Origin of the sequence: Imperialibacter sp., assembly GCF_040222815.1 — a bacterium.
In the GTDB taxonomy this organism is placed as follows: domain Bacteria; phylum Bacteroidota; class Bacteroidia; order Cytophagales; family Cyclobacteriaceae; genus Imperialibacter.
Map to the genome: position 1 here is coordinate 1 of NZ_JAVKCH010000028.1, position 57,164 is coordinate 57,164.

Annotated in this window: 59 protein-coding genes and 1 pseudogene (1 of these 60 running past the window's edge); 41 read left to right on the forward strand and 19 right to left on the reverse strand. The window is 46.4% G+C overall.

Annotation, left to right across the window (positions count from 1 at the left end; translation table 11 throughout):
- Positions 1-28 precede the first annotated feature (28 nt).
- Complete coding sequence (locus tag RIF36_RS15755) at positions 29-1,252, reverse strand: IS256 family transposase (RefSeq protein WP_350118804.1); 1,224 nt, start codon at positions 1,250-1,252, stop codon at positions 29-31.
- Positions 1,253-1,495: 243 nt separating this feature from the next.
- On the opposite strand from RIF36_RS15755, the gene RIF36_RS15760 reads away from it, so the two are divergent.
- Positions 1,496-2,992, forward strand: coding sequence for an SLC13 family permease (locus tag RIF36_RS15760; RefSeq protein ID WP_350087276.1), 1,497 nt, complete (start codon positions 1,496-1,498; stop codon positions 2,990-2,992).
- A gap of 65 nt (positions 2,993-3,057) precedes the next feature.
- Here the strand turns inward: RIF36_RS15760 and RIF36_RS15765 are convergent, their stop codons facing one another.
- Entirely contained in the window at positions 3,058-3,492 is a 435-nt protein-coding gene (locus tag RIF36_RS15765; RefSeq protein ID WP_350087273.1) for a YHS domain-containing (seleno)protein, read from the reverse strand.
- Between the two features lie 117 nt (positions 3,493-3,609).
- Between RIF36_RS15765 and RIF36_RS15770 the strand changes: the two genes are divergently transcribed.
- The 7 genes and pseudogenes from RIF36_RS15770 (at position 3,610) to RIF36_RS15800 (ending at position 9,095) form a co-directional block, all read left to right on the forward strand.
- Positions 3,610-4,605, forward strand: a complete 996-nt coding sequence (locus RIF36_RS15770) for a sugar phosphate isomerase/epimerase family protein (RefSeq protein WP_350118807.1) — start codon at positions 3,610-3,612, stop codon at positions 4,603-4,605.
- 299 nt (positions 4,606-4,904) lie between these two features.
- Positions 4,905-5,903, forward strand: a complete 999-nt coding sequence (locus RIF36_RS15775; RefSeq protein ID WP_350118810.1) for a sugar phosphate isomerase/epimerase family protein — start codon at positions 4,905-4,907, stop codon at positions 5,901-5,903.
- 184 nt (positions 5,904-6,087) lie between these two features.
- A complete protein-coding gene (locus RIF36_RS15780) occupies positions 6,088-6,573 on the forward strand; it encodes a YdeI/OmpD-associated family protein (protein ID WP_350118813.1) in 486 nt (161 codons plus the stop codon).
- 217 nt (positions 6,574-6,790) lie between these two features.
- Positions 6,791-7,018 carry a hypothetical protein gene (locus RIF36_RS15785; RefSeq protein WP_350076468.1) on the forward strand — a complete coding sequence of 76 codons (228 nt, stop codon included), beginning with the start codon at positions 6,791-6,793 and terminating at the stop codon, positions 7,016-7,018.
- Positions 7,018-7,428: pseudogene (locus tag RIF36_RS28445) on the forward strand (type II toxin-antitoxin system VapC family toxin). The gene RIF36_RS15785 and the pseudogene RIF36_RS28445 overlap by 1 nt, the downstream one beginning before the upstream one ends.
- A 213-nt stretch (positions 7,429-7,641) precedes the next feature.
- On the forward strand, positions 7,642-8,448 hold the full coding sequence (locus RIF36_RS15795) for a DUF6597 domain-containing transcriptional factor (RefSeq protein WP_350118819.1): 807 nt from the start codon (positions 7,642-7,644) through the stop codon (positions 8,446-8,448).
- Between the two features lie 62 nt (positions 8,449-8,510).
- Positions 8,511-9,095, forward strand: a complete 585-nt coding sequence (locus RIF36_RS15800) for a hypothetical protein (protein ID WP_350118822.1) — start codon at positions 8,511-8,513, stop codon at positions 9,093-9,095.
- 40 nt (positions 9,096-9,135) lie between these two features.
- Here the strand turns inward: RIF36_RS15800 and RIF36_RS15805 are convergent, their stop codons facing one another.
- The gene (locus RIF36_RS15805) at positions 9,136-9,915 is read right to left on the reverse strand and encodes a class I SAM-dependent methyltransferase (RefSeq protein WP_350118825.1); all 780 of its coding nucleotides are present in this window, start codon (positions 9,913-9,915) and stop codon (positions 9,136-9,138) included.
- 138 nt (positions 9,916-10,053) lie between these two features.
- Between RIF36_RS15805 and RIF36_RS15810 the strand changes: the two genes are divergently transcribed.
- The 3 genes from RIF36_RS15810 to RIF36_RS15820 are packed head-to-tail and all read left to right on the forward strand — an operon-like array spanning position 10,054 to position 11,431.
- Positions 10,054-10,506, forward strand: a complete 453-nt coding sequence (locus tag RIF36_RS15810; protein ID WP_350118828.1) for a helix-turn-helix domain-containing protein — start codon at positions 10,054-10,056, stop codon at positions 10,504-10,506.
- A gap of 38 nt (positions 10,507-10,544) precedes the next feature.
- Entirely contained in the window at positions 10,545-10,973 is a 429-nt protein-coding gene (locus tag RIF36_RS15815) for a VOC family protein (protein ID WP_350118831.1), read from the forward strand.
- Positions 10,974-10,978: 5 nt separating this feature from the next.
- A complete protein-coding gene (locus RIF36_RS15820) occupies positions 10,979-11,431 on the forward strand; it encodes a DUF1569 domain-containing protein (RefSeq protein WP_350118834.1) in 453 nt (150 codons plus the stop codon).
- 56 nt (positions 11,432-11,487) lie between these two features.
- On the opposite strand, the gene RIF36_RS15825 is transcribed toward RIF36_RS15820, so the two are convergent.
- From RIF36_RS15825 to RIF36_RS15850, 6 genes are all read right to left on the reverse strand, one after another.
- The gene (locus RIF36_RS15825; RefSeq protein ID WP_350118836.1) at positions 11,488-12,393 is read right to left on the reverse strand and encodes a Nif3-like dinuclear metal center hexameric protein; all 906 of its coding nucleotides are present in this window, start codon (positions 12,391-12,393) and stop codon (positions 11,488-11,490) included.
- 280 nt (positions 12,394-12,673) lie between these two features.
- Positions 12,674-13,957: a Gfo/Idh/MocA family protein gene (locus RIF36_RS15830; protein ID WP_350118839.1), complete on the reverse strand. Its 1,284-nt coding sequence runs from the start codon at positions 13,955-13,957 to the stop codon at positions 12,674-12,676.
- Between the two features lie 153 nt (positions 13,958-14,110).
- On the reverse strand, positions 14,111-14,422 hold the full coding sequence (rhaM, locus tag RIF36_RS15835) for an L-rhamnose mutarotase (protein WP_350068915.1): 312 nt from the start codon (positions 14,420-14,422) through the stop codon (positions 14,111-14,113).
- Positions 14,423-14,424: 2 nt separating this feature from the next.
- Positions 14,425-15,279 carry an alpha/beta hydrolase gene (locus RIF36_RS15840; protein ID WP_350118842.1) on the reverse strand — a complete coding sequence of 285 codons (855 nt, stop codon included), beginning with the start codon at positions 15,277-15,279 and terminating at the stop codon, positions 14,425-14,427.
- Positions 15,280-15,325: 46 nt separating this feature from the next.
- Positions 15,326-16,051 (reverse strand): VIT1/CCC1 transporter family protein, encoded by a 726-nt coding sequence (locus tag RIF36_RS15845; protein WP_350068910.1) that lies wholly within the window; start codon positions 16,049-16,051, stop codon positions 15,326-15,328.
- Positions 16,048-17,142, reverse strand: a complete 1,095-nt coding sequence (locus RIF36_RS15850; protein ID WP_350118845.1) for an o-succinylbenzoate synthase — start codon at positions 17,140-17,142, stop codon at positions 16,048-16,050. Before RIF36_RS15850 ends, RIF36_RS15845 begins: the two co-directional genes overlap by 4 nt.
- 70 nt (positions 17,143-17,212) lie before the next feature.
- On the opposite strand from RIF36_RS15850, the gene RIF36_RS15855 reads away from it, so the two are divergent.
- From RIF36_RS15855 to RIF36_RS15870, 4 genes are all read left to right on the forward strand, one after another.
- Positions 17,213-18,415, forward strand: coding sequence for an S-adenosylmethionine:tRNA ribosyltransferase-isomerase (locus RIF36_RS15855; protein WP_350118847.1), 1,203 nt, complete (start codon positions 17,213-17,215; stop codon positions 18,413-18,415).
- A gap of 12 nt (positions 18,416-18,427) precedes the next feature.
- Positions 18,428-19,333 (forward strand): mechanosensitive ion channel family protein, encoded by a 906-nt coding sequence (locus RIF36_RS15860; RefSeq protein ID WP_350149385.1) that lies wholly within the window; start codon positions 18,428-18,430, stop codon positions 19,331-19,333.
- 7 nt (positions 19,334-19,340) lie between these two features.
- The gene (locus RIF36_RS15865) at positions 19,341-19,841 is read left to right on the forward strand and encodes a hypothetical protein (protein ID WP_350068899.1); all 501 of its coding nucleotides are present in this window, start codon (positions 19,341-19,343) and stop codon (positions 19,839-19,841) included.
- A gap of 81 nt (positions 19,842-19,922) precedes the next feature.
- On the forward strand, positions 19,923-21,530 hold the full coding sequence (locus tag RIF36_RS15870; protein ID WP_350120869.1) for a mechanosensitive ion channel family protein: 1,608 nt from the start codon (positions 19,923-19,925) through the stop codon (positions 21,528-21,530).
- A 9-nt stretch (positions 21,531-21,539) separates the two neighbouring features.
- Here the strand turns inward: RIF36_RS15870 and RIF36_RS15875 are convergent, their stop codons facing one another.
- From RIF36_RS15875 to RIF36_RS15900, 6 genes are all read right to left on the reverse strand, one after another.
- Positions 21,540-22,118 carry a hypothetical protein gene (locus RIF36_RS15875; RefSeq protein WP_350120872.1) on the reverse strand — a complete coding sequence of 193 codons (579 nt, stop codon included), beginning with the start codon at positions 22,116-22,118 and terminating at the stop codon, positions 21,540-21,542.
- Between the two features lie 143 nt (positions 22,119-22,261).
- Complete coding sequence (locus tag RIF36_RS15880; RefSeq protein WP_350120875.1) at positions 22,262-23,332, reverse strand: TIGR03032 family protein; 1,071 nt, start codon at positions 23,330-23,332, stop codon at positions 22,262-22,264.
- Positions 23,333-23,337: 5 nt separating this feature from the next.
- Positions 23,338-23,823 (reverse strand): lipocalin family protein, encoded by a 486-nt coding sequence (locus tag RIF36_RS15885; RefSeq protein WP_350120878.1) that lies wholly within the window; start codon positions 23,821-23,823, stop codon positions 23,338-23,340.
- A gap of 76 nt (positions 23,824-23,899) precedes the next feature.
- The gene (locus tag RIF36_RS15890; protein ID WP_350120881.1) at positions 23,900-24,160 is read right to left on the reverse strand and encodes a hypothetical protein; all 261 of its coding nucleotides are present in this window, start codon (positions 24,158-24,160) and stop codon (positions 23,900-23,902) included.
- 122 nt (positions 24,161-24,282) lie between these two features.
- Entirely contained in the window at positions 24,283-24,915 is a 633-nt protein-coding gene (locus RIF36_RS15895) for a response regulator transcription factor (protein ID WP_350120883.1), read from the reverse strand.
- Entirely contained in the window at positions 24,905-26,773 is a 1,869-nt protein-coding gene (locus RIF36_RS15900; RefSeq protein WP_350120886.1) for a sensor histidine kinase, read from the reverse strand. Before RIF36_RS15900 ends, RIF36_RS15895 begins: the two co-directional genes overlap by 11 nt.
- A 187-nt stretch (positions 26,774-26,960) precedes the next feature.
- On the opposite strand from RIF36_RS15900, the gene RIF36_RS15905 reads away from it, so the two are divergent.
- From RIF36_RS15905 to RIF36_RS15930, 6 genes are all read left to right on the forward strand, one after another.
- Positions 26,961-27,701, forward strand: coding sequence for an N-acetylmuramoyl-L-alanine amidase (locus RIF36_RS15905; protein ID WP_350120889.1), 741 nt, complete (start codon positions 26,961-26,963; stop codon positions 27,699-27,701).
- The gene (locus RIF36_RS15910; RefSeq protein WP_350120892.1) at positions 27,701-28,021 is read left to right on the forward strand and encodes a hypothetical protein; all 321 of its coding nucleotides are present in this window, start codon (positions 27,701-27,703) and stop codon (positions 28,019-28,021) included. The genes RIF36_RS15905 and RIF36_RS15910 overlap by 1 nt, the downstream gene beginning before the upstream one ends.
- Positions 28,022-28,483: 462 nt before the next feature.
- The gene (locus RIF36_RS15915) at positions 28,484-29,110 is read left to right on the forward strand and encodes an RNA polymerase sigma factor (protein ID WP_350120895.1); all 627 of its coding nucleotides are present in this window, start codon (positions 28,484-28,486) and stop codon (positions 29,108-29,110) included.
- Positions 29,111-29,255: 145 nt separating this feature from the next.
- Positions 29,256-30,308, forward strand: coding sequence for a FecR family protein (locus tag RIF36_RS15920; RefSeq protein WP_350120898.1), 1,053 nt, complete (start codon positions 29,256-29,258; stop codon positions 30,306-30,308).
- A gap of 73 nt (positions 30,309-30,381) precedes the next feature.
- The gene (locus RIF36_RS15925) at positions 30,382-33,909 is read left to right on the forward strand and encodes a SusC/RagA family TonB-linked outer membrane protein (RefSeq protein ID WP_350120900.1); all 3,528 of its coding nucleotides are present in this window, start codon (positions 30,382-30,384) and stop codon (positions 33,907-33,909) included.
- 38 nt (positions 33,910-33,947) lie between these two features.
- The gene (locus RIF36_RS15930) at positions 33,948-35,519 is read left to right on the forward strand and encodes a RagB/SusD family nutrient uptake outer membrane protein (protein ID WP_350120903.1); all 1,572 of its coding nucleotides are present in this window, start codon (positions 33,948-33,950) and stop codon (positions 35,517-35,519) included.
- A gap of 133 nt (positions 35,520-35,652) precedes the next feature.
- Here the strand turns inward: RIF36_RS15930 and RIF36_RS15935 are convergent, their stop codons facing one another.
- A complete protein-coding gene (locus RIF36_RS15935) occupies positions 35,653-36,096 on the reverse strand; it encodes an RES family NAD+ phosphorylase (RefSeq protein WP_350120906.1) in 444 nt (147 codons plus the stop codon).
- Complete coding sequence (locus tag RIF36_RS15940; protein WP_350120908.1) at positions 36,093-36,551, reverse strand: Xre family toxin-antitoxin system antitoxin; 459 nt, start codon at positions 36,549-36,551, stop codon at positions 36,093-36,095. The genes RIF36_RS15935 and RIF36_RS15940 overlap by 4 nt, the downstream gene beginning before the upstream one ends.
- Before the next feature lie 492 nt (positions 36,552-37,043).
- Between RIF36_RS15940 and RIF36_RS15945 the strand changes: the two genes are divergently transcribed.
- The 3 genes from RIF36_RS15945 (at position 37,044) to RIF36_RS15955 (ending at position 38,973) form a co-directional block, all read left to right on the forward strand.
- Positions 37,044-37,433, forward strand: coding sequence for a DoxX family protein (locus RIF36_RS15945; RefSeq protein WP_350120910.1), 390 nt, complete (start codon positions 37,044-37,046; stop codon positions 37,431-37,433).
- Positions 37,434-37,548: 115 nt separating this feature from the next.
- Positions 37,549-38,037: a DUF1905 domain-containing protein gene (locus RIF36_RS15950; RefSeq protein ID WP_350120912.1), complete on the forward strand. Its 489-nt coding sequence runs from the start codon at positions 37,549-37,551 to the stop codon at positions 38,035-38,037.
- Between the two features lie 39 nt (positions 38,038-38,076).
- A complete protein-coding gene (locus RIF36_RS15955; RefSeq protein ID WP_350120914.1) occupies positions 38,077-38,973 on the forward strand; it encodes a pirin family protein in 897 nt (298 codons plus the stop codon).
- Here RIF36_RS15955 and RIF36_RS15960 read toward each other — a convergent pair.
- A complete protein-coding gene (locus tag RIF36_RS15960) occupies positions 38,970-39,953 on the reverse strand; it encodes an NAD(P)H-quinone oxidoreductase (RefSeq protein WP_350120916.1) in 984 nt (327 codons plus the stop codon). The genes RIF36_RS15955 and RIF36_RS15960 overlap by 4 nt on opposite strands.
- A gap of 149 nt (positions 39,954-40,102) precedes the next feature.
- Between RIF36_RS15960 and RIF36_RS15965 the strand changes: the two genes are divergently transcribed.
- From RIF36_RS15965 to RIF36_RS15995, 7 genes are all read left to right on the forward strand, one after another.
- Complete coding sequence (locus tag RIF36_RS15965) at positions 40,103-40,441, forward strand: PadR family transcriptional regulator (RefSeq protein ID WP_350120919.1); 339 nt, start codon at positions 40,103-40,105, stop codon at positions 40,439-40,441.
- The gene (locus tag RIF36_RS15970) at positions 40,438-43,065 is read left to right on the forward strand and encodes an ABC transporter permease (RefSeq protein WP_350120922.1); all 2,628 of its coding nucleotides are present in this window, start codon (positions 40,438-40,440) and stop codon (positions 43,063-43,065) included. Before RIF36_RS15965 ends, RIF36_RS15970 begins: the two co-directional genes overlap by 4 nt.
- A gap of 75 nt (positions 43,066-43,140) precedes the next feature.
- Positions 43,141-44,313 (forward strand): alginate lyase family protein, encoded by a 1,173-nt coding sequence (locus tag RIF36_RS15975; protein ID WP_350120925.1) that lies wholly within the window; start codon positions 43,141-43,143, stop codon positions 44,311-44,313.
- Positions 44,314-44,391: 78 nt separating this feature from the next.
- The gene (locus RIF36_RS15980) at positions 44,392-44,754 is read left to right on the forward strand and encodes a hypothetical protein (protein ID WP_350120928.1); all 363 of its coding nucleotides are present in this window, start codon (positions 44,392-44,394) and stop codon (positions 44,752-44,754) included.
- Between the two features lie 117 nt (positions 44,755-44,871).
- Entirely contained in the window at positions 44,872-45,375 is a 504-nt protein-coding gene (locus RIF36_RS15985; RefSeq protein ID WP_350120931.1) for an RNA polymerase sigma factor, read from the forward strand.
- Positions 45,376-45,382: 7 nt separating this feature from the next.
- Entirely contained in the window at positions 45,383-45,988 is a 606-nt protein-coding gene (locus tag RIF36_RS15990) for a hypothetical protein (RefSeq protein WP_350120934.1), read from the forward strand.
- Positions 45,989-46,120: 132 nt separating this feature from the next.
- On the forward strand, positions 46,121-47,122 hold the full coding sequence (locus RIF36_RS15995) for a hypothetical protein (RefSeq protein ID WP_350120937.1): 1,002 nt from the start codon (positions 46,121-46,123) through the stop codon (positions 47,120-47,122).
- A 100-nt stretch (positions 47,123-47,222) separates the two neighbouring features.
- On the opposite strand, the gene RIF36_RS16000 is transcribed toward RIF36_RS15995, so the two are convergent.
- A complete protein-coding gene (locus RIF36_RS16000) occupies positions 47,223-49,262 on the reverse strand; it encodes a penicillin acylase family protein (RefSeq protein ID WP_350120940.1) in 2,040 nt (679 codons plus the stop codon).
- A gap of 301 nt (positions 49,263-49,563) precedes the next feature.
- Between RIF36_RS16000 and RIF36_RS16005 the strand changes: the two genes are divergently transcribed.
- From RIF36_RS16005 to RIF36_RS16050, 10 genes are all read left to right on the forward strand, one after another.
- On the forward strand, positions 49,564-50,166 hold the full coding sequence (locus RIF36_RS16005; protein WP_350120943.1) for a peptidylprolyl isomerase: 603 nt from the start codon (positions 49,564-49,566) through the stop codon (positions 50,164-50,166).
- Between the two features lie 232 nt (positions 50,167-50,398).
- Positions 50,399-50,830: a DUF6326 family protein gene (locus RIF36_RS16010; RefSeq protein ID WP_350120946.1), complete on the forward strand. Its 432-nt coding sequence runs from the start codon at positions 50,399-50,401 to the stop codon at positions 50,828-50,830.
- 204 nt (positions 50,831-51,034) lie between these two features.
- Complete coding sequence (locus RIF36_RS16015; protein ID WP_350120949.1) at positions 51,035-51,553, forward strand: hypothetical protein; 519 nt, start codon at positions 51,035-51,037, stop codon at positions 51,551-51,553.
- Between the two features lie 189 nt (positions 51,554-51,742).
- Positions 51,743-52,882, forward strand: coding sequence for a helix-turn-helix domain-containing protein (locus tag RIF36_RS16020; RefSeq protein ID WP_350120951.1), 1,140 nt, complete (start codon positions 51,743-51,745; stop codon positions 52,880-52,882).
- Positions 52,883-52,969: 87 nt separating this feature from the next.
- Complete coding sequence (locus RIF36_RS16025) at positions 52,970-53,803, forward strand: acyl-CoA thioester hydrolase/BAAT C-terminal domain-containing protein (protein WP_350068808.1); 834 nt, start codon at positions 52,970-52,972, stop codon at positions 53,801-53,803.
- A gap of 116 nt (positions 53,804-53,919) precedes the next feature.
- On the forward strand, positions 53,920-54,588 hold the full coding sequence (locus RIF36_RS16030) for a chloride channel protein (protein WP_350121103.1): 669 nt from the start codon (positions 53,920-53,922) through the stop codon (positions 54,586-54,588).
- Between the two features lie 87 nt (positions 54,589-54,675).
- Positions 54,676-54,903, forward strand: coding sequence for a DUF433 domain-containing protein (locus RIF36_RS16035; protein WP_350120955.1), 228 nt, complete (start codon positions 54,676-54,678; stop codon positions 54,901-54,903).
- 13 nt (positions 54,904-54,916) lie between these two features.
- Entirely contained in the window at positions 54,917-55,270 is a 354-nt protein-coding gene (locus RIF36_RS16040) for a DUF5615 family PIN-like protein (RefSeq protein WP_350120958.1), read from the forward strand.
- A gap of 240 nt (positions 55,271-55,510) precedes the next feature.
- Positions 55,511-56,023 (forward strand): hypothetical protein, encoded by a 513-nt coding sequence (locus tag RIF36_RS16045; RefSeq protein WP_350149393.1) that lies wholly within the window; start codon positions 55,511-55,513, stop codon positions 56,021-56,023.
- An 889-nt stretch (positions 56,024-56,912) separates the two neighbouring features.
- Positions 56,913-57,164, forward strand: partial view of a hypothetical protein gene (locus RIF36_RS16050; RefSeq protein WP_350120964.1) — the beginning only. It continues 609 nt past the right edge of the window; 252 of the gene's 861 nt are visible here — the first part of the coding sequence; the start codon lies at positions 56,913-56,915; its stop codon lies beyond the right edge, outside the window.

Here is a 57,164-nt window from a genome sequence, read left to right on the forward strand (position 1 = left end):
GGTTATGTTCAGTTAAGTGTGTCATTTTTTAAAAGTTGGGTTCAAGTCTTTCGGGATATGTCATAGTTAGTATACTTATCACCTTGGTCCATGATACCGGTCTGGACCATTTCTTTTGAACCTTCGAACTGACTAAATAAAGGAGTTTATATAAGGCTCTTTCAGATGGTAAAGCACCCTTAGCTTTGGTGGCTTTCCTTATTTGCCTATTAAACCCTTCAATAGAGTTAGTAGTGTACATTATATGCCTAATCTCCTCTGGATAGTTATAAAAGCTTGTTAAGCCTTCCCAATTGTTCTTCCAGGATCGGATCATTGCTGGGTATTTCTTCCCCCATTTAATCTCAAATTGCTCCAGCGATTGTTCTGCTAATTCATAGTTATTGGCCTTATAGATCGATTTCATATCTCTAATGACCTCTTTCCTATCGCTATCAGGTACATACTTGATGGAGTTTCTGATCTGGTGAACAATACACAACTGCACGTCGGTCTTTGGAAACATAGCCATAATGGCCTCCCGAAACCCTTTCAAGTTATCAATACAGGCAATTAATATATCTTCTACTCCACGAATTTGAAGGTCACTAAGCACTTGCATCCAAAATTTAGAACTCTCACTCTCCGATAAATAAATGCCTAGCAAGTCCTTTTCTCCATCCTTGTTCATCCCTAGTACCAAATAAGCTGCCATGCTTCGTATTTGACCATCCTGGCGGACTTTATAGAAAAGGGCATCCAGCCAAACAAAAGGGTAAACACGATCCAGTGGCCGGTTACGCCATTCTTCTATCTCAGGCCATATGCGGTCGGTTATCGTTGTTAGCTGAGCTGCTGACAACTCCATTCCATACATCTCATAGATGTGGTCAGAAATATCTCGGTAGCTCATCCCCAGCGAATACAGATGTAGAATTTTACTCTCTAAGCTAGGGCCTAAACTCCGTTGACGTTTGGGGACCAGCTCTGGGCTGAATGTCGCATCACGATCCCTGGGAGTTTCCACATTAACATCACCAAAGCTCGTCTTTAACTTCTTCTTCCCATGACCATTACGTCGATTTGGGCGCCCTTCAGCTAGATGATTATCCATCTCACCTTCCAGGCTAACTTCTAGAAGCCGTTTTATTATCGGCGTTATAGCCCCGTCAGCCCCTTCAAGCTTTTTACCTGACTTAAGTGTCTGTAATGCTTCCTCGAAAAGTTGCTCCAACTCACTCCGAGGTGGTTTCTTTGATTCCATTTCTGTCATAAGTTCTCACTTTATTTTTACTTATACTTATGACACACTTTTCTGAACAGTCTCCCAACATCATGCAAGAACCGTTTAGCATCAGTTGCCGTTTGCTCTCTGTTCACTTTCGTCACCTATCTGAACATCTGAGTGTATGAATATCCGAATATCGGTGTCCTTCCTACTTCGGTCTACGGTCTTCCTCCTTCGTCCTCCCAAATCCTCTTTCCTTTCTCCCCTGCCCTTCCTATCTTTTCAGCCATGAACATTGACCTGAAGGGCTTGCTAGCCTCTAAGCGACCATTTATTATTCTGGGGCCGTGTCTTTTTGTTATTTTGTTGCTGATAGGTGGCCCGCCCGACATGGAGCCAAAAGCCTGGACAGTTGTGGCCTGCACCGTTTGGATTGCCCTCTGGTGGCTCACCGAAGCCGTGCCCATCGCCATCACTTCCCTCCTCCCTATTTTGCTCTTTTCCGCCACCGGTGCCATGCCAGTTTCCTCGATAACCGGCTACTACTCCAACAATATCATTTACTTGTTCATTGCGGGCTTTATCATCGCTTTGGCGATGGAAAAGTGGAATCTCCATCGCCGCATCGCACTCAATATTATCAAGCGCACCGGCACCAACCAAAAACAAATCCTTTTGGGCTTCATCCTGGCAACGGGCTTCCTCTCTATGTGGATCTCCAACACAGCCACCACCATGATGATGCTCCCCATTGCGCTGAGCATTATCGATCAGCTGACCAAACTGCTCAACAACCCTGAAGACGCAACCTCCTCTCATTTTGGCAAAGCGCTGGTGATTTCCATTGCCTACGCAGCCTCCATCGGGGGTATTGCGACCATTGTCGGCACACCTACTAATCTTATTTTTGTGGAAGCAGCTGGTCAGTTTTACGGTGCAGAAATCCCCTTCGATCTGTGGTTTTTCTATGCGTTGCCGCTTACGATAATTTTGGGTGCTTTTCTTTGGTGGGATCTCAGCCACCGGGCCTTTAAGCTAAGCAGCATCAAAGTAAAAGGCTCCAAAGAAATCATCGATGGCGAACTTCGGCAATTGGGCCCTATGGGCTATGAGGAGCGCTGGGTGATGGCGATTTTCTCTTTTGTGGCAATAGCCTGGATTTTCAGGACTTATCTGATAGCTCCCATCTTTCCGGGAATCAACGATACCAGCATTGCCCTGATTGGCGCCACCGTTCTGTTTCTGGTACCTGGCCGGGAGAAAAAAGGTGAGATGATCATGGACTGGCAAACAGCCAAGCGCCTCCCCTGGGAAGTAATCCTGCTATTCGGCGGCGCCTTTTCAGTGGCTGGCAGCTTCCAGGAAACCGGCCTCACCGCCTGGATCGGCGGGCGGCTTACGCTATTAGAAAACGTGCATCCCTTGCTGATGCTGCTCATCGTGGTGGCACTGGTCAACTACCTGACCGAGCTCACACAAAACATGGCCACCTGCACGCTGATGCTGCCCATCCTCGCAGGACTGGCGCAGGCCATTGGGGTGCACCCTTACGGCCTGATGGTACCCATGACCATTGCCTCTTCGTGTGCCTTTATGCTACCCGTTGCCACAGCTCCCAACGCCATTGTGTTTGGCTCCGGCACCCTGCAAATGAAAGACATGGTGAGGGCAGGCGTTTGGCTCAATATTTTCGCAACGGTGCTGATCAGCGTTTATACTTATTATGTGCTGCCAGCCATCTGGGGGTTCGATTTCAATTCTTTCCCGGCAGCATTTGTGAAATAACCATTCAGTTGTGGCGGGTGTCTTCACCGCCACCCTGTCGTTGCGGCGGGTGTCTTCACCGCCACCTAATATCTACCCTTCAACCTTTCCCAATTTTCAGCGGCTATCTCAATATACTTTTTCGGATTCATTCGCCATATGCCCTGCACCCGTTCGTTGTAGTTAAGGTAGAGCTTCCCTTCGTGAATTGTCCAGCAGTTGGGGTCAGTATGAATTTTGTAACCGTTATGTAAGCCATAGGCACAAAAGCCTCCGAACTGAGGTGCATATTTCTCCGGTTCAGCAACAAACCTCTCTTTGTTCTCCATACTGCTGAAGCACCATTTTGCGCCTTTCCAAGAACAGCTGATTTCCTTTTTGCCTGCAAGGCTCTTTTGCTCCAAAAAATAGACAACGGGGTCATATCCGTTAATTGCTCCTCTGCTGTTGTGGAATACCTTCCCCCTCTTTCTGCGCAAGGCGGAAAGCAAAAGCTCTAATCGAAGTGAAAATGAAGACATGAGGTTTATTACTTACTAGCAATGTACAAGTCACGATGTTGATTGTTTGTTTTGACCGGTAGCGATTTTAACACAATAAATCCGAAATTGGTCGTACACAAATCCGCTTCTTCTGAAATGAACAAAAGCTATTCGCCCAGCTCGTCTCGTCGTTCCTTCCTTCAAAAGGCTGGTCTTACGGGACTAGCACTACCACTAGCAGGCTATCAATTCCTCCACGCAAAGCCTTCCGCTGATGAGTCACGCTCTTTAAGTTTCACTGCCGACAGTAAAACTGTTGGGCGACACAAAGTCGCTGTCTTCTCCAAAGCCCTGCAGTGGACGGAGCTGAATCAAATGGCGGATATGGTAGCGGAAAGCGGCATTGACGGACTCGATCTGACTGTTAGACCTGGTGGGCATGTAGAGCCCGAGCGGGTAAAGGACGACTTGCCAAAAATAGCCGAAGCGATGAAAAAGGTGGGCAAGGAAATCGTGATGATGACCACGAGCATTGGTGGTGCCGATGAGCCTTACACCAAAGACATTCTCACAACAGCGGGCCAGCTGGGCATTGGTTTTTACCGGATGGACTGGTACAAATATGACACGCAGAAAAGCATCGACGACAACCTAAAGGCATTTGCTAAGCGAATGACAGATTTAGCCAAACTGAACAAAGCCAACAATATCAAAGCAGGCTACCAAAACCACGCTGGCACAGGCTTTGGTTCGCCGGTTTGGGACCTGGTGCAGGTGCTTCGCCAGGTGAACTCACCCTGGGTAGGCAGCCAGTACGATATCCGCCATGCGGTAGTTGAAGGTGCCAACTCGTGGCCGCTCGGTTTCGATCAAATCAAACCGTTCATCAACACGATTGTGATGAAGGATTTTTACTGGAGTAAAAACAATGGCAAATGGGAGTTGATCAATGTTCCTCTCGGTGAAGGCATGGTGGATTTCAAAGCCTATATCGAGAAGGTGAAAACTTTACCGGCCAACATGCCCATCACCATTCACCAGGAGTACGACCTGGGCGGTGCGGAACATGGCCACAAAACAGCTAATGTCACCGAAACCCAAATGCTGGCTGCTATGAAGAAGGATATGGCGTTTATAAAGAATGGCCTGTAATCTGGTTTGGATACCTCTACACTAACCATACCAACGTCATATCGACCCGAGGGACGAGGGAGATATCCCCATGCTGATAGCAGCAAGCAATTGGAATGCAGTGTCCCCATATTGCTAGATCTTCAGAGGGACTTCTCACTCAGTCCCGATAAGATATCGGGTCTGCGTTTCGAAGTGACGCTGTTTGGCGGAGTTGAGAACGCATTACAGCCTTCTTCCTTTGAAGAAAAATTACTTTCTTGAACCGACGCCGTGCCACCGGTGCTACTGTGGGCACGACATCTTTAACCTTTTGAATCATGACAAAAACCACCAATAGTTCCCGTCGCTCATTCCTGCAAAAAGCAGGTCTGGCAAGCCTGACTCTTCCTTTGGGTGGCTACCAACTTTTGAAAGCTGCTCCGCTGCCTGCCAGGCAACCCCAGGAGAAATTGAGCGTTCTGCAGCCCTTCAGAACAGTTGGGAAACACAAAATCGGTATTTTTTCAAAGGCCCTGCAATGGACAGATCTCAATCAAATGGCTGATATGGTGGCTGAATCTGGCTTTGATGGGGTTGACCTTACGGTTCGGCCGGGAGGACATGTGGAGCCGGAGCGGGCAAAGGACGACTTGCCTAAATATGCCGAGGCAATGAAAAAAGTCGGTAAGGAAATTGTGATGATCACCACGGCGATAGATGACGCCGATGCCCCCTACACGGTAGAAATTCTTGAAACGGCCAGCAAGCTGGGCCTCGGGTATTACCGAATGGGTTGGTACAAATATGACGCCCAAAAGAGCGTGGCGGACAACTTGAGTTTCTACGCTGAGAAGATGAAATCACTCGCTGAGCTTAACAAGGCATACCGCATTTGGGGTGGCTATCAAAACATTGCCGGTGCGAATGTTGGCTCGCCTCTTTGGGACCTTGTACAAATCCTACAGCAGGTGAATTCGCCCTGGCTTGGCAGTCAATATGACATCCGCCACGCTTTTGTGGAAGGCGCCAATTCGTGGCCTCTTGGTTTTGATCAGCTGAGGCCCGACATAAAAACTATCGTACTGAAAGATTTCTATTGGGGGAAGGCGAACGGCAAGTGGGAGATTGTGAATGTACCAATGGGAGAAGGAATGGTTGACTTTAAGAACTATTTTGACAAAATGAAAGTGCTTGCACCAGACATGCCCATTTCTGTCCACCAGGAATACGACCTGGGAGGTGCTGAGCTTGGGCAGGTGAAGGCCAATATCACCGAAGCAGAGCTGATTATAGCGATGAAGAAGGATTTTGAGTTTATAAAAAAGAACCTCGTGTAGGTTGAGCAGACTACAAAAGTTTAGGCCACGAGCATCGGGAGGAGCCTTGCGCTGAAGCTGCTGACCATGGCGAAGCCTGAGTAGCTAACAAAACTTTTGCAGTCTATACAGTTAGAAGAAAATTCCCTGAACAGACGTCGTGCCACCAGCGCTGCTGTGGGCACGACATCTTTAACATCGACTCATGACAAAACCACAAAAATTCACTTTCGAAGCCATCATTCAAAAGCATGGAAACATAGATGCAGCCTATGTTGAATTTCCATACAGCACCGAAGAGGTGTTTGCTAAAAAGGGTCAGGTAAAAATTGTGGCGGTGTTTGACGGCAGAGTAACCTATCGGGGGAGCCTGGCCAATATGGGCCTTGGCTTCCACATGCTGGGCCTGACAAAAGCCTTACGCAACGACCTGAGCAAATCCTTCGGCGACAAAGTAGCCGTGGAACTGCAAGAAGACACCGCTCCAAGGGTGGTAGAAGTACCAGCCGATGCTACCCGGCTGCTCAAAGACAACCCTAAAGCAGCAGCGTTTTACGAAAAGCTATCCTATACCGACAAGAAAGAGTATATCCGCTGGATTGACTCCGCCAAGCGGGAAGAGACCAGACAAAACAGGCTGGTGGCTTTTATTGAGAAGCTATCGGTGGGGAAGAAATTGGTGGATAAGTGATAAAAGTGGGAGAGTTGTGAAGAGGGTCGAAAATCACTTTCACCTTCATGTTCACCCTGGTTGATCGTTTCTCAACTCCCTAATTTCTAAACCTGTTCTCCATCATGTTGTCTTCAAACTCATTACGGAAAGTGTAGCCAAAGGTGAACACCACCGTCCTGAACTTTCCAGCACGACAATTGCTTTTAAATATACCGTTCGATATATTCGATTAGTTATGACTACCTATAGATTCAAAGCCCGTGTATCAAAGAAAGGCATCATTAGAGTGCCGGTTGGATCACATCTACTGGATAAAGATGTTGAGGTAGTACTTGTCAAGCACGATGACGCCACTTCAAAAGAGGTATCTGCAGCCAGTTTTATCGATAAGTGGGCTGGATTTTTACCGGACACTGACCCAGAAGATGCCAGGTACAACTATCTGGCAGAGAAGTACAAATAATGCGCATTTTGTTTGACACCAATATCATTCGGGATATTGCCCTCAAAAGGCCCCCCTTCTTCACAGATTCTTCCGAAGCATTTAAGTCAGTCGATCAACAAAAGGTATTTGGGTATATTTCAGCAACCTCGGTTACCGACATATACTATGTTGCCTGAAAAAGTATTGGTCATGATACTTCCATTTTATTTATAGAGGATCTTTTGGATATTCTCGATGTGGTCGGAATTGATCGTTCTGTCATAAAACACGCTTTACAGCTAAATTTTAGAGATTTCGAGGATGCAATCCAGTCGGTCTCTGCTAAACTGAACGATATTGACTATGTTATAACCAGGAATATATCCGATTTCACTAAGTCGGAGGTTACCGCTATAACGCCAGACGCCTTCTTGAAGAAGCTATTATAAAAAATTATTCAGCTCTGGCGCATCCCAACCTCACACCGTCGGCCGTTTACTAGCTTAGGTCGAGACTTCTTCTTTCAGCAAATAAACAACCCTGTCACCCCACCCCACAAATAAGGGAATAGTCTTGAACATTTGTCCCTAAATAAACATCGGGGAGCCTTCCGGCGTAGAAATACCCAAATGGTCGCCTCAAAAAATCAGATGCCACACGGAATGACATATGATCAATACATGCACGAGCTTGGGCGAGACTTCGACCAACTCAACAAAACGACCATTGCCCCTTCGCTACCACTCCAGCACCTGGTTCGCAACTATTTTGTGTTGCTACAAGAGAGTCAATTCGCCACCACAACTCAGTGGTATATCCTTCCTGACAACTGCGCTCACCTGATTTTCTACCTTTTTGAGCAAGGGAATACCGTCGTCCCCAAGTGCTCATTGGTTGGGCCCCGCTCTCGACATATATTGATCAACAGGCGAAATCGCCTCTTCACCTTCATCTGCACATTCAAGCCAGGAGGACTGGCGCCCTTTGTGGCTATGCCACTTGACGCCCTGAAAAATCAATCGACAGAAGCCTGTCACGTGTTAAAGGGGTATCGGGCAGGGGTATTTGACCAGTTGACGATGAATGCGCTGCGTTTCGATGTCCCTGAATTTGCCAGGTGCCTTGAGTCGTTTCTATTGAGTGTATCAAAAGGCCTGCCTGGCGTGCACCCGGTAGTAAAGGCATTTTACAACCAACTGGCCGATCCGTTGGCTCAGCTCCGGCTGGCAACGGTAGCAGAAAAGCTTGGTTATTCTGACCGGCATTTGCGAAATCTTGTGCTGGCACATATTGGCCATTCTCCTAAAATGGTGACTCAAATCGAGAGGTTTACCTCTTCGCTGCTCCAAAACAATCAGCAGCAGAACTGGGCAAGTATTGCCCATGCTTCAGGTTATTACGACCAATCTCATATGATTTCCGACTACCACAAGCTCGTAGGCACCAGCCCTGAAAAACTCTTCTCATAGTGGTGCATTTCCGTTTTTTCCAATACAAACTTATCACCGCTCCTTACCTTCGATCTAAAAAAATGATGAAAAAGTATCTGTTCCTCTTACTTGTCGTCGGCTACTCAGGGTTATCGGCTCAAACACCACATGTAGAAATCACCACGAAAAACGACAGTGACCGGGAGAAGGCTACCGCCAGGCTGCTACAAGAAGTGCTATCGGACTATGACCTTAGCCAGTGGGTATTTACCCGCCAGGTAGTGATCGAACAAATGGCCATCCCCCACAGTCATCCCGTGCTTACGCTCAATACTCGCTCCAGCGATAAAACAGATATTCTCGACACCTTTGTTCATGAGCAGCTACATTGGTATGTCGACAAGAAACCTGATGCAGAAAAGGCGGCTATTGATGCCTTCAAAAAAAAGTACAAAGAGGTGCCTTATCAAAATGCTGCCGGTGCCAGAGACGAGTACTCCACCTACCTCCACCTGATTGTGTGCTATCTGGAGTACAGGAGTATGGCCATGCTGATCGGTGAGAATGACGCCAAACAGCTCATGTGGAACCAAACCCACTACACATGGATCTACAACAAGGTCATTGAAGACACTGCCTACCTGAGCAAAGTACTGAGAAAAAATGGCTTTGATTTGGTGAAATAACACCACCACAGCCCATCGTTGGCACAAACTACGCCGGTCGCTACTTAGTAATCCTCGCCAGATACTGGTCGCTTTCGTCCGTATGCAGTATTTCCAGTGTCAAACCCATCTCGGCAACAATCCCGGCGAGCGTTTCCTGGTCGACATACACCCAGTCGAACCAGTCACCTTCTACTCCTTTGTATTCATACTTGTAGCTAATCTCACCGTAGTAGCCCTCAGGTTTGGGAATGCTCAACTCGTAGAGATAGCTTATGTCTGAGGAATCGACCAGGATTTGCCCACCTTTCTTCAGCAGCTTCATACAGTGCTCCAGCAGTGGCTTCACGCCCGCCATTTTACCCGCCAGGCCCAATCCGTTCATAAGTATTAGTACGGTGTCATACTTTCCCTTGTGTTTGCGGTAGTCGTCATTGATTACCTGCTCTACACCTGATTGCTTCATCACCTCCACACACGCCGGTGAATTCTCTAGGGCGCACACGTCAAACCCACGAGAGGCCAGAATAAGTGAGTGGACCCCTGCTCCGGCTCCCAGGTCTAGCACTTTACCTTTACATTCAATCAAGGCAAGCAGATCAAGGACGCTCAGGTCTTCCTCCTCCCTGAAGAAAACCTCGACAGGCATCTCTTCCGAGCTCCCGTAGGAAGTGTGCAATATCAATGGGCTGTAGGCTTTGCCCTGGTAGTAGTCAACGATGGCTTTGCCGTGGATGTCTTTCAATGGGTTGGAGATAATTGGAAGGCAAATATTGTATGAAAAATACAGATTCAAAAAACTCTGCAAGAATAGCCCACCCACCTCCTTCCGTTTCTCCACTTAAACGGCACTTCTACGTCTACCTAAGCCCCACGCCCATTCCAATTCAGGAGGAAAATGGTGCAAACTTCCACTTTTACGCCCTATTGTTTGTGACATCTACCACCAACCGGTACTTTAACCTTAGAAAAACCTCCGATGACAACAGATCAATATCCGGGAGTGCATATGTATCGTCGTGTGGTGCGAGCCAAGCTATTCATTGACAACAACTACCACGACCGGATTAATGTAGACAACATTGCTGATGAGGCCTATTTCTCCAAATTTCATTTCATCAGGCTTTTCAAGAGTATCTATGGAAAAACACCCAATAAGTACCTGATAGCGGTGCGTATAGAGAAGGCAAAAGCGCTTTTGCAAGCTGAGAAATCTGTATCAGACACCTGCTCGTCGGTTGGATTCGAAAGCCTCAGCTCCTTCAGTGGGTTGTTCAAGAAAGTGACTGGATCCACGCCTTCTGTCTTTCTGAAACAGCACGAGGAGGCAAAAAAAGCCAGAAAAAAGGCACCTTTGAAATTTGTGCCTGGATGCTTTATTTCCAACAACGGCTGGGATGAGAATAGCAATTTTCGAGAAATGACTGACTAATTTATTACCTTATTTGCGTCAGCATCAACACGCAAAATATGATCACGAGACTTTCACACACCACCATTTTTGTCCGTAACCAGGACAACGCTTACGATTTCTACACCAACAAACTTGGCTTTAAAGTAGTGGATGACATGCCCATGGGAAAGGACACCCGCTGGCTCACAGTGTCGCCACCTGACCAGCCGAACCTGGAGATTGTCCTTTTCCCCATTACTGTAGGGAAAATGTATCCTGAAGAAACCGCTAACATCATGCTGGAACTTCTGCAGAAAGGCAAGCTCAACAACGGTGTATTTGAATGCAACGACATTTACGCTACTTACGAGGAGCTGAAATCCAAGGGGGTCGAATTCCTGAAAGCACCTACCGAAGAGTTTTATGGAGTTGAAGCGCAATTCAAAGACGATTCGGGCAACTGGTTCTCGTTGCAGCCAAAAAGTAACTTCACCACAACTGAGTAGCGGATATGAAAACAGTATTTGACGAAAAAGTCCAGGCGGAGTTAATCGGCAGGATCAACACAATTTCCGATACAAGCGTGGCTCAATGGGGCAAAATGAATGTATTTCAAATGCTGAAGCATTCTACAAAGTGGGCCGAGTGGGTACTTGGCACTCACAAGCCGGTTTATAAACAGGAGCTATTGGGGCGAATCTTTGGTAAAATGGCGCTACGCAGCAATGTAAAAGACGACCAGCCAATGAAGAAAAACATACCGGCAGGTCGGGACTTTGTGATAAAAGAAAAAACCGGAGATGTGGAATTTCAAAAAAAGGTCTGGGTAGAACGAATCGCTGAATATGGGCATTTTGATAACCCCGACTTTATCCACGATTTCTTTGGACAAATGACAAGAGAGCAAATTGGCATTTTTGCCTACAAGCACACCGACCACCACTTACGCCAGTTTGGAGCTTAAAAAAATGCGGGTTTGGTCAGGATTTAACCCAGGGCAACCTTCAGATTCTTTTCAATCTAAACAGCCTGAAAAGAATCCCCTGCCACCACATGGGTTGTCTTAAGTCCCGGAAACTTCTTGTTCATCCAGCCCACCATGTATTTCATGCCCGGCTCTTCGCTGCGCTGGTGTCCTAAGATGATGAGGGCCTTGCGAATACCTGCCGTCTGAGCATCCCGCACATACTCTGCCGTTTCCCATTCGTTGATCTCTCCCACCACCAGCAGCTCAATGTCTTCTTTGCTCAGCATGCTGATTTGACTTGCACCACCGGAAGCCCCCAGCCGCAGGCCCACTTTGCTCACTTTCATAGAGGCATCGCCCACAATAAATGGCCGCTTCAAATCCAGTTTTTTCTTTAGCTCAATGGCAACATCTTTCACGGAAGCATTTGGTATCGTAACCAAATTGGGCTTTTCGCTGTCCTTACTCTGGTATTTCTTCCAATTAGTTTCTTCCAGAAATCCTTCAGTAATTCCATCGGGACGGTGGCGGTGCCAGTAGTCGTGGAAGCGCCATACCACAATGCCATTGTCAGCAATCAGCTTTTTCTTGTACTGGTACACGGGGTCATTCTCCAGCCAATCGGTATTGTCGAGGTGGTTGTAGAAGGTTGGCTCGTGGCTGATGATGAAGTTGGCACCCAAATCGGCAGCCTTTTTGATGACTTCGGCATTGTCCATAAAAGTGGTGACCACGCCAGTACACTTTTGAGAGCCATCGCCCTGCTTGATGGTGTCCACGGTCTGATCCAGCTTCCCTCCCGGAATGGTAGCAATGATCTGATCGATGACCTGCTGGATGGTAAGGTCTCCTTGCAAAGGTATTGGGTTCGCCCAGGTAGTGAAGGCGCTTGAACCGAGCAGCGTGGCACCGGCCACGGAGGCACTGGTATTTTTGAGGAAAGTTCTTCTGGTGTTCATGGTGTTTGCCATTAATTTTTATAAAAATTAAATTTCAAAAGCCCCATTGCCCCAGCCTACAGAGTGTGGGGCTTCAACAACTATTTCCTTCTAAACATACAGAATGTCCAAAACGCACTAATTTGTGGGAGGCCAGCTTCGATTTTTCCAAAGCAAATGTCGTGGCTTAAAAGCCTTCGATTCCCTTTACGGTCAGGGTAAAACGAAGGCTTTGAAAATTCTCTCGGTTTACCCCTGCCTAAAGGGAGCCAAGAGAATTTCCAAGACCAATCACTCTCACCTACTTTATAAAATTCCACTCTTTCCTATACTCCCTCGACAGATAGCCATTGGCTTCGGCATCACCAACAAATTGCTCCCTCTTGGCATTCCACTGCAACGGCCTTCCCAGCCTGTAGCTAATTAGCGCCAGGTGCATGGGTAATGTCATGGCCCTGGCATATTCCAGGTTAGACTCCGGCTGTGTGCGTGCCTTCACAGCGTCAACAAAATTCTGCTGATGACCGGGAGAGCGTACAATGGTTTTGGGTACGTCAGGAATGTCTTTTACGGTTTCGCCATTGATAGTGATTTCCATGGAGCCATAGTCACAGATCAATGTTCCTTTGCTACCTTCAAAGTAAGCACCGATGCCTCTGTCTTTGGCACCAGGCACGTTAGGTGGCTCGGTCGTCCAGTGGAGTTTCAGTCCGTCAAATTGCATTTCGGCATCCAGCCACTTCGGTGCATCGGCAATTCCTACGGGCTTCTCTCCCTTTGCAGCTACTGAGGTCAATCCTTTTGGCTCAATCGACCACCAGACAATGTCGGCAATATGGCACCAGAAGTCAGCAAAAACTCCACCCGAATAGTCCATAAAGTATCGGTAAGTGAAGTGTGTTCTTTCTTTGATATAAGGCACTTTGGGTGCAGGGCCAAGCCACATGTCGTAGTTGAAAGTACTCGGCGGAGTAGAAGGACTCGGATTGCCCAGGTCAGGCGACCCACCGGTTTTCCATAAGCGAACCGTATGCACATCCCCAATAGCTCCAGATTTGATAATCTCTGCCACCCGATGGTAGTTGTCACCAGCATGTATCTGTGTCCCGAGCTGGAATATTTTCTTTTCCTTCTTCAGGGTTTTCAGCATGATCTGCCCCTCGGCAATGTCGTAAGAGAGGGGTTTTTCACCATACACATCCTTGCCAGCCTGAAAGGCCATAGTCGCTATTTGCGCATGCCAGTGATCAGGCGTGGCCACGGTGATGGCGTCTATTTCTTTATCGTCGAGAACCTTGCGGAAGTCACCATACAACTTGGCTTTCGTATTCGGCACAAGTCCCTGTAGCGTTTTGAAAGTGGAGTTGAGGTGTTCCTCGTCCAGGTCGCATAGCGCCACAATGTCTACATCCGGCAGCTTGGCAAACCAGTTCATGTGGTTGTTACCCATTCCGCCCAAGCCAATATGGGCTACCCGCAATTTATCGCTTGGAGCTGCTTTGGAAATGAGGTTGGGTAGAATAGTGAGGCCAAGCGCTCCGGCGGCGGACTTGGTGAGGAAGGATCGTCTGTTAAGTGGGTTCATGTAGGTGGTGTTTCTTAGGGTTCAAGGTAAATTAAGAATTCCTACGTTTCTGTGCACCCTGGATGACAGGAACGGCTCTATTATTTTTTTCACGCAAAGGCGCAGAGGCGCAAAGATTTTGCTTTGCGTCTTAGCGCCTTTGCGTGCTTTATACTATTTCATAAAAAAGACCTGCGACAACGGTGTCGACACGGGCGAGCTATCCTCATTCGTCTCCATAATATCCGCCATGTGGGCCCACCATTTCTGCACGATAGGGTTTTGCCCCAAGTTCTGCGAGCCACCAGCACCACTCACACTTTGCACGGCAAACAGCGTATTGGTCTCCGCATCAAGGAAAATGGAATAGTCCGACACGCCCGAATCACTCAATAATTGCTTCAGCTCAGGCCAAATCTCGTCATGTCGCTTTTTGTACTCAGCCGCAAAGCCCGGCTTCAGCTTCATTTTGAATGCTCTCTTCATTTTCACTTCCCGTTTAAATAACCCATGTCCATCAACCAGTCTGCCATGCGCTGTGGCCAGCCCCTCAAGCTGACAAACTCCGACCGGTAGCCCATATTGAAGGCATGTGCGCCTTTAGCATATACGTGAGCCTCAACAGGTCGCTTAGCCTGACGGTATTTGAGCAGCAGGCTCATGACAGGCTCGGAGCAGCAGTCGTCGTTTGTTGCCACCACCATAAAAACTGGCGGCGCATCGGCCGGCACTTTTTCGGGAATACCCAGCGGGCCCGGATACACCAGCATCTGGAAGTCGGGCTTGCCATTTACCATGTCGACAGGATCCTTGGCATTGGCGTCACCTTTGCCATCTCCGTAGGCCACCCACGAAACTACCTCACCACCGGCCGAAAAGCCCATGATTCCGATGCGGGCCGGATTAATTCCAAACTCTTTCGCATTGCTCCTGATTGTTCGCACCGCCCGGTAAGCATCATCTTTGGCTTCCTTGCCTACTGTGTATGGTGAATTTTCTTCTCTGGCCAGGCGATATTTCAGCACAAAGGCAGTAATGCCTAACGAATTGAGGAAGTCCGCTGCCTCTTTTCCCTCTCCATTGTACACAAGGGTTCGGTGTCCTCCGCCAGGGCAAATAAGCACGGCCGTGCCGTTGGCTTTGTCCTTGGGTGGATAATAAACGGTAATGGAAGGGTTGTGTACATTCTTGACCCACCAGTCCTTAGCCTCCTCTGGTTGGTCTTTCAGGTTTTCGAAACCGGGTGCGCCATTAGGCCACAGGTACATTTGCTTGCCCGATTCCTGGGCAAAAACTACGAGGCCGGTGAACACAAGGCCCACCAGAACAGACGTTCTTTTCATTTTAAGTAGGTTTAAAAAAGGTAAAAAACTCGATAATATCCTCAGCTTACAAAATCCATTTGGCCAGCACCTCCCCTACGAAATAGGCAAAAGCCGCTGCCAACCCACCCAGCGCCAGAGTCTGGATGATGCTTTTCATTTTATTGATATTAGTAACGACTCCCCTCAAGTAACCGACGAGAATAAGCGACAGACCAGTACCCACGCATGAGATAGGGAAAAGCGCAGCAGCGTTGACATCCGTGAACATGGCGACCACGTACACCACCAGGGGGATAAAACCCACGATGTTAAAACTAATAAAGGTGGCGATGGCGGTACTCAACGGCGATTTACTTTCTCTGGTCATCTCCAGCTCCTCCTTCATCATGGTGTCCACCCACACCTTTTTGTCAGATATAATCGTCTCTACCACATCGTCCAACAATTTCCCTTTAAAGCCCTTGGCCTCATATATTTCCCTGACCTCCTCAATTTCCTTTTCTCTCAGATGCTCAATCTCCCAGTACTCCACGGCTTCATGCTTGTCGTAATTATCCAGAGCAGCTTTGCTGGAAAAATAATTACCCACCGACATGGAAAAACCGTCTGCTATTAAGTTGGCAAAGCCGAATATCAACACCCACCGGATGTCAGCGTTGGCCCCGGCGGCACCAGCAACTACGGCAAACGTGGTGATGGAACCGTCGATCCCACCGTAGACAAACTCTGCAATGTACTCCTTGTCGAAAAAGAGCCATTTGCCCTCTTTATGTAATTTAGCTTCGTTCATTTATCAAAGATTAGCTGGCGAAAATCCCACACATTTGCCTGACCTGAATTTAAAAAACCATGACTGATAAATAAGGGCGAGGTGAAATTATTATTGTAGAGCTGGCCTGTGCCCAAACCCTGAGGCATATCAAGTGGGAATTCTGCCGTAAACTGGGCAATAGCATTCAATCCAATATTTGACTCCAGCGCCGACGTCATCCACCAGCCAACGTTTCTCTTCTCGGCCAGGTCAATCCATTCCCTGGTTGCCATAAAGCCGCCGAGCAGAGAAGGCTTCAGCACAATGAACTGTGGCTTGATAAAATCAAGCAGTTCCGCTTTCATAGCCTTTTGTTCCACGCCAATCAGCTCTTCGTCGAGGGCGATGGGCACCGGCGACCGACTGCACAACACATGGTAGGCCTCCCACTGCCCTGCCTGCACCGGCTGTTCGATGGAATGAAGCTGATACTGGCTGAGCTTCTCAAGCTTCACAAGCGCCTCTGCTGGTTTGAAGGCCCCATTGGCATCCACCCGGAGGGTGATATCATTTGGCCCAAATTCTTTTCGAATGCCAGCCAGAATCTCACATTCGGTTTCAAAATCAATCGCACCAATTTTTAGTTTTAAACAGGTGTATCCTTCATCAAGCTTCTCTTTGATTTGTTTCAGCATGAAGTCCTTGTCTCCCATCCAAATAAGCCCGTTGATCGGGATAGGAAAACTTCCGGTGGTGAAGGAGTTTTTGAATATAATGCCCGATCCACCATTCATAAAGTCCAAAAGGGCTGTCTCCAGAGCAAACCTGAGTGAAGGATAGCCTGACGGGATCAACTGATGTGCAAGGTGCAATGCATCCTCCACCGAACCGGGAGCTCTTACAGGCAGGATGTCGCTCTGAAGAGTTTTGATAACGTCCGGTAGGTCATCAATGTCTTCCATACTAAGCCCCTTCAAAGGCCCAGCCTCTCCAAGGCCAAACATTTTTGGATCCGAGGGATCATACAATTTGAGAAGTATACTGGGCTTTTCCTTTAACACACCTCGTGAGGTGCCTGCATCAAATGTAAACTGAAGTGTGTGGGTAGTAAAATCTAGTTTTAAAGGCATGCGGGTTGATTATGTAGCTTTTTATTACAGACTATGGCCATATTTGGTCTATTTTTGCCAAAAAAGGTCAATGCCTCCTCAAATTAACGTTTCCGAATATACTTATGATCTACCAGACGAAAGAATAGCTAAATTTCCGCTGGAAGACAGATCGGCATCAAAGCTACTTTTTTACAACAAAGGGAGCATTGAGCACCTTCGCTTTAAAAGCATTCCCAGTCTGCTTCCTGAAAACACCTCTCTCTACTTTAACAATACCAAAGTAATCCCCGCCCGACTTGCCTTTCAGAAACCTACGGGCGCTGTAATAGAAATCTTCTTGCTTCAACCAACTTTGCCGTCGCCTGTCATTTCTGTGGCGATGGAGGCCAAGAGCCCTGTGGTTTGGAAATGCATGATCGGCAACGCCAAACGCTGGAAAGAAGGTGTCCTTGAAAGAAACATCGAACTCGAAGGAACGACTGTTAAAGTTGAGATCAAGCGGATGGGCACCGCCGAAGTGCAACTAAGCTGGGATAAATCCGCTGCCCGTTTTGTCGATGTGGTGGACGCCATTGGCAAAACTCCACTGCCGCCGTATCTTCACCGTGAGGCAATAGAAAACGACAAAAAAACTTACCAAACTGTTTACAGTGAGAAGGATGGCGCCGTAGCGGCTCCCACAGCGGGTCTTCATTTTACGGATGAGGTTATTAGCCAGCTCGGCAGCAAAAACATCGTCACAAATTTTCTGACCCTCCATGTCAGTGCGGGTACCTTTCAACCGATAAAAACCGAAACAGCCCAGGACCATGTAATGCATTCGGAGCAAATCATTATCAGGCGGGAAAATCTTGAACAACTGCTGGAACCAGGGAGATTCAACGTGGCCGTCGGTACCACTTCCATGCGCACACTTGAAAGCACCTATTGGTATGGAGTAATGCTGAAGCAAGACCAGAATGCTGCTTTCGAAATACCAAAGCTTTTTCCCTACGAGCAGTCGGCAGCGATTCCTTCCATGAGCGAAAGTATGCAGGCGGTACTAAACAAAATGGACAAGCTGGGTGTTGATGAGTTGGTAGGTACAACAGAAATATTTATTTTTCCTGGCTACCAATTTAGGGTGGTCAATGGACTGATAACCAACTTCCATCAGCCTAATTCCACATTGATACTCCTCGTTGCGGCTTTTGTTGGCGATGACTGGCGCAAAGTATATTGTGAGGCACTGGCAAGCGACTACAGATTTCTCAGCTATGGCGATTCTTCTTTGTTAATTCCCGGGAAATAGACAATTTAAACCATGGAAAATGTTGGGGCAATAATCAAAGAATGGTGGGCAAGCTTCAATGAGCTGCTCCAAACCCCGCTCTTCGAGTTTGGTGCGAGTAAAGTTGATCTTGGGCTGATTTTTTACCTTGCCGTCTCCATTGCTATACTGATAATCCTCAGCAAATGGCTAATGAGGTTTGTTGTGGGCAAAGTGCTCAAAAACACCCACATGGAGAAGGGCATGCTGCAGTCGGTGGCCACGCTGGTCAGGTTCGGTATCCTGGTTGTCGGCTTTGTTATCATCTTCCAAACAGCCGGCATCGACCTTAGCGCCTTGAGCATCGTTGCGGGTGCCCTGGGTGTAGGTATAGGATTTGGCCTTCAAAATATCACCAACAATTTTATTTCCGGGCTCATTATTCTTTTTGAGCGTCCCATAAAAGTGGGAGACCGCATCGAGGTCGGCGACATTAATGGTGATGTCATGAGCATCAACGCCCGGGCTACTACCATCATCACCAATGACAATATCTCGGTAATTGTTCCCAACTCAGAATTCATATCCGGCACGGTCATCAACTGGAGCCATTCCGACCGAAATGTGCGGTTTCTTTTCCCCGTTGGTGTCAGCTACAAAGAAGATCCGGAAAAGGTAAAAAAAATACTCCTTGATGTAGCCGAAAAAAATGAACATGTGCTTACGACACCGCCACCAGTAGTGCTATTTGACGAGTTTGGAGACAGCTCTCTGAATTTTTACCTTGGCGTTTGGACATCCACCCATATTGAAAGGCCACGGTTCTTAAAAAGTGAGTTGTACTTCGAAATATTTAAAAAATTTGCAGAACAGGGCGTGGAGATTCCCTTCCCTCAGAGGGATTTGCATATTAAAACTTCTCCGGTTTCAGTGGAACAAATTCAATCCAAACTGAATTGACCTTATTATGACTCCACAACCCTTGAAATCGCAAGCCATTTTTGTTGGTAAGACCGTCGTTGCGCATCTGGTCTCCTACGCAATTGCCGCATCCGCAGGCTATTATTTTCTCCTTCGTGACCTTTACAACAACGAGGCCTCTCCACTTAGAGGTTACCTGGCTACTCCCGGCGAACCTGAAGAATGGGCTTTGATAGGGCAAAAGCTGTTTCCCATCGAGTTGGTAAGGGGATTCCTCCTAGGCATTGTCTTTTTTTCCATCAGCAGAACGTTGCAGCGCTGGGGTAAGAAAAGAAGGTTCATCGCTATCATTGGATTTTACTTTATTGTCGGATTCCTTGCCAGCCCTGGCATATCTCCGGGTGGTTTGGAAGGGATGCTTTATATGCAAAACCAATTTGCGCCACTGGTGCATGAGCGGTTTTTCTGGGTCACCTTTCTCCAATCAGTAATTATGGCACTCATTCTTAGCAACTGGATCAGAACCTCCTTGCCCGAAGAGAACTAGCAAATACCTCAAATCGACATTTTCTAAGGCATTTTTTGTCACATTGTTTAATTTTGCCAATTCATTTCGAAACCAGGCACCATGCGGAAGCTCTTTCTTATAGTTCTCAGTCTTCTTCTTTATACTTCAACAACGGCTCAGTCGGCCGACAACCCAATCTCCGATTCAGTTTCTTTCAAGACACCTTATCAAAGCATCTACACCTTTCTACGCTATCTGCAGGAAGATTCTTACTATCCTGAGCTAGCGGCAGGCATTGTTAAGCAGACCCTTAGAGGCAGCGAAGAGGCCCAGGAGGTCGTTGTGCAATTAAAGCAGGTGCTGGATGGCGAGGGGCATTTTATCTACCTCGAAGATTTACCTAACGACCCTGACTACACCGACACCGTCTCCAGGCAAAAACGGTACGTGCTGGTGAAAGACTACCCGAACATTTACCTGGAAAAGTACAATGACAAGTGGTTGCTATCCGAAAAATCGGTAAGAGAGATTGGCAAACTTCACGAAAAAGTCTTCCCATTTGGCACCGACAAGCTACTGAACCTGCTGCCCAAGCTTGGTACAAAAAAATACCTGGGCCTGCATGTATGGCAGCTTGTTGGCATTCTGGTGCTGATCCTCGGCTGCGTGTTGATTCACAAGCTGCTGACCTTTTTGTTTGAAAAAATCATCATGCAGGCACTGCTCCGGGCTGGCTATGAACGATTGGCGGATGAGTATATTCTACCAGTGGCCAGGCCTGTCAGTTTGTTTGTGGTATTCCTGCTACTGTTCATTTTCACTCCGGTATTGCAACTGCCGCCTGGCACCATGCAATATGTGGTGATGGGTGTAAAGGCCGCTCTACCGTTCTTCGGCACTATGGTGTTCTACCATCTGGTGGAAATCCTTTGTGTGTACCTGCAACGTTTGGCGCTAAAAACAAAGAGCACGCTGGACGACCAGTTGGTGCCCCTGGTAAGAAGAGCACTGAAAATATTTGTTGTGCTGGTTGGAGGCCTTTTCATCCTCGACAACCTCAATATACCCATCCTTCCGCTGTTAACCGGCCTCTCCATTGGTGGTTTGGCCTTTGCCCTTGCCGCTCAGGACACCATCAAGAACCTGTTTGGCTCGCTGATGATCTTTATCGACAAGCCCTTTCAGATAGGTGACTGGATCACGTCAGGCGACATCGATGGCTCAGTGGAAGAAGTAGGCTTCCGCTCAACGAGGATCAGAACCTTTCGGAATTCGCTGATGTATGTTCCAAATGGGAAACTTGCCGATGCCATGATCGATAACCATGGGCTGAGAGTGTACCGACGTTATTACACCAAACTGAGTATTACCTACGACACGCCACCACCACTTATCGAAACGTTTGTGGAAGGGCTGAAGGAAATAGTGAAAACTCACCCGACGACACGAAAGGACTACATAGAAATAAGTTTCAATGAGTTCGGGCCATCGAGTTTGAACATCATGTTCTATATGTTCTTTGAGGTGCCCACATGGTCAGAAGAGCTACAGGGCCGCCATGAAATCAACCTGGAAATAATGAAGCTGGCAGAGCACCTTGGTATCAACTTTGCCTTCCCTACCCAAACGCTTCACATCGAAAACATGCCCGGCAAACCGAGCCTGTCTCCGACTTATGAAGTGGAGAGGGCCGGGGAGAAGATGCAGGGGTATTTTGGGAAAAAATAGCTGTAGGTTTTAATAAAGCTCCGGGCATGTTTTGACCTCGTAGTAAGCCTCCTCTTGCTTAACAGCGGCTGTGTACAGGTCAATCAGTTCTGCATGATCGAGGTAAATAGCGCAGGCTAGAGCAGCGCAAGCAGTGCAAGGCTGACAACCATTCGGATCGCCATTGATTCTATCCTTGTACTCTTTTGCAGTCGGATCGTCAAGGCAATCCTTAGAAGTGCCGCCTTCAGAAACTTCACTTACACTTGAATTGCCTGCTACCCAGTTGTAAGATGAGCCTGGAACGGCTGTAAGAGTAGCTGATTTACCCAGGGTTGTACCTGTTCCATCGTCCAAATCGCCTTCCTGATAAGCAGAAAGTCGTAATTCACCTCCAGAAGTGCCAGTATACGTCTTTTCTTTTCCCGCTTCAATCAATTCATCTCCGTATGTAGCTGGTGCGCCCGGGCCGCTTGCCAATACCTCAATGTTAAAAACAAACGGGTTCTTAACGGTTAACTGATAATTATCCTCCTCCTTTCCTCCGCATCCTATGGCTATTAAAGATAGAAGTACCATAGAAAGATTGTTCTTGATCCTATATTTCATCGGCAAAATTTCGTTTGGTTTGATACCAATAAAGAACGGGTACTGGTCAGAGGTATCCTATACTCCCAAAGGAGTATTTAGCGGGGATAATTCGAGAACCCCTGCTTCAAATATCTGAGTAGATAGACACGCTATCTCACTGGCTATGGTGAATTCGGATTACCTCTACTATTAATCCAAAAGTTCAGGTTTTCTTCCGCCAAAATGCATTTATCGTGATATTCATCTCGTTCAGTGAGCAATCCTGGTGAAATAGAGTTTGGAATGACTTTAATAGAAAAAATCTCCTTAACAATGTCCGTATAGGTTATTCCAGCCACATTTATACCCGTTCGCAGGTCGATAACATAAATTCCACAAAAGCTACTCTTAGAGCTAATTTCCAATTCGCTAAATACTGTAGAATCGTCCCTGATTTTGGAGCAACCAACAAAAAGAAAATTACCGAAGGCAGCCAGTCCTCGCAAAAAACTATTGAGCTTGATTATACACCTCGTTTCACCGGTTTTTAAGCTGTACTCCATTACTTCGCCAGTGCCAGATAGCAGGAAGTAGATTCGATCATTTACCAGAACAGGAGAATGGGGCATTGGCAACTCATCAAGTAAAGTTTTATTTGATCTGATGTCAATAAGCTTACCCGTTCTCAATGTTTTGTTTTTCCAACCAAAAGGTGCATTGGTTCCGTCAAAACATGTCACAAATGCCGGCTCTCCATTTTCTAACTCAAGCCCATTCAGATGACACCTGTCTTCAGGCATCAAATCTGTAATGAAACTGGGTTTCCAATAAGTTTTGAAATGATAAAAAGGGGAAACCGAAGAGATGCATGAAAACATGGTGTTCACAACCCAAAGTTGGTCGTTTCCAAACTCTATCTCGTGGGTGTCTAAAAAACCTGTTTGATACCTGGATTGGTGAATAAACAAGTGGTCATGCTTATTCGGATACTCGGGAAAATGTCTGGCTAGTGGACTTGAATTGGAGAACAAATCAATTGAGGTTTTACTGGCAACAGCCAGCCTCTGATTGATAGGGTCATAGGCAATACCCATTGGCCTTTTAAAGTTTTTAGCATATTTGACCAGTGTTTCTCCGTTTGTAGAACTTAGGAAAATAATCTTGCCTGCCTGATATGTCGTAAAGGCTAGGGTAATTTTCTGATTGAACAGAATTTTTGGCAGGTTAGCCTCATAGAAAAAAAAGGAATTCATGCTTCCTAATTAATTTTCGCAAATACGACCTTTTCGCTTGTCTCATACAATTCGTTGTTCGCATCCCTACTAAGGTCAAACAAATCTCCCTCAAGAAGGTCTTCTGATATTGACTTAATAACTAGCCGAGAATCTCCATCTTCATCAAGTCCAGAAATTGTTATAGTATTATCAGCCTCAGCAAACGACCATGAACCAACTTCACAGTCAATTACATCAGTTTTACTAGGATCGGAATACAGGTAGTTGTAACATTGATCAATACTTCCACCCTCTTCAAATACCCACTTTATTTGATATCTTGAACCGTCTAAATTGTAATCCCCAGTATAGACATCATCCCCTCTGAGCCTGATTTCCCATTCACCAAGTAAAAGATCCTTTGGATCAACTGGTTGATCAGGGTCTTCATTTTCCTCTCCGCCACAGGAAGGAAGCAGAAGCATCGAAGCTGCTACCGCTGCAATTAAGTTTTTCTTTTCAGTTTTCATATTAATTCGATTTATCAACAGTTTGAATTATTCAATACAACTAAATCTTGAATCGGATTGATCACTACCTTTTTCACTAAGGGATACCAAGCCAATGACATCTGCCAAAAGATTTTTTACACCCTATATTCCCGAGTATTAGTAGTGTTCTGGGAGAGACAATGATCCTTTTTGAAACCATCAAATCCTTGTACCCATCCGCATCGAAGGAAATAGCTTCCTTAAGAAGTGCCACAAGCCTGTTGGAGTGGAGTAAATTGTGCGGCAGAAATTGTTGTGCCAGACTAATATTATAATTAACAAGAGAAGTAATGGCGATCAAGATGAGCTTCTTCATAAAGTAGTCATTGGTGGTGTACAAAGAAGACCATCTCACCACCCCTAACCTATACTCCTTTATGAGTATTTTTCACCTTGAGAAAATTAAAAAAAACGCCTCCTTTTGGCTTTTAACTAGCATCAAATATTATTATCAATAATGAACTTCATCATGGAGGCAAAGTTCTTGAGCCCGAGCTTGGAGGCAATGTTTTTACGATGCGTTTTTATGGTAAACTGACTCAGGTTAAGCTGATCGGCCATCTCCTTTGTGGTCATTCCTTGCTTAATGTGCTGAATAATCTCCATTTCCCGCCTCGTGAGGTTAAACTGCTTCACAAAACTTTCGTCTTCAGTAAAGCTGGCTGTGTGGTCAGGCCTGCGTGAAGGAAACACCGTTTCCCCAAAAGCAACCTTTCTTATTGCCTCCACCAGCCTTTCTCTGGGGCTGGTTTTAAGCAGGTATCCTCGTGCTCCATATTCCCGAGCCTTCTGTATCATATAGTCCTCCCCGTAAGTGGAAAGCATTACAATCTTAACAAGGGGATTCCATGAGTTGATTTCCCGTGTCACTTCAAGTCCATTCATGCCAGGCATATTAATATCCATCAATACCACGTCCACCTGGGTATCTCTCAGCAACGACTGGAGCTGCCTCCCGCCAGTGGCAGTACCCACGACCTCCAAATCAGGCTCCCTGGTTAGCATTAGCCTTAGACCATCAATAAACAACAAATGATCATCAGCAATAACGATTCTCACTTTAGCTGTCATTTTGTCTTGATTTAAGTGGAATAGAAACAATTATAGTAGTTCCGGCCTTATTGGAGTCAATGGCCAACTCACCCTGAAGGTACTGCACCCTCGACTGAATGCTTTTCAGGCCGATTCCGTTTCCTGACCCGTCGGAAAAGCCTTTGCCATTGTCCTCCACAACCATCTCGAAGGACTCATCGTGATAAAAAAGTTGAATAGTTGCTTCAGTAGCCTCAGCATGTTTCAGAATGTTGTTAGTGAGTTCCATCACGATCCGGTAGATCATCAACTCCTCATCTTTTCCAAAATACTTGCTCCCTCCCTTTTGGTAAAAAGCAAAGCTTACCCTTGAATCTTCATTCAACTGTTGCACGTAAGCGGCTATCACATCCTTAAGACTGGTGTTAGCAAACTCCGGCGGCATAAGATTATGTGAAACCTGCCTTACATGCGCCGAGGTATCGTCCAACAACTGCATAAGCGAAGATTTTTGTCCTTCGTCCGACTCCAGCGACTGAAGGTTCAGTTTTATAACAGCCAAATTGCTACCCAAATCGTCGTGAAGATCTTCTGCAATTCGCTTTCTTTCTTCTTCTTGCGCACTAATGATCCTTTTTACCTGCACCACCTTCTGCTTTTGAAGCTGCGCCGCAATCTTGTTCTTCTCAATTTCGTGCCTCTGGTAGCGATACATAAGGCCAAATGAGATGACCATGGTTTCAACAACGATCCCAATTTCAAAAAGAGAGGGGGGAAGTAAATACGAGTCTGACGTAAGGAACAGGATTCGCTCAATGCCACCGAAGAGGAAGATGCCCAGTCCCGCCAGAATTAGCCATCCAGGCTTAAACCCTTTGTATATACCGTATGTGCTATAGATGAGTATTGTTAGGAGCCCCACAAAGGTTGTTGCGTTGGTTGTCTTTACAACAAAAACCTCAACGAGGTTGGAAGGCTCCACCAAAAAAACAAGCCACTGCACAAAAGTCATCGTCAGTAACGACCATTTCACAAAAGACACTGCTTTGAAAACATAGTCATCCCTTGAGATGCCGCCAATGAACAACTGCACAACATGCATTAAGAGTACAATTGCAATGGCCCCAGAACTCGCCATAGAGGTGGCTCTGTAACCCAGTTCGGAGTCTAGCCCAAAAAATTCCTGATCCAAACCTTCATGTTTTAAGAGCAGAAATATTTGCGCAGCGATATATATGGTGTACCAGAAGTGAATTTTTTCTCGATTATTTAAAAACAAGTAAAAGTTAAAAATCAGAAACAATAACAATAGCCCTACCATAATGCCAAATGAGAAATAGAACTTGTTCTCCCTTTTTTTCATAGCTCTCGGGTGAAAAAGTGCGAATGCAAATGTCTTATAGGCATGGCTCTCATCTAAGCGAAGATAAAAGGTGTCAACAGAGTTGGCCGGGATTATAATTGGATAGAGGTAGTGGGAATGTAAGTAAGGTCGGCTCTCAAAAGGATGAGAATAGCCAGTATGGCCAAGGGATTTTAAGGTGCCCTGGTGATTTTGAAAGAGTTCGGCATCTCTGACGCCGAGCTGTCCCATAAAGAAAAACAGTTCTTTGTCCACAGAATCTTTATTTTCGACGGAGAACCTGTACCAATAAAAATATGGGTCATATCCCCAGAAAATCACCGAGGCCTCACCCATTGGCCTAAAATTTCCCCTTTGTTGCAATACTGAGTCAAGGGTTACCAAAGTATCAGCCTTAAAGATTTCGATATAGCTGTTAATGAAGGGAAATGTATCTTCTTTGCAAATAGCTGCATCTATCGGTTGACTAACCGACTTCACCGCACACACGAGCGTCGCAATAATCAAAAGAGTCGTTCTCAGAAAGGCTGCCATTACCCGAACAAACTAAGGGGTTCTTTTGGCAATAAGAAATACAAACAAAGGAGTATAGTAGCGTTGCTATCGCCAAAAGTATGCTGACAATGAAGTCTTCAGGAAGAAAAAATGAATTTCAACGCAGTCCTTCTATAAATTCATTAGATTTTCACAACTTGTTCATTCAAAAAAGTTGCCTTTGAAAATGGATGATTATTTAACTAGAGTACTTTCGATCAACAGTAAATCATCACTGTTTTTCATTCTTCTGGTTTTGGTTTCGTTGCTTTCGAATTGTGACAATGCTTCCGGTCAGCACGAAAAGAAAGCCATCAGTACTGTTGATATCAAAATCGACACCATCCCCACCCTCAACGACACCAAGCTTGAACTGACCAGGCAATACTGCCTGGAAAACTACGGTGTGGCGAGCTACAAGCTGGACAGCCCGAAAATAGTATTGGTGCACTTTACAGTTATTCCGACACTGGCAGAAACGGTCGAGTACTTTCAAAAAGACTCCATCGAATCGAGCCGCACCAACATCAGCAAGTTTAGTCAGATGAATGTGGGCATTCACTATATTGTGGACAAAGACGGCAGCATCTACAAGCTTGTGCCCGACACTGTGATTGCCCGGCACGCAATCGGCTTCAATCATGTCTCCATTGGCATTGAAAATATTGCCAAAGACGCTTCTGATCTCACCGCAGGTCAACTCGAAAGCAACGCCAGGTTGATTTCGGTACTGAAAGAAAGAAACCCGGGCCTCGAGTACATGGTAGGCCACCACGAGTACAACGACACCACACTGCCTCATTACAAACTGTTTCTGGCTGTCGACGAGTCGTACAAGCCACACGACAAGCCTGATCCGGGGCCAAAGTTCATGTCAGACCTCAGGGAAAAGCTCAAAGCTGAACACAACCTAACTTTTATGAAATAATGATCGCCCGCATTTGGCATGGCTGGACTACGCTGGAAAACGAAATGGCCTATCAGACCATTTTGCTTAATGAGGTCATTCCTGGCATCAAGGCAAAGAAAATACCCGGCTTCAGAAAGATGGAAGTGATGAAGCGCTTGGTCGACGGTGAAATAGAATTCACAACTGTCATGTATTTCGAAAGTCTCGAAAACATCAAGAGCTTTACGGGAGATAACTACGAAACAGCCTATGTTCCAGACAGAGCCAGGGCCGTCCTCAAGCGGTTTGAAAAAAAAGCCATTCACAAAGAGTTAGTGGAAGAAATTTCTATTAGCTGAGTGGATTGTTCATGAAACCAACCTTGGTCGCATCGTTTCGATAAGCAAAACCAAGCCTCTTTCGTATCCCATGAATTCGAAACAGAATGCTGCTTTCTTACTCTATTAGAAAAAATATCAAATCCTCATTACTATTGAATTATTATCAATTTAATAGTCATTTTTTGTTACCTGTAGCAACGTTCCATGGTTTTCGGGCAGACAAAACAACAAACTCGCATTCTACGCATTTCTAATTTTCTTTTAGAAAAACTTGAAAGCACTATGAAATAACATTATCATAACGTACTTTATTGTTCGGTATTTGTCTGGTTTAGTAATATTGGTTGAAAATGGTGTTAACGCCCACAAAGTAATAGATCGAAGTATTTCAGATATATTAATTCAAACTGGCGGACATTACATCTCTTTAATACCTGTTGACCGTGTTGCTAAGCTTCATTTGCCTCAACCAGCTAAAGTATGTCTCAGTTCGGCACTATTAATGAGTACAGTAGTGAGTCCCACCTTTGGGATCAGCTGGTTCGGTACGGAGACAAAACGGCACTTAAATCTATCTACTCCGCCTATGCCCGACTACTGTTCAACTACGGCATGCATGTCACCCAAAACAAAGATTTGGTCAAAGATTGCATTCAAGACCTATTTTTAGAGTTACTCAAAAACCACGCAACGCTTAGCAAGACATCTTCAATTAAGTACTACCTGTACAAGGCACTCAGGCGAAAAATCGTTTGCGAAGAAAAAAAGATTACTCGCCAAATGTCGAGCCAGGAGCGTTTTTCAGATACAGACGGGGCTGAAGTCTTCTTCGAGTTTTCAGAAACAGTTGAAAAAAGTATTGCATTGAACCGGAAGAAAATTCTTCAGTCGGTACACGCCCTACCAAAAAAGCAGCAGGAGGTTATTCAGTTGATTTTTTTTGAAAACCTAAGCAGAGACGAGGTTGCTGAAATTTTGGAAATTGATGCCAACTACTTGTACACCATCACCTGGAAGGCCATTAAGGCTCTGCGAAAGGCACTCTTACCCAGGCAAGTTACTATTGACATAGTCCACATCCTGCTCAGCTTATCACTATTGAATTAAGCAGGTTCAACCGCCTAGGAACTCTCTCGAAATAACCCGAGTCGCCCTCCACAATCCAAGCGGACAAAATTATTTTACACGAAAAAGGTAGAGATTCCATTTCTGCCTCCTTTTAGTATTAAACGTAGTCATAAAGCAAATATTTATGAACCCTACCTTTAATACCGTAGAAGACCTAATCGTAGACAATTCCTTTAGAAAGTGGGTGCTTCAAAACGACCCCAAAGCCGAAGCACACTGGCAGCAGTATGTTTCGTCGAACCCCGAAAAGAAAGAATTGATTGAAGAGGCGAAAAGTTTCCTCAAAAAACTTCCAAGGGTAAACTATGAATTGCCCGTCTCAGAATTTGAAACTATTTGGGCGAAAATTGAGGAAATCTCCGAGTCTGAGATATACAATCCGAGCCAGACAATGGCGTCGGCACCAACAGGTGGCCGGGTGCGGTCAATTTCCTCCAAATGGTACTACTTGGCCGCCTCTATTGTCTTAATTCTAATTGCAGTCGGGGTCAGTCAGCAGTACATCAGCCTGATAGGAGACACAACTGTGTCTTTTCAGACAAAATATGGCGAAAACCAGACGATTGAATTGCCCGATGGATCGGTGGTGACTTTGAACGCCAACTCTACCCTTACCTACGAAGCCAATGGTTTTTCTAACGACATCAGAAAAGTCGAGATTGATGGTGAAGCCTTTTTCAAGATCAGCAAGCACGCCTCCCCAAAAGGTGACAGGATAAAGTTTACCGTTGAAACTGCTGACCTTGAAGTAGAGGTACTAGGCACCGAATTCAATGTTAACACCAGAAGAGCGAGCACAAAGGTGGTGCTGACAGAGGGGCAGGTACAGATAAAGCTAACAAAGACCGACAGTGTACGGCCGATTACCATGCTGCCGGGCGAAAAAATCACATATACCTCAGGTCAGAAAACCGCAACCAGGGAGCAAGCGAAAGTAAATGTTGCCACCGCCTGGAAAGAGAATGAACTCATTTTCGAAGACACCCCTGTTGGTGAAATTATTCACGTGCTGGAAGACAATTATGGGATGCGAATAAAGCTGAAAAAACCAGGGATTGCTGAAAGACATTATACAGGAACATTCAAAAACCCTGACCCTGAAGTCATTTTAATGGCACTCTCAGGCCTGTTTGACCTGAAACTTGAGCGCCGCAACGGAACCGTTACTCTAAACTAAAGCTGCCTATGGAAAACCAATCCAGAACAATTGACAATCGAACCAGTACCAAGGAAATTAAACTGCAAAACTTATGAAAATCTCTACGAAAAAATTTATGTACTCGGTAGGATTTACTTTTCTACTCCTACTCTACCACAGTGGAATTGGGCAACCTATCGACGACCTGTTGTTGTCGGCAGATGCCAGCTTATCCAACACATATACTGTCGAAGAAGCGCTCGAACACCTGGAAAAGAAGCACCAGGTATCGTTTCACTACGAAACGCAAATGGTCAGAGATGCAAAAGTTTCTGGCGATCTGTCTGATTTCGATCAGGAAGACCTACAGGATGCGCTGAGCACTTTGCTGGAGCCCTTAAAGCTCAACTTTCGCAAGCTGGATGATAAATACTACCTGATTGTAAAAGACAATACCCCCAAGAAAATTGAAAGTCAAAAGGCGGCGGGGTTTACCACCTCACTTGATAGGGGTCCACTCTACGCTTCAATTGCCAAGATCAATTCATACCAGCTACCAAAAATTCCAGTTTTAAGAGAACAAACCGTTTCTGGCAGAGTAACAGATGACAAGACCGGAGAAGGGCTACCGGGCGTAACTGTACTGGCCAAGGGAACTACAACTGGCACCACTACTGACATGGACGGTCAGTATCGCCTTACTATTGCCGATGAAGTAACCACCCTTGTTTTTTCATCGATTGGTTTCGTAACGGTGGAAGTACCTATTGCAGGCAGAAGCACCATCAACTTTGCCATGAAAGAAGACGTGACCAGCCTGGATGAAATTGTAGTGATTGGTTACGGTACGCAAAAAAGGTCGGATTTAACTGGCTCCGTTGGTTCTGTAAACACAGATCAACTTCAGCAGCGCCCGGCACCTTCCCTTAACCAGGCCATTGCTGGCAGAATACCTGGCGTGCAGGTAAACATCAACTCTGGCCGCCCTGGTGGAAAATCGAACGTAAGAGTTCGTGGCTTCAGCTCTATCAACTCTTCCAATAACCCACTGTATGTAGTGGATGGAGTGCAGTTGCCAGTAGGTAACCAAACGCAACGCAGCTCCGCCATTGATTATATTAACCCTAGTGATATCGTTTCTGTTGAAGTGTTGAAGGACGCTTCTTCGACGGCTATTTACGGTGCCAGGGGTGCCAATGGGGTTATCCTGATCACAACGAAAAAAGGAAAGTCGGGCGAAGGAAAAATTACTTATGATGGAATTTTCAGCGTCAATACCTACGGACCAAATAAGCCAGAAGTATTAAATACTGCTGAGTATCTGGCAGTGGAAGATTTGTCTTGGGCTAACATGGAAAAGTTTGACCCGGCCGGCTGGGCTGCTGGAAGGTGGGCATCACTAAATCCGGCGCTAAAGCGGACTGACCCTCGTCTTTTTGATGCCAATGGTAATCCCTATTACGATACCGATTGGATCAAAGAAACGACCCAAAGCAAACTTTCGCAGAGTCATCAATTGAATTTTAGTGGAGGAGATGACCGCACCACCTATTCGTTTTCGATGGGCTACAGAGACGATCAGGGTCTGTACAAAACGTCTTTTATGACAAGATACTCAGGCCGCCTTTCGCTGGAAACAAAGGTTAAAAAATGGTTAACTGTAGGTGCCAACCTAAACTACAACTACCAGAAAGAAAACAATGTCGACTTCAGCGATCAGGTTCCCCGACGCATGGTGGAAGATTTCCCTTTTCTGCCCGTGTACTACCCAGATGGAACCTACGCCGACAACAGGGATTATCCTTTTGCTGAAGGCACAATGAGTTCGGTTCATAATTTAATGGAAAGAGAATACCTCATCGGAACCCAAACGCTACTTGGAAGTGCCTTCACAAATATTACACTGGCGGAGGGGCTGGTTTTACGCAGCGTATTGGGTACCAACGTTGTGCAGCAAAGTGAGCAGCGCTACGAAGGAAGAACCATTCAGTTAGGCTCTCAGGGTAGGGCGTGGCTTACTCAGGGACAGGACGATTTTTGGTCATTCGAAAACTACCTGACCTACACCAAAACCTTTGCTGAGGTTCATGCATTCACAGGCATGCTTGGTTTGTCATGGCAAGAGTCTAAAACCTTCAATCAGAATTCAGAAGCCAGAAACTTCTCAACCGACTATTTCTCCTACAATAACCTTGGATCAGGAAGCCAAAATATCCTTGTCGGGTCTGGAGCCAGCCGAGAAGCCCTAAACTCCTACTTCGGGCGCTTCAACTATACCTTAATGAATAAGTATTTGTTCACCTTTACCGGCAGAGCAGATGGTTCATCCAAGTTTGGAGACAACAATAAGTACTCGTTTTTCCCTTCAGCCGCTGTGGCATGGAAACTTACTGAGGAAGGATTTATGCAGAACCTTCCTGTGGTTTCTAATTTGAAGGTTCGTACTAGCTATGGACTTACTGGTAACTCCGAAATTCCAGCCTATTCTTCATTGTCGTTGCTTAGTTCAAATTATGCTACCATTTTCAATAACAACAGAGTAAGCGGTACGGGAATTAATCGCCTGGCTAACCCCGATTTAAGATGGGAGAGAACATCTCAAGCAGACCTTGGCATGGAACTGGGCTTGTTTAAAGGAAGGCTAAACTTCGAGGCCGATTTCTACTATAGGAAAACCACAGACATGCTGCTGGATGCCCCCGTACCACAAACAAGTGGCTATGCAACGATTAGACGAAATGTGGGATCGATGGAAAATAAAGGCATAGAACTCGGGTTGAACACCATCAATGTTGAACTCAGCAGGTTCTCCTGGAGCACATCGTTTAATATTTCATTCAACAGGAATAAAGTACTTGAGCTTGCCACCCGTTCAGACATCTTTGGAGTTGGAGGGCCTGGTATCACCAACCAAACAAGTATCATTCGTGAAGGCGAACCAGCAGGTGCTTATTGGGGGCTAAACAGGCTGGGCGTTTGGGGTACCGATGAAGCTGCGGAAGCTGCGGAGTTTACCAGCTACCGGAACGGTTTGACCATGTTGCCAGGTGACATCAAATACGAAGATGTAAACGGAGACAAAGCCATAACAGATGCCGACCGTATGATTATTGGCAACGGTAGCCCCAAGGGCTGGGGTTCATTCATCAACAATGTCCGTTTCGGAAACTTCGACCTCACATTTGACGTGCAGTTTATGTACGGCAACGATATAATGGACATGAACCTTCACTCCAGTGAGGATCGTCAGACCTTGGCCAACAGCTACCGCACTGTGCTGAACGCCTGGACGCCGGAAAATCAGAATACCATGATTGCTCAGATAAGAGACACCCGTGCTGGCTACGTAACCAATGTTGACACGCACTGGGTTCAGGATGGTTCGTTCATTCGGGGCAGAAACCTTCTCATTGGCTATTCATTGCCTACCACTGCTGTCGAGAGAATCAAGCTAAGTAACCTGAGAATTTATGCATCTACACAAAACTTTTTCCTGATAGTGAGCGATGAAGTTATCGGAGATCCTGAAATCACTCCGATTCGTGGTAACGATGGCAACAATGTATTCTCTCAGGGTATGAAATGGCACGAATATCCTAAGCCCACGGTGTGGACGATGGGAATTCAGATCGGACTCTAGTCTATGTCATGTTTTTTGAACCAAAAAATTTAACTATCATGAATCATAACATATTCAAAAATATCGCAAAAATCGTCCTCAGTGGCACACTGCTACTATGGACTGGCTGCTCCGACTTCCTCGATGAAGAGGATCCGTCTAACCTGACTCCCGAAAGCTTCTATACGATACCGGCCCACGCAGAAGCTGCTATTGCTGCAGTGTATGCGGATGCTCGTTTTTTTGGCGATGGAGCTGGTATATTCTCGTCGAACTGGCAACTGCTCGAAGGACCCACTGGCACTTCGACGACTGAAACTGCACAAAATTCCGACTTGAACAACCTTTACTCCCTCACCTGGGATGGCAATACAGGTCATATCCTCAACTGGTGGAGAGGACTCTATCGGGTGATTGCGCAAGCCAACCTGGTGCTGGACAGAGTTCCAGCGATAGACCCCATGGATGAAGGCCAGAAAAATAGAATTCTTGGCGAGGCCCGGTTTCTCAGGGCTTGGGCGTACTTCTATGCCGTGAGATTATGGGGAGATGTGCCATTGATTACTTCACCACAAACGGCTGTGTCGCCAGATTTCTACCCTATTCGTGCTTCACAGCAGGCGGTATACGACCAAATTGTGGCGGATCTGATTGCCGCTGAATCAGCGGAGCTACCATGGACTGATGGAACTGGCAGAGTGTCTACATCTGCTGTTAAATCAATGCTATCTAAAGTGTATTTAACCATGGCCGGCAAACCGTTGGACAAAGGTGCTACCCACTATGACCTGGCGGCAAGAAAGGCAAAGGAGGTAATAGACAATGCTGGGCCAATCGAGCTTTTTGATACCTATGCCGAAGTACACGACGAAACACTCGGCAACACGAAAGAGCATATCTTCAGCCTTCAGTACAATAACCTGGTAGCTGATAACCCGATGGGCAATATGTTCCCCAACTTTAAGCCGGTTACCTATCGTGGACCCTCAGGTACTGGAAGCAGTGTTCCTACGCTTTCATTCTATGAATCTTATGAAGATGGGGATATTCGGGCAGTGAATCAACAAGGCTATTTCTATACCACCTACTATATCAACGGTAACGGAAAACCCTTTGATCTTGGTGCCCCTTACATCTTCAAACATTTCAATACGAGAGCTAACGGCACCGTAACGGTCAACGAAGAAGGGGATTCAGTAAGGGTGGCAGGAACCAGGACGGACAACCTGAATGTGCCTATGATTCGCTATGCCGAGGTGCTGCTGATATATGCCGAAGCTCAGAACGAAGTCGCAGGCCCTTCGCTGGCAGCTTACGATGCCCTTAAAGCCATAAGAGACCGTGCTGGGTTGGCTACGCCACTGCTCGGCACCCTCACCCAATCTTCCTTCAGAGAGGCTGTTTGGAAAGAGCGCTGGTATGAGTTCTGTTACGAAGGGATCACCTGGTTTGACATGGTCAGACTACAAAAAGTGTTCAATGAAACCACTGGTGGATTTGACAACTTTGTTGGCCATGTCAATTTAAGTTCCAACCAGGCCCTGCAAGCCAAGCATCTTTTGTTCCCTATACCAATACAGGAAATAGTGAATAACCCAGATTTAGCTCCTCAAAATCCTGGATATAATTAAGTCTGAATGCTCACACTCCCCGGTTGCTTTCGTAGGGTTTGCAATCGGGGAGTTTTTTTGTCAAGTCTCCGCAATATTCAAACCCTTTTCATGGGTCGACTCAAGCCCTGCGGCAATTGAAGGCCCAAACCCGCTAAAGCCTTCTATCGAAGGAAAACTTATCAGAACTAATGAGCTTAATCCTGGTAAACTCCCTGTGGTTGGGATTTAAAATGTAGTTAAACTCCTGGAGAATAAGAGCCGATGGAACCTTGAGCACTGCAGCCGTACCATTTGTCACCCATTTGTCGCCGATAATCCTTGTCGATACTTGTTGGGAAAACTCTTTCCAGTTAACGGGCAAGTCATTCAAAACCACCCTATCGATAGCAAGGTCGTCAGGTATGTCTATATTCATTACTCGAAATCCGGCATCAAGTCCTTCACCGCTCCTGTGAACCAAGTTCTCCAGACAAGCCAGCGAACGAGATTCGGCCGAGTAGATAACAAAAGTGCCTTTAGAATTCCACCTGGCCGCAAATCCTGAAGCGTATAAACTGGTACTAAATTTGGCCAACGTAATCCTGAAAACCCTCATGCAGTGTCACCCTGCTGAATTCGATCCAACTCTTCGCTGATTAGGTCGATGCCATCAGAAGTCTTGATGAGATCAAAGGGAGTACGATTATCGATGCCAAAGGCAGGCTTGGAAAGCCAGCTAAGGAATGACTCCCTCTTTCCAAAGGTATCAACACCCTTTCCATAGAGCCCTACCAGTTTCAGCATCAGCTCACTTTTGGCAGGACTAAATTTAATATGCTGCGCCTGGTATTTATGGATAGTTTTGGGGTTCAGCTCAACTACTTCAGCGAGGTAGTCATGATGGCCAAAAAGCCCTACAACGTCGTTAAAGATGGTGGCAGAAACCCCCTCTAACGCCTCAAAAGCCAAAGTGGTACTACTTGACACCCTGGGCCGAAGCCGCTGGTAGATGACCTCTGGCTCTTCAACCATCATCTTTCTCTCCAACTTATTCACGTTGTATTTTTTCATACCACGAAGATATGGAATTTTTTCCGAAATAGTAAGAATTTTTTCCTTTTCCATTCTCAATGCCTCAATTCCTTTTCGATGCCCGAAAGGTCTGAGAGCCAATCGTGGGCAAGCCCAGCAACAGAAGCATTCCTGATCCTATTAACACCGTCCCAAAGCTCAACTCTGTCGGGCAAATACTGAAGCCATCGGTTATTTGGAAAACACTCAAAAAGTTCGGCGATTCTCCGTGAGATACTCATCTTTCAGAAAAGCTTTTTTGAGACAAAAATGGAATGTCCAACTTTAGAGCTCTGGTCTTTTGAATAATTAATTTTACCAGACGACCTGACCGAAGTGGCCAACAGCACTTTCGGGGTGCCAGTATCCCTTGATGCACAACAACATCTTAGAAACCAGTGTCGCATTCAGCCCTTCATATTGCCGTATCTGCACATCGAATAATATGTATCCACGCCGCAGCTTTGTATCGTACCAAAAACAGACACAACCATGACTACTTTAACACTAGAAAAAACATCCAAAACTGACAAGGTCATCTTTTGGGTATTCACCAGCCTCTTCGTCCTGTTCGACGGCGTGGGTGCCATCGCTTTCAATACACAGCCAGCCATCGAGGGGATCGCTCACCTTGGCTTCCCTGATTTTTTCCGTATTGAGCTTGGTATTGGAAAAATCCTTGGAGGTGTTCTCCTTATTGTTCCGCAATTACCTCACCGACTAAAAGAATGGGCCTATGTTGGTTTTGGCATCTCAACGATATCAGCCATCATCGGCCACCTGGCAGTTGACGGTGGATTAGAGCACGTGTACCTACCGCTGTTAGTACTTCTGGTGCTGATCGTATCCTATGTATACTACCACAAAACCAGCGTTTCCTGAAAAAATAAAGATTTGACGAGTTCATAATATCCAAGTTCACTAATGGTGCGGGCCTACCTGCACCATTTTTCATTTACTCGAATCAAGCAATTAAATTGCATAGAAATCTACAGCTATGACCGATATTCCACTCGTTGACGGCGACTACCTCCTGCAAAAATTCCCCGGCAAGGGCGGCTGGACTTACGCTCAGATTCCCGAAGTGCTACAGGATAAAAGCTTCCCGTTTGGATGGGTACGGGTATGTGGAAGCATCGACGACTACGAGTTGAAAGGCTATAAGCTTGCACCAATGGGCAATGGCCAACTTTTTCTGCCTGTGAAAGCTGAAATCAGGAAGAAGATTGGCAAGCAAGAGGGAGATACCGTAAGAATCATTCTTTACAAAGACACACTCCCCTTAGAAGTGCCGCAAGAAATCATCGATTGCTTCTCAATGGAGCCACCAAAAGCCTACGAAAACTTTCAGAAGTTCTCAGAAAGTGAACAAAAATACTACCTCCAATGGGTATATGATGCAAAAACGGAAGACACCAAAGCAAACAGGATCGTCAAAATGATGGATCGGCTGGTAGCTGGCAGAAAGTTCTATGAACCGGATTAGTTAGGCACTATATTTAACACAAAATCAACCCGCTATTGCATGTCAAACATCGACCTCATCATAGAAGAACGCCCCGCCGACATCGGCCATTTCTTAGTCGGTCGCCTCCTCCCCTTCCGGGGCCGCCGCATGGTAGGCCCGTTCATCTTCATCGACCACATGGGCCCGGCTGTGATGGGGCAGGACGACAACCTGGATATCGGTCCGCATCCTCATATTGGACTTTCTACCCTCACCTACCTGTTCGAAGGACACGTCGTGCACAAAGACACACTAGGCTCCGACATGGAAATCAATCCGGGCGAAGTCAACTGGATGACGGCCGGAAAGGGTATCGTGCATTCAGAAAGAACTCCGGAGTACCTGCGGCATGCTGGCAAAACGCTGCACGGTTTACAGATTTGGGTGGCCCTGCCTAAACACCTGGAACAGATGGACCCTGAGTTTTTCCACGTTGCCAAAGCCGACATTCCCACCTGGGAAAAAGACGGGGCCAGCTTCAAGCTGATCGCCGGCACGGCATTTGGCAGAAAGTCGCCAGTGCCGGTTTATAGTCCACTGTTTTTGCTGGAAATAAAAAGCAAGACGAGAAGAACCATCGACATCAGCAAAGACCTTTTTGGCGAAGTGGGTCTGTATATTCTTGAGGGACAAATAGAAAACGAAGGCAACGTGCACGAGCCTAAACGCATTCTTGTAGCCAAAGACAGCAGCCTCTGCCATTTTGAAATGTATGAAAACACCACGGTGTATGTCTTCGGCGGAGAACCCTTCCCGGAACCCAGGCATATTTACTGGAACTTCGTTTCATCAGACCCACAGCTGATAGAAAAGGCAAAAACAGATTGGCAGGAGCAGAACTTTCCAATAATCGAAGGCGAGACCGACATTGTTCCACTTCCTCCTCAGGCTTTTGGACTGAAGCCGAAAACTTAAGCTGAAATAGTAAGAACAACCTTCCCAATATGCTCGCTGCTTTCAACTAGCTTATGAGCTTCAGCTGCTGATGCTAACGGGAAAGTCTGGTAAACCACAGGCATAATCCTGCCAGCATCCAGCAGCGGCCAGATATGCTTTTCAAGGTTGGCGGCGATAGCTTCTTTGAAAGTAGTTTCACGCACCCGCAGCGTGGAACCTGTGATTGTCAATCTTTTAACCATCACCCGCATCAAATCAATCGGGCTGTTGCCACCACCCATCGCATTGATGATCAGTAACCTGCCCTCTGTGGCAAGCAACCCAACGTTTTTTGGTGTGTAGTCCCCACCAATCATGTCAAGGATGACATCGACACCTTTAGGCTCAAGGGCCTTGATCACTTCAGCAAAGTCCTCTTTCTTATAATTCACGCATTTTACAGCGCCCAGCTTTTCTGCGAAAGCACATTTCTCATCAGTCCCTGCCGTGGCATACACCCTGCCCCCCATGGCCGTCACCATCTGTATCGCTGCCACACCTATTCCAGACGTGCCGCCATGCACAAGAAGACTCTCCCCTCTTTGAAACAGTCCCCGGTCAAATACATTCGTCCAGACGGTGAAAAAGGTTTCGGGTAGTGACGCCGCTTCTTCAAAAGACAGCCCTTCAGGTACCGGTAAACACTGCACACCTGGCACCGTCACATATTCGGCATAACCTCCTCCGGCCAACAATGCACATACTTTATCACCCGGCTTCCATCGCTTCTCCTCGGCACCCACCTGCTCTACAACACCAGCCACTTCAAGTCCTGGAATATCGGCAGGCACACCGGGAGGCGCTGGATACCGACCCTGACGCTGAATAATATCCGGACGATTGACGCCGGCCGCAGCCACCCTGATCAAAACCTCATCAGGTTTGATCTCTGGAACAGGCCGCTCCGCTATTTTCAAAACTTCAGGGCCACCCGAAGTTGTAATGACAATTGCCTTCATGCTCTCTTTTGTGAATAGTTATTCAAGTTAATACCCTGTTAACGAACGCCACACATTCTGGCAAATTTCTCCTACCGACCACTCAAAATTTGATTGATCATTTTGTTAATACATTGCATAACGATATATTGCATTACAACTTATTGATTATGTATTCATCTCAACTCCTCAAAGGCACCTATCAAACCGTGATTCTCAAACTGCTGAACGAGAACAAAAGAATGTACGGCTACGAAATCAGCCAGCGGGTAAAGGAGGAATCGAAAGGGGAAATACAACTGCCTGAAGGCTCTCTTTATCCTATTCTCCATAAAATGACAGAAGAGGGCTTCCTGAAAATGGAGAAGGTGAATATTGGTCGCAGAGTGCGACGCTACTATTCCATTACCACAACTGGCTCCTCTGAAGCTGCCTTGCGCATGGAAGAGCTCAACCGGTTTATGATGACCATGAAGCTCCTGATGCAACCCAACCCTGGATCGGCATGAAATTGAAGGACTCCCAAATAGCGCTTATCGAAAAAGACCTCCTGCGAAAAGGCATCACTTATGGCCCTTTGCACGAAGACCTGGTGGATCATGTTTGCAGCGAAATAGAGAAGCGGATGGCAATGGGCGAGCCGTTCAGAGATGCCTATGATCAGGTGCTGGGCAGGTTTGAGCAAAGAGGCCTGCCCGAGCTCAATAAAGAAACAGTATCTATTTTAAGCCACTTTACTATGCTCAGCAATTTTCTTACCTCTTCCCTCCGCCTGTTCAAAAGAAACATGCTTTACAGCGCCATCAGAGTCGTCGGGCTTTCGCTGGGCGTGGCAGCTCTATTGCTTTCCCTTTTCTATTACAACTATGAGCAGTCATTCGACTCCTTCCATTCTCAGGCTGATCAAATTTACCGCATCGTTCGCACCACCGAAGCTGGCAAACTGGCTACCACCACGTTTCCATTGGCTGAAACACTGCAAAACGAGTACCCAGAGCACCTGTTCACTCATTTTTTCAAGGATCGGTCGAAAACGCTTTTTAGAAAAGATGACAAGTCTTTTTATGAGGAGAAAATGATCTGGGCTGACGGCAATTTTCTACAGATCTTCCCATTTGAAGATTTCCAGGGAAATCCTGCCACAGCCCTTCAGGAGCCTTACAGCGTTGTGCTGACCAGCGCTGCGGCTGAAAAATACTTCAATCAGCCAGTAGTTCCTGGCGACTTGCTTGAATTTAAATGGAACGGAGACTTTTCAACATTGAAAGTCACAGGTGTTATTGATCGCTGGCCAGATAATATGCACATCAATTTCGACTTTCTGGTGTCGTTCAGTACAACGGAAGCGCTTTTCCCACCCAGCATAACCGATAGCTGGAGCATGAACTACTGCTACACCTATGCAAAGCTTACTCCTGCAACGAGCAAGGATCAATTGGAAGAAGGTTTCCCGGCTTTTGTAGCCAAATATGTGAAGGACACTGAAAAGCCAAGCGAAGCCTATCTTGGATTTCTGCAGCCTGTGCAGTCCATTCACACCGACCCCTCGGTCATTACTAACTATGCCAATGTGATTGATCCTATCTACCCTCAGCTGGCTGTGGCTGTCGGGCTACTGGTGCTGATCATTACCTCCGTCAATTTTGTCACCCTCACGGTAGCACAATTGCATGAAAGGGGTAAGGAAGTGGGCATCAGACGGGCCATTGGGGCTTCGAGGTACCAGGTAATTTCGCAATTCGTTTTCGAAACCTTCCTGCTGGTTATTGTCAGTTTTGGGCTAGCCCTGCTCCTGTTGCCCCTTAGCATTGATGGATTTAATTACCTGATGGCCTCCAACCTCACTTTGAGCCTCGGCGAGCACCTCTGGTTACTCATTGCACTCCCGGGGCTCATCATCGTTACGACCCTGGTGACCGGGCTTTATCCTGCGATTCTCTTTTCGAGATCCAATATTGCGGAGTCGATTCAATTGAAAAGAAGAAAAGCAGGCGTGTTCCTGAGAAAGGCTTTGCTCACCCTCCAGTACGTGTTTGCGTCAGCCCTGATCATTTTCTGCATTGTCATTTTTGAGCAGATCGACTACGTGCAAAACCAGTCCATTGGCTATTCCAAAGACCAGGTAGTGTATATCCCTCATGGCCGCCAAATCCGTGACAATCCCGATGTGTTCAAAAACAGTGTCATGGCCAATCCAGTGATTGAAAGTGTGTCACTCTCCTTTTACAAACCTACCGATGGCATTGGCAACACCATTGGTGTGACCTACAACGGGCAGGAAGAGATCAAAATAGCAGCCAATTCGGTAGACGAAGACTTTTTCACTACCTACAAAATTGATTTTCTCGAAGGCCAGGGCTTCGAAAGGATAGCTGGTGGCGATAAGAGGTCATTTATTCTCAATGAAAGCGCCGTGAAGCTGCTGGGAATCGACCGCCCGGTTGGAGCTACACTGGATACCGAATTCAACACAGGCGACCCGGGCGAACCAGTCGAAAAAAGAAAAGGCAAAGTGATTGGTGTAATACCCGATGTTCATTTTGAGTCCCTTCACTCCACCATCAAACCCATGATTTTTCTGGTTAAGCCTTACTGGTACTTCTACATAAACGTAAAGCTCAACGGTAACCATATTCCCGAGGGGTTGGCGCATTTGGAAGCCACCTGGTCAGATATGTTTCCCGAGTTTCCGTTCGAATACACCTTTCTGGATGACGAGTTTGAAAGGCTCTATGAAACAGAAAAACGGCTCGCCGGCGGACTTGGAGCCATGGCCTTGCTGGCGCTTATCACCACTTGTCTCGGCCTGTTCGGCTATATCAGGTTTGTTACTCAGCAAAAAACCAAAGAGGTAGGGATTAGGAAAGTGCTCGGCGCCAGCTACCTGCACATCTCCCACCTTTTCTCAAAGCAGTTTTTGGTGGCTATCCTTCTCGCAAGCGTCATTGCATGGCCGGTAGGGTACTATGTGGCCAATGAGTGGCTGCAGAATTTCGGCTATCATATCTCGCTGACCGGCACGCCGTTCGTGGCCACATTGGTTTTGCTATTGCTGATCTCCACAGGAACCGTGGCCCGAGAGCTGCTGCGGGTGATGAAACTGGATCCGAGCAAGACATTGAGATATGACTAACTAAGTACCTGAGTCTCTTCGATGCTGGATATCGCTCATTGCTTATATTAGCGATGTAGTTACCCCGTGTTTTGCATGCAAAATCGTTTTGTCCAATTCTGTATATACCTGCTGTTGGCTGTTTTTGGCTGTAGCACCGCTCAAGAAAATTTCAGGGATGACTTGCTGCTTTTGGAGAAAGAAAGGGTGCTCTCAGCAGCCGACGACTACCTGACAGCCGACATTCAAACCATCACCGAAGTCACAAGCCGCCGCTCAGCCGGCGGCCCGCACGACTTCTATTCTGAAGGCGACTACTGGTGGCCGGACCCTGAGAACCCTGGTGGGCCTTATATCAGGAAAGATGGGCTCACCAATCCGGACAACTTTTTCGAACACCGCAACCGCATGCGGCGGTTGAGCATCGTCGTACCGACATTAGTCGCTGCCTGGACAATCAATCACGAAGACAAATACGCCCTGAAAGCCATTGAGCACAGCAATGCCTGGTTTGTGAATGAGGCTACCCGCATGAACCCCGACATGCTGTACAGTCAGGCAATCTTTGGCAGAGTGACGGGCAGGGGCATTGGCATCATCGACGCTATTCATTTGGTAGAAGTAGCGCAGGCGCTGATGGTACTGGAAGAAAATGGTTTACTGAAAGATGATGCGCTGGAAAAAACCAAAACCTGGTTCGCTCAATTCAACGGTTGGATCACCACCCATCCTTATGGCATCGAAGAGCGGGACAATGGCAATAACCACAGCACCTGCTGGGCCATGCAAGTGGTCCAATATGCGACGTTTACAGGCAATGATTCCCTTTTGAACAGCACCAAAGACTTCTATGAAAAAACACTCCTGCCGGAGCAAATGGCCGCCGACGGGTCTTTCCCGAAAGAGCTGGCCCGCACCAAGCCCTATGGCTATTCGCTTTTCAACCTTGATGCGATGTACACCCTTTTGCATATCCTGGGCGGCCGCTCCCATGAAGTATGGCAATACCAGGCTGGCGATTCGCTCCAGGTCAGAAAGGCCGTCGACTTCATGGCGCCCTACATCGCCGACAAATCGCAGTGGCCCTACGCTCCCGACGTGATGTACTTTGACGAATGGCCCATGCGGCAGTCAGCCCTGCTGTTTGCCTACATGGCCTATGGAGATGATGGGTACCTGAAACTTTGGAAAACCTTGCCGGCAGACTCACAGGAAGATGAGGTGGTTCGGAATTTCTTTATCAGGCAGCCGCTTTTGTGGATTGACTAACAACTGCATACTGGCTACCTAAAAGCCAAGTAACTGGCAATGTTTTTGTATATTCACATCCATGTAAAAGGAGAAAAAATGACAAAAAGCCTCTTTCTAGTCTTGCTTATCTGCTTAACAGCCACGTTCGCTTTTTCGCAAACTGGTCTCAGCGTTACCCCTCCCACCAAAAAGTCACTTCCTGGTCAGCAGATTGATACATTGTCGGCTTACTTGTCCCCTTTGCAAATCCCTGGAAATAAAGTGCCGTCGGCGCTGAAATATTTTGTGCCTGATGATGATATTGAAATCACTCTGGAAGGTGATTTGGGAGGGTTGGTTACGAAATCTCACAACGACCGAATGCCCATGCTGATGCCGGAAGGAGATTACACCATGCCTGTTGTAACACCAGGAGACTCCACCAAAAACTACACCCTGCTGCGGAAGCGTATAGAATAGGCCCCTTCTTCACATTCTCTTTTTTATTTTCAAAAATAATTTTCCTCTGTTGTGACATTTCAGCACCTCATGCGAATAATGAAGTAAAGGCACTAAAAATCGCTTAAACTCAGGAAGGTGAAACGAACACAACAACAGGAAGCCCTCTTCATCGACTACCTCGAAAGCTGCAAAAAACTGATCGCCAAAGTAGCCAGGGTCTACTGCAAAGACGAAGAAGAGCGCAAGGACCTGATGCAGGACATCACCCTGCAGTTATGGAAAGCGTTTCCCAATTACGACGACACCTACGCCGTTTCGACCTGGACGTACCGCATCGCCCTCAACACTTCCATCTCACACCTGAGAAAAGTGACTACACGAAGTGCAGTGCAGACGAACAAATACAGCGAAGGCGAAATTATGCAGGTAGAAGCCGAAACGACAGATGAAAACCTGGAGCATCTTTACCGTGCCATCGACCTGCTCAAGCCGGTCGACAAGGCGGTTGTGGTGCTGCAACTTGAAGGGTGCAGCAACAAAGAAATAGCAGAAGTCATGGGTCTCTCGGCATCCAATATCTCCACCCGAAAGCTGAGAATCAAAGAAGAGTTAAAATCACATTTTGAAACAACTAAATAAAAAGGCCATGGAATTTGAACAACTAACAGACATATGGAACAACGCCAACCCTACGCTGGATCAAACGGTAAAAATCAACAAAGAACTGGTAAAGACAATCAGCTTCAGTAAGGTGAAATCCAGTCTTTCAGAGATCAAATGGACAAGTATTGTCCAAATTGTGGTGGGCATCTGGTTCCTGGATTTTCTGTCGGGCTTTGCCTTCCGGCACCACGCCGAGCCCTTGTTTCTCATCCCAGCCACTATGCTAATAGTCATCACGCTGTACAGCCTGATTTTTGACATTGGGCAGTTGGTAATGCTTTTCACGATCAACGCTAAGGCCTCGGTGGCAGAGGCTCAGCGAAAGCTGTCAACATTGAAAAAGCTTGAAGCATATGACGCTTATAGCCTGCTGGTTATCATACCATTGTTTTCAGCACCTTTTCTGATCGTGATAGCCAAAGCGGCAGCGGAGGTTAGCTTGTACGAGTTTGGCAGCCAATGGATCTATTCATATGTAGCGGGCAGTGCTGTGGTGGCAGGTATTGTCGTTTTCTTTCTGCGGATGTTCCCCAACAAGGGGCTTCAGGAGTCTATTGACTTTTTGCGGGAGTTAAAAGAGGAAAAGTGAGCTTCCACTGGTATCCGAAAGTCCTCAAGTCCACTAAGTGTGTGTTTTAACGGTAGTACTATATACCCTCTCCGGGGTATACTATTGCCTCATTCATAGACCTAAATTTGCCACCATACAAAATTTAGACTTATGAAAAAGTTATTAGTTCTCGCACTGCTTTGCATGCCTTTTTTAGGCAATAGCCAAATTGTCAATGAAAAAAATGTCAAAGACTGGGGCTATGGTGAAAACAAGATCAAAAAGGCTCCTAAAAAGATTTATGTCAAAGACTTTTTTGTCAACTATCAGGTACTATCGTCTAACTCAGAAACCACCACTAACTCAGACCTGGACAGAGCCACGTCGATGATGTCTGTGGGGCTGGTTGGTCTGGAGACTGAAGACTTTCAGGAAATTACTGATGCAGCCTACAAAAGAATGGTGAACAAACTGACCGACGCAGGTTATGAGATAGTTGGCAGTGAAGAAGCTGGTAAAGCAGAAATGTTCCAGGATTATACCAAATTGACTGGTGGCACCCCGAGTCAAGCGCAAATTATAGGTTATATCTCAACAGCCCCAACAGGATATGATTACTATGTAAAAAGAGTGACCAACAAAGGAAAAGCCAAGGATGCCTTTTTTGATGTTACACCTAAATTATCAAAGGAGCTTGGCGATATTCCAGTATTGGAAGCCAATGTGAGTTTTCAGTTTGTGACCATTGAGGGCAGTAGCTTTGCAGGAGCGGCCAAAATGAAAGGGAACGTCAATTTTGTATTAGCCGCAACAGCAATAGGCACTTCATCTGAAGGTTTTTTCGGCTCAAAAATCGAAACTTCTCCTTCACTTGAAAGAGTGGTTTGGAAAGGCGGTGCGGTGGGTGCTGGTGCGCTGTCCATCATACAATTCAGTCCTAAAAGTGATATCTCCATTGAAGGAGTAGTTGAGCAAAAGAAGTTTAAAGAATATGTATCAAGTAACAGTTACAAGCCATCTTATGCGAACATTGTGATTACTCAGGACAAAAAGATAGAGGTAAGCCATCAGGTAAAAGCAGACAGAGAGGCCTATAAAACCAAATCACTTCAAGCATTAAATGAGTACCTGGATCAAATGATCCAGAAGCTGCTTGACAGTGCAAATGGGTGATTAACAGAATCATGAATTGATAGCGTGTCTCTCCAGACACGCTTTTTTTATGGTTTTTTCTTGCTAAAATATGCCATGGAAGTCAGCCTGATACTGCCCCCTACTTCACCGGATGATACACTCTTTCCGCCGTGCGCAACACCTCCGCTTTGTCAAGGGTCATGTGCTTGGGCTGCTGATTTTGGAACCGCTCCAGCTGGTCTTTGAAGTGGGGCGAATCGGGGTGCATGCTGGCTCCGTAGGTATTCACCGTTTCTATGATGGGCAAGCCCTCCTTGGGGTAACGTACAAAGGCAATATAAGCATCGCCTGAAACCGCTTTGCGGGTGCCGTCGGGTTGTTCCCGTGAGTGAATGGCCGTCAGCGCATCGGGCAAGCCCCATATGGGGTATGCCACACCACCCCGCACCAGCTTCTGAATATCACCCAATACTACCAGGTCGTTGCCGAAATGCTCCATCATATAATCATACACGTACTGGTAGGTGGCCACAGCTTCCTCCTCTGGCAAGAACCCAGTGGCGTTGCGGTACTTGCTATAGAGTTTATAATACATCAGCAGAAAAACAGCCGCTCCCCGGCTATCCACTGTAGCTTTCCTGTCCCACAGCTGCAAACTGTTGATCACATTCTCCAAATCGGGATACTTCCGTGCATCCAATGTCCAAAAGGCATCGAGATTGATCTCGTACTGGAGCTCCTTCGGTAACTGCTGGTCAAATTTGATCTGCCTGAAGGTGTCGTAATCCAGTTTACCGACAGGCATTATTTCCGTCACTCGCTTGCTCCGATTATTGTGGCGGCGGAAGAAGCCATCGTTGGGGTCAAAATTAGCAGTATCGAGATTGTCAGCCGGGGCCGTGGCAAGGAAAGGCGCATGGTTGGTATTGAAGAGGTAGCCTGCCTTTGGGTTTACATACTGAGGCAGCTCCTCTATGCTTTTGAATGCTGTCCAGAGAGTGGCTGATGTGTTGCCTGGCAGCGTCCTGTCCCACTGGTACTTTGGGTCGGGGTTGCGACGGGGCACCTTGCCGTTACTCACATAAAAGATGGTGTCGTACCTGTCGGCATACACAATATTAAACATGGGAAGACTGGTCATGCTTAGCGCCTTATAGAACTCCGAAAAGTTGCGGGCCTTGTTCATCCTGTACCACTCCTCCAGGGCTTTGGCATCCATGAGGGCAGGCATACGAACAGAGAAAGTGCCGTTGTCGGCCTTTACAGTAGGGCCATACACACTCCAGAAGGCCTTTTTACCAATGCGGATCGGGATCCCTTTTACCTTGAGTTTGATCTTTTGCTTTTCAAGCTTCAGCCATTGGTCGTCAAACCGGTATTCGTTGCTGTTGGACGGATTCATTTGCAGCTGAAACACATCCACCTTGTCGAACATATTGACAGTGTGGGCCCAGCCCAGGTTTTCGTTGGTGCCATGAAAAATGACGCAGCCTCCCGGAAAAACACCACCAAGCATGTTCCAGCCCTCCTCACTTTGCACATGCGCCTCATAAAAAGCTACGGGCCCTTCCTGTGGCTGGTGGGCATTAATGGCCAGAAACGCCTCACCGGTTGTGGTCTTGCTGGAGTGTATGGCAAAGGCGTTAGATCCACGGGAATCGAAGCCGGGAAGTGCGGGCACCTTGCCTGCGAATAAGTTGGACAGGGCACGATCGGCCCCACTGAACACCGCCACAGAAAAAACCACGGCCGACAGATAGTCCTTCTCGTCGGCTGGGAAAACATGCTTGTTCAGCACCTCGTCGGGGTGGGCATCGGCGTAGGCCTTTAACCCCTGGATATAGCCATTAACCAGGGCTTTGAGCTCAGGGCTAATAGTACTCCACTGCTCCTCCACCAGCTGCCTGCACCTCAGTAGTTTGAAGGCATAATCAGCCTTGGCTCCCTCCTTTCCAAGATATGAGCCCAGCATCCCCTTGCTAATGAGTGCCACCTGCTGAATGGTTTCAAAGTCATCCTCGGCATGTGCCCAGGCCAGGCCGTAGGCCACTTCCGGGTCTGTTGGTGCAAAAATGTGCGGCACCCCGTAAACATCCCGGGCAATGGTGATGTTGGCGGGATCGATTTGGGCTTGTGCCACAGAGGCAGCAAATAGAAAGGCAAGGAAGATGTGTCTCATGTTTTAATAGATCGTGCTATTCCAGACTAAAAGTAGCAACAAAATGTTTTGAAACAGTCCAGGGCCTGTCACTGTCAGTCTGAGCCTGTCGAAGACCATTGAGGGGAGGTGAACTGCCTGCAGTTCCCGGTTGTTCCTTCACAACAGGCTTCTCAACCGCAGTTCCCGGTTGTGTCTTCACACCGGGCCTCCCGATCCATTCGCCAAAACACCCTTTGTTATTCGCCAACGATCACCTACTTTATGCTGGTCAAATGTAACCAACGGAGGTTGCACAGCACAAGCCAGAATTTACCTTTCTATGAACAAACAACTCATTCCATTAATAGCCATCGTTGCCTTTGCCTGCACCTCCTCGCCAAAGGAAACAAAGCACTACGATGTCGGCCAAATCATCACACCCCAGGGAGAAATGCTCTTCTGGCTCTACGATGACACCCCCACCCACAAGGCTAGTTTCATCAAACTGGCTAGTGAAAACTACTGGGACAGCCTGAGCTTCAACCGGGTGATCGAGAACTTTGTCATCCAGGGCGGCTGCCCCGACACGCCTGAGGGCTTCAGCGACTCGCCCTACCTGCTTGATCCTGAAATTCTACCTAGCCACAACCACGTGTATGGCGCTGTGGGTGCCGGCAGAGACGGCAACCCCGAAAAGTTGTCAGCTGGCTGCCAGTTCTACATTGTGCACGACAGCGACGGTATCCCACGATTGGATGGGGACTATACCATCTTCGGACAGGTGTTCAAAGGGCTTGATGTACTGAACAAAATAGCGACCATGGAAACGGACTCTCTGGATGCACCGCTGGATCGGGTACCCATGGACGTCAACATCATCCAAATGACTGAAGAAGAGCTTAAGGAAAGCGGGTTTGAACTGGAGATCGAAAAAGACTCTTAATGTTGCTGCCTCCACGAACCCTGGTTTTGAGTGTGTCTCTACACGATAGCCCTGGTCTGTGTCTTTGCAATCCGTCCACTACTGGCCTGTCAGACTATTATGATCCGCTAAAAAATTTAGGGCAGACAGGCCGCACTTGCTATTGCCGGGCGGTTTCGGCGAGAAGCCTTGTCTTCTGATGCAACCTCCGGCAACTCTAACGCATCCTGCTACCAACCAATCCAATACAAAAATGACTACAAAAGCACTGCAGGAACCCATCATTAATGTGAAACAAAAACTGTCGGCATTATGGACGTCCGTCATGTTCTGCTATGTATATGGCGATTATTTTGAGCTGTACGTGCCCAATAAAGTGAACGGACTCCTTAGCGGTGACAATATCTTAGACACCCCTACAAACCTATTGATGGCTTCCATAGTGTTGGCTATTCCTGCATTAATGATTGGCCTGTCCCTTCTGCTCAAAGCGCCTGTTAGCAGGGTTCTCAACATCATTTTTGGGACTTTTTTCACACTAATGATGCTCCTTATAGCCGTTACTTCACTCACCCCCTGGTATAGCTTCTATGTTTTTCTGGCCATTACGGAATGCATCATTACCGCCGTCATTGTCTTTTACGCCTGGACAAGGCCAAGGGAAGACAAGGCCATTGCCGCATAGCGTGTCATGGCTAAACCCGCCTTTGTGGCGGTGTTCACACATTTTACCCTGCCGCAAGAGACCCAAAACTTCCGAGAATTGGCAGTAGCCTGAACGGACAGGATAGGCGAAGTAAGCTGAACGGCTTGGTGAAATCCCACTATATTGCGGAGATAAATGCTACTGGTTTGGTTCACGCAGCAATTACTAATCTTCACATAAAACATGGCAGACACATTGTCGATTGAAAGTATAAGAAATCAAATTTCATCCATAGTTGACGAATATGGAGTTTCAAGCCAGTCAATTGGTAAGCTGGCAGCTCTTTTAAAGCAATTTGCAGGAGAAGAGGACTTCTGGATGAACAGGTATAGACCGGCTGATAAAAACGAGGAATTGCTCTATGAAATCACCATTGATAAGCCTTCAGGAATAGCGCTCTATTTGGTGTCCGACGCTTCAGGAGTTAAGAGCCCTCCCCATATTCATCACACCTGGGCGGCAATTGCCGGGATAAGCGGCGTAGAATTAAATCGCCTCTACACGATTGAAAACAATGAAATAATGAAAGTAAATGAAGTAAAAACTGTGCCGGTCGGCCCAGGCGAGGTGATTACCCTTGCTGAGGATGACATTCACTCGACAGCGGTGGTTGGCTCTCAATCGACGTACCATCTGCATTTATATGGCTGTGATTTGAAATCATTGCCTGCCTTTAACACACGAACATTTAGTGCTGAATAAAACAGCGTTCGACAATCCCACTTATCAAATTTTCTCAACACACAGGCTTCCTAAGACAAATTGGGGCAAAAAAATAGCACTGAAACCAGGCAATAAATACCGCACGGTGGCTATGTAGTACATGGCCAAATTTGAAAACAGCTTACCTTTGCCATTGGGGGTTAGAATTAAGTGCTATTTTATATTCGTATGATGAGTTCTCTTATAGTAGTAGGCCTTGCACTTATAATTCTCCTCCTAAGTGTGTTGTTGGGCAAGAAGAATAAACTCTTTGCTGACAGGTTTCTCATACTCTACCTCACCTTTGCAGCCTTTTGGCATGTTTACACCTACATAGAATACTCCGGCTTGCTGCTGAACAGCTACTGGATGCTCATGGGCAAAGGTATTTACCTATTGCATGCACCTTTTCTCTTTCTTTATATCTATGCGCTCACCGCACAAAAAAAATTACAAACAAAACATTATGTAGTTCTTTTCCTCCCCTTCATCATTTACACCGTTCATTTTTTTTACTACTATCTTTTGGTTTTCGACGGTGCCGCTTTATCAATAAACCACGGTTTGCTTTACATCAATGGCGGGCTATCCACAACCTGGCTAATTTTTGCTGAGCTATTCCTCATCATCGACCCTATTTTTCTAATCGTTTCCTACTATTTACTAAAAACCTATAAAAAGAGCCTACTGGCAGCTGTTTCCAACACCGATCAAATTAATCTCAATTGGCTTAACGTCCTCTTTTACCTTTGGCTGGCTATATCCGTTATCCTTGTTCCTTTTGGCACTCTTACCGTTGGCAGCGGTTGGTTCTCCACTGAGTTTTTAGACATTTTAAGTGAAATATTGTCGGTAGCCTTTTTCTTCATTCTTGGGTTTTATGGCTTCAAACAGACCACCATTTTCACCAACCTTGAGCTAAAGGGTGAATTGCCCTCAAAGCCAACTTCAGGGTATTACGAACGATCTGGTTTGTCAACACTACAAGCAAAAGCCTATCATGAGCAGCTATTGACATTGATGGAAGAAAAAAAGCCTTATTTGAATGGTGAGCTGACCGCCGGTGAGCTTTCCAAATTGCTGGGAATCTCGGTCAACCACCTTTCGCAAGTGTTGAATAAAGAACAAAAGCAGAATTTCTTTGACTTTGTAAACAGGTACCGAATAAAGGAGGTGCTTGCTAAAATGAAGGAGCCAGGAAATGACCATCTTACCCTACTGGCGATAGCTTTGAATTCCGGCTTCAATTCAAAGACCTCTTTCAATACCATTTTCAAGAAAGCCACGAACCAGACACCGTCACAATATTATCAGTCGTTGAAGAGGTAAAATAGGTTCTAACCTTTACGTTGGAACGCTTTGCACAACGAGGGCAACTACGTTTACATCCTATTTTAATTCTAAAAACAGAATACGATGAAGAAACTTAGTGTACTCATTTTTTTGGCTTTTGCCGTGGCATGTAGCAACGATGTTCCTGAAAATTCGGATAAGGTCGAAACCATACTCTATTTGGGGGAAGGTGATAATCAGCCTTTGCTGGTCGGCTTGGGAGGCTCCGAAGGTGGCAACGCCTGGACAAGCGACAGATGGCAAGCAAAACGTGATGCGTTTATCAGCAAAGGCTATGCGTTTCTGGCTGTCGGTTACTTTGGAGCAAAAGGCACATCCGAAGTGCTTGACCGTATTTCAATTGATGCCATCCATAAAGCAATAATTGATAGCTCTAAAAACCCTAAAATAGATGGCAATAAGATTGCGTTGATAGGCGGCTCGAAGGGGGCAGAACTAGCCTTGCTGTTGGCCAGTCATTTTGAAGACATTAGCTGTGTAATTGCCCTTGTGCCAAGCCACTGTTCTTTTCCGGCGCTAACACTCACTGCTTCTACTTCTTCGTGGACTTATAAAGGCGAAGAAGTGCCCTATGTGCCGATGCCGTGGGCTGCTGTTCCCTCAGCCATGAACCGTGACCTTCTTTCGGCCTTTACAATTATGCTGGAAGACAAAGCAGCGGTAGAAAAGGCCTTAATAAAAGTGGAGAACATCAACGGGCCTATACTTCTTCTCTCTGCTAAAAAAGACGAAATGTGGCCCTCTACCAAAATGAGCAATGAGATGGTCTTACGATTGAAGCAGTACGAATTTGGCCATCCTTATCAACATATAGCCATTGACGGTGGGCATACCGACGTCGTGGATCATTTCGACAAAATCTTTAATTTTCTTGGAGAGAATTTCCCAACCGATTAACAGGTTGTTGCCCCTCTGCTGGTACGAGCTTTTGTGGCTCGTACCCAAAACCGTTTCACTGATATCATTGATCCGCCGTCTGCCCCAAGGCCCAGTCTTTTCCAAGAATAGGGACTATTTTTGGCTGGGGCTCTAATTTTTGCGTGAAGTTTTTCAAATCCATTTTCGAGAAAAGACCACTACCCATTTACGTCAAGACATTAATCGGTGGAATACTACTTGGCGTCATCGCATTTTACTTTCCACTAACCCGATATTTCGGCCATCACGAGATCAACGGGTTATTAGCAGGGACTCTGTCCCTGGGCCTGTTGTTTGCCATACTGGCTTTTAAAATTCTGGCGATTTCAATCACTGTAACGTCAGGTTGGAGAGGTGGATTCATCATTCCCTTGTTTTTTGTTGGGGCAACTTTAGGCTTAATACTCCAGCACCTGTTTCCAGCAATCAATCTGACACTAACCATTGTTAGCTGCATGGCCGCCATCAACGCTTGTGTAACCCGAACCCCCATGAGTACCATGATCTTATTAGCGACTTTAACAGGTTTCGGACACTTTATCCCCATCCTATTTGCCAGTTTGACGGGATATTTTCTGGCACCAAGAATACCGTTTATAAGTTCACAGATGGAGAAAGAACAAAAAATAGCGATCCCCATCTCCCCTGGCAGAAGCTTCCGCTTGCGTTTAAAGCCATCCCGTCCTTATGTGTGTCTTCACACATTTTCTTACCTAACACCCCTGGTCATTTTTTCAGAAATTGGTGGTAGATTAACCGAATGATAAGAAGAGATGTGGACCGGCCCACACAAGGATATTAGAGCGCATAGCTTGATGCACCTTTAATCCATAATTTTCGTAAATTTGAATATGGAATGGCGAGAACACATAGCATCAGATAATAATGTCCTTCTAGGCAAGCCAACAGTCAAAGGAACCCGGGTTTCCGTTGAGCATATCATCGGGCTACTTGCCCAGGGCTGGACAGAACAGCAAATATTGGAAAACTACCCTCGCTTGACGCATGAATCCTTACAGGCCGTATTTTCATATATCCAGGAGTGCTTAAAAGACGGACTCCTCTACTCCAACGCCTGAATACAAAACCAGTTTGAAATTCCTGGCAAACAAAAATGTTCCGCTCTCAAGTGTTACCTATTTGAAGTCGCAAGGCATCGACATTACTGCCATTGGCATGGACCATAGCGGCATTTCAGATGAACAAGTGATGGAAATCGCTATCGCAGAAAACCGGACTATCGTGACTTATGATAGTGACTACGGCGAACTCATCTTCAAACATGGCTATAAGCCGGAAGCTGGGGTGATTTTTATAAGGTTTCAGCAAGTAGATCCCTTGGAAACATCCAGAATTCTCCAAAGATTAGTAGAAACTCCAGGTCTTTTTTTCAGACGAACCCTGACTGTTGTTGATTCCAACTCACTGCGGCAAAAGAAATACTAAAGCTCTCTAACACTTGCCTTCCATGCGTAGGGGGTTAGGTAGTAAGCAAACTGCCGCTCGCTTGGTTGTCCCTGTCCAATTAAAGGGGTTACTCTGTCCGCAAGCACAGGAGTAACCTCTTTAATTTGCCCGCTGACACCTGGTTACCCCTGGCCACCTTTCAGAAATTGGTGGTAGATTAACCGAATGATAAAAAAGGGAGATGGATCGACCCATACCCGGATGTTTGTAAAAATTAGAATGATGAGAAAAACTATACTATTCGTTGTTGCATTGGTACTTAGTTCGTCAGTATTTGGACAAACCACAGGAGAAAAATATGCTGACGACGTAAAATCAATCAGCGCAATCATGGATGCCTACTATGATGTGATTTCAGGCTCAAGTCAAGACCCCTGGCAATTTGAAAGAGACAGTTACATTCATTCACCAAATGCTGTCATTACAAAGTTAGATGAAAATGGGAATGCTGAATCACATTCATTAGAAGCAGAATACATCCCGCTGTTATTATCAACCAAAGAGGACTTTTACGAAAAGGAACTCAAAAGAGAAGTTAGTCACTTTGGGAATATCGCCCAGGTATGGAGTGCTTTTGAAGTGAGAACCGACCCAAATATTGCTTCAAACATGAGAGGATTGAATAGTATCCAACTTCATTTTGAACAAGGCAGATGGTGGATAGACAGTTGGACCAGTGAAATGGAGTCTGACAAGAACTCTTTGGTAACAGACTTTCTGACGAAGGAATAAACCTTTTGCCAGTCGTGTAGGCAGCCGTGAGCTACCCACCTCTCCCCCGGCACAATGAGCCCGCCGGGCCACGTAGGCTTGTGCCTAATCCCAACATCCCGTCCTTATGTGTGTCTTCACACATTTTCCAGCGTACTGCTGCCAAGTAACCAGCGGCCCACAGCTCGCAAGTAACAGCGACCACCAAAAAGCCTATCTGCGTCGTAAAAACATAATAGCGGTCGGCTCGGAAGTAACAGCGGTCACCAAAAAGCATATCCATGTCATCAAAAACATTACAGCTCTCAGCTCAAAGGTGACAGCTACCACTAAAAAGATGACCCGGTTCGGTTAAAAGACGACACCGATCACCAAAAAGATGGCACAGTGCATGAAAAAGATGAGTGCTCTCACCAAAAAGATGACAGCGACCACCAAAGAGATGACCCAGCTCACCAAAAAGGTGACAGCTGCCACAAAAATCAGGGGGAGGGGGTATCTGGAAGGGGGGTACCCCCCTCTGCGAGGGGTGTATTGTACTTTTTCATGCGTCTGCGGTTTGCATAGCTTCTTTCAGTCTTAGTAAAACGAAGTGAGCTGAGGAAAAAGATGGATTGGGTTGGCTCGGAAGTGGCGGTACCTACCTCAAATTAAATAAGGAGTGTTCTTGAGGGTAAGTGGCGAAAATAATCAAGAGCCAAAAAAGATACTCCGTTTCCAAGACTGTTACATAGTTTTCTTTCGAGATAAAACGGAAAATAAAGTAACCAGCTTGAATCGACCCTGCTATATTTGGGGAACGAAACCTTTGAGAACAACTGGTTCCTATCTTAGGCACGATGAAAAAGAGTGTCTGTTTGGCAAATCAAAAAGGTACATCTTTTGATAAAAGCATTAAAAGAGAGGCGAAATGATACTTTGGAACAACGAAACTGAAATCCTTTTTTTTACAGAAGCATTGAAAAATTTTGCTTCACCGGAACAATTATTTTACAATCTGCAAGGCGGGTATTTCGCATACGTACCAAAGGGCGCAGACGCAGAAGGCCAGACATTGCAAAGCAGAAATTCTCTGATTGGACAGTTTACTGAAAAATGGAGCAAGACTTTATTTGAACCAATAGCAAACGAACTAGGACTTTATGCAGTTAACGGTGTGGTC

Excerpts from the sequence above, each read along its gene's own strand:
- RIF36_RS15825 (WP_350118836.1), bottom strand. The coding sequence starts at position 12,393 with ATGAACACCAGAAGAACTTTCCTCAAAAATACCAGTGCCTCCGTGGCC.
- RIF36_RS15870 (WP_350120869.1), top strand. The coding sequence starts at position 19,923 with ATGCGGAAGCTCTTTCTTATAGTTCTCAGTCTTCTTCTTTATACTTCA.
- RIF36_RS15780 (WP_350118813.1), top strand. The coding sequence starts at position 6,088 with ATGACAAAACCACAAAAATTCACTTTCGAAGCCATCATTCAAAAGCAT.
- RIF36_RS15885 (WP_350120878.1), bottom strand. The coding sequence starts at position 23,823 with ATGAAAACTGAAAAGAAAAACTTAATTGCAGCGGTAGCAGCTTCGATG.
- RIF36_RS15900 (WP_350120886.1), bottom strand. The coding sequence starts at position 26,773 with ATGGCAGCCTTTCTGAGAACGACTCTTTTGATTATTGCGACGCTCGTG.
- RIF36_RS15920 (WP_350120898.1), top strand. The coding sequence starts at position 29,256 with ATGAACCCTACCTTTAATACCGTAGAAGACCTAATCGTAGACAATTCC.
- RIF36_RS15765 (WP_350087273.1), bottom strand. The coding sequence starts at position 3,492 with ATGTCTTCATTTTCACTTCGATTAGAGCTTTTGCTTTCCGCCTTGCGC.
- RIF36_RS15965 (WP_350120919.1), top strand. The coding sequence starts at position 40,103 with ATGTATTCATCTCAACTCCTCAAAGGCACCTATCAAACCGTGATTCTC.
- RIF36_RS16005 (WP_350120943.1), top strand. The coding sequence starts at position 49,564 with ATGAACAAACAACTCATTCCATTAATAGCCATCGTTGCCTTTGCCTGC.
- RIF36_RS15795 (WP_350118819.1), top strand. The coding sequence starts at position 7,642 with ATGACATATGATCAATACATGCACGAGCTTGGGCGAGACTTCGACCAA.
- RIF36_RS16035 (WP_350120955.1), top strand. The coding sequence starts at position 54,676 with ATGGAATGGCGAGAACACATAGCATCAGATAATAATGTCCTTCTAGGC.
- RIF36_RS15820 (WP_350118834.1), top strand. The coding sequence starts at position 10,979 with ATGAAAACAGTATTTGACGAAAAAGTCCAGGCGGAGTTAATCGGCAGG.
- RIF36_RS15995 (WP_350120937.1), top strand. The coding sequence starts at position 46,121 with ATGAAAAAGTTATTAGTTCTCGCACTGCTTTGCATGCCTTTTTTAGGC.
- RIF36_RS15990 (WP_350120934.1), top strand. The coding sequence starts at position 45,383 with ATGGAATTTGAACAACTAACAGACATATGGAACAACGCCAACCCTACG.
- RIF36_RS15915 (WP_350120895.1), top strand. The coding sequence starts at position 28,484 with ATGTCTCAGTTCGGCACTATTAATGAGTACAGTAGTGAGTCCCACCTT.
- RIF36_RS15905 (WP_350120889.1), top strand. The coding sequence starts at position 26,961 with ATGGATGATTATTTAACTAGAGTACTTTCGATCAACAGTAAATCATCA.
- RIF36_RS15910 (WP_350120892.1), top strand. The coding sequence starts at position 27,701 with ATGATCGCCCGCATTTGGCATGGCTGGACTACGCTGGAAAACGAAATG.
- RIF36_RS16010 (WP_350120946.1), top strand. The coding sequence starts at position 50,399 with ATGACTACAAAAGCACTGCAGGAACCCATCATTAATGTGAAACAAAAA.
- RIF36_RS15775 (WP_350118810.1), top strand. The coding sequence starts at position 4,905 with ATGACAAAAACCACCAATAGTTCCCGTCGCTCATTCCTGCAAAAAGCA.
- RIF36_RS15810 (WP_350118828.1), top strand. The coding sequence starts at position 10,054 with ATGACAACAGATCAATATCCGGGAGTGCATATGTATCGTCGTGTGGTG.
- RIF36_RS15960 (WP_350120916.1), bottom strand. The coding sequence starts at position 39,953 with ATGAAGGCAATTGTCATTACAACTTCGGGTGGCCCTGAAGTTTTGAAA.
- RIF36_RS15890 (WP_350120881.1), bottom strand. The coding sequence starts at position 24,160 with ATGAAGAAGCTCATCTTGATCGCCATTACTTCTCTTGTTAATTATAAT.
- RIF36_RS16020 (WP_350120951.1), top strand. The coding sequence starts at position 51,743 with ATGATGAGTTCTCTTATAGTAGTAGGCCTTGCACTTATAATTCTCCTC.
- RIF36_RS15815 (WP_350118831.1), top strand. The coding sequence starts at position 10,545 with ATGATCACGAGACTTTCACACACCACCATTTTTGTCCGTAACCAGGAC.
- RIF36_RS16045 (WP_350149393.1), top strand. The coding sequence starts at position 55,511 with ATGATGAGAAAAACTATACTATTCGTTGTTGCATTGGTACTTAGTTCG.
- RIF36_RS15860 (WP_350149385.1), top strand. The coding sequence starts at position 18,428 with ATGGAAAATGTTGGGGCAATAATCAAAGAATGGTGGGCAAGCTTCAAT.
- RIF36_RS15845 (WP_350068910.1), bottom strand. The coding sequence starts at position 16,051 with ATGAACGAAGCTAAATTACATAAAGAGGGCAAATGGCTCTTTTTCGAC.
- RIF36_RS15850 (WP_350118845.1), bottom strand. The coding sequence starts at position 17,142 with ATGCCTTTAAAACTAGATTTTACTACCCACACACTTCAGTTTACATTT.
- RIF36_RS15975 (WP_350120925.1), top strand. The coding sequence starts at position 43,141 with ATGCAAAATCGTTTTGTCCAATTCTGTATATACCTGCTGTTGGCTGTT.
- RIF36_RS15760 (WP_350087276.1), top strand. The coding sequence starts at position 1,496 with ATGAACATTGACCTGAAGGGCTTGCTAGCCTCTAAGCGACCATTTATT.
- RIF36_RS15895 (WP_350120883.1), bottom strand. The coding sequence starts at position 24,915 with ATGACAGCTAAAGTGAGAATCGTTATTGCTGATGATCATTTGTTGTTT.
- RIF36_RS15785 (WP_350076468.1), top strand. The coding sequence starts at position 6,791 with ATGACTACCTATAGATTCAAAGCCCGTGTATCAAAGAAAGGCATCATT.
- RIF36_RS15830 (WP_350118839.1), bottom strand. The coding sequence starts at position 13,957 with ATGAACCCACTTAACAGACGATCCTTCCTCACCAAGTCCGCCGCCGGA.
- RIF36_RS15935 (WP_350120906.1), bottom strand. The coding sequence starts at position 36,096 with ATGAGGGTTTTCAGGATTACGTTGGCCAAATTTAGTACCAGTTTATAC.
- RIF36_RS15840 (WP_350118842.1), bottom strand. The coding sequence starts at position 15,279 with ATGAAAAGAACGTCTGTTCTGGTGGGCCTTGTGTTCACCGGCCTCGTA.
- RIF36_RS15800 (WP_350118822.1), top strand. The coding sequence starts at position 8,511 with ATGATGAAAAAGTATCTGTTCCTCTTACTTGTCGTCGGCTACTCAGGG.
- RIF36_RS15930 (WP_350120903.1), top strand. The coding sequence starts at position 33,948 with ATGAATCATAACATATTCAAAAATATCGCAAAAATCGTCCTCAGTGGC.
- RIF36_RS15925 (WP_350120900.1), top strand. The coding sequence starts at position 30,382 with ATGAAAATCTCTACGAAAAAATTTATGTACTCGGTAGGATTTACTTTT.
- rhaM (WP_350068915.1), bottom strand. The coding sequence starts at position 14,422 with ATGAAGAGAGCATTCAAAATGAAGCTGAAGCCGGGCTTTGCGGCTGAG.
- RIF36_RS16025 (WP_350068808.1), top strand. The coding sequence starts at position 52,970 with ATGAAGAAACTTAGTGTACTCATTTTTTTGGCTTTTGCCGTGGCATGT.
- RIF36_RS15865 (WP_350068899.1), top strand. The coding sequence starts at position 19,341 with ATGACTCCACAACCCTTGAAATCGCAAGCCATTTTTGTTGGTAAGACC.
- RIF36_RS15940 (WP_350120908.1), bottom strand. The coding sequence starts at position 36,551 with ATGAAAAAATACAACGTGAATAAGTTGGAGAGAAAGATGATGGTTGAA.
- RIF36_RS15880 (WP_350120875.1), bottom strand. The coding sequence starts at position 23,332 with ATGAATTCCTTTTTTTTCTATGAGGCTAACCTGCCAAAAATTCTGTTC.
- RIF36_RS15875 (WP_350120872.1), bottom strand. The coding sequence starts at position 22,118 with ATGAAATATAGGATCAAGAACAATCTTTCTATGGTACTTCTATCTTTA.
- RIF36_RS15755 (WP_350118804.1), bottom strand. The coding sequence starts at position 1,252 with ATGACAGAAATGGAATCAAAGAAACCACCTCGGAGTGAGTTGGAGCAA.
- RIF36_RS15945 (WP_350120910.1), top strand. The coding sequence starts at position 37,044 with ATGACTACTTTAACACTAGAAAAAACATCCAAAACTGACAAGGTCATC.
- RIF36_RS16015 (WP_350120949.1), top strand. The coding sequence starts at position 51,035 with ATGGCAGACACATTGTCGATTGAAAGTATAAGAAATCAAATTTCATCC.
- RIF36_RS15770 (WP_350118807.1), top strand. The coding sequence starts at position 3,610 with ATGAACAAAAGCTATTCGCCCAGCTCGTCTCGTCGTTCCTTCCTTCAA.
- RIF36_RS15970 (WP_350120922.1), top strand. The coding sequence starts at position 40,438 with ATGAAATTGAAGGACTCCCAAATAGCGCTTATCGAAAAAGACCTCCTG.
- RIF36_RS15955 (WP_350120914.1), top strand. The coding sequence starts at position 38,077 with ATGTCAAACATCGACCTCATCATAGAAGAACGCCCCGCCGACATCGGC.
- RIF36_RS15980 (WP_350120928.1), top strand. The coding sequence starts at position 44,392 with ATGACAAAAAGCCTCTTTCTAGTCTTGCTTATCTGCTTAACAGCCACG.
- RIF36_RS15855 (WP_350118847.1), top strand. The coding sequence starts at position 17,213 with ATGCCTCCTCAAATTAACGTTTCCGAATATACTTATGATCTACCAGAC.
- RIF36_RS15950 (WP_350120912.1), top strand. The coding sequence starts at position 37,549 with ATGACCGATATTCCACTCGTTGACGGCGACTACCTCCTGCAAAAATTC.
- RIF36_RS16000 (WP_350120940.1), bottom strand. The coding sequence starts at position 49,262 with ATGAGACACATCTTCCTTGCCTTTCTATTTGCTGCCTCTGTGGCACAA.